The 56,486-nt window shown below is 65.6% G+C and carries 52 protein-coding genes and 1 pseudogene (1 of these 53 running past the window's edge); 34 read left to right on the forward strand and 19 right to left on the reverse strand.

What is annotated here, in order from left to right; translation table 11 throughout:
* The 5 genes and pseudogenes from KUG43_RS08745 to KUG43_RS08765 all read left to right on the forward strand — a co-directional run.
* Positions 1-365, forward strand: a pseudogene (locus tag KUG43_RS08745) (photosystem II q(b) protein); the annotation flags it as partial.
* 148 nt (positions 366-513) lie between these two features.
* The gene (locus KUG43_RS08750) at positions 514-1,473 is read left to right on the forward strand and encodes a metal ABC transporter substrate-binding protein (RefSeq protein ID WP_216908169.1); all 960 of its coding nucleotides are present in this window, start codon (positions 514-516) and stop codon (positions 1,471-1,473) included.
* Positions 1,474-1,477: 4 nt separating this feature from the next.
* Complete coding sequence (locus KUG43_RS08755) at positions 1,478-2,272, forward strand: metal ABC transporter ATP-binding protein (protein WP_216908171.1); 795 nt, start codon at positions 1,478-1,480, stop codon at positions 2,270-2,272.
* Positions 2,269-3,141: a metal ABC transporter permease gene (locus KUG43_RS08760; protein WP_216908173.1), complete on the forward strand. Its 873-nt coding sequence runs from the start codon at positions 2,269-2,271 to the stop codon at positions 3,139-3,141. Before KUG43_RS08755 ends, KUG43_RS08760 begins: the two co-directional genes overlap by 4 nt.
* Positions 3,138-4,346, forward strand: a complete 1,209-nt coding sequence (locus tag KUG43_RS08765) for a DUF4336 domain-containing protein (protein WP_216908175.1) — start codon at positions 3,138-3,140, stop codon at positions 4,344-4,346. Before KUG43_RS08760 ends, KUG43_RS08765 begins: the two co-directional genes overlap by 4 nt.
* On the opposite strand, the gene KUG43_RS08770 is transcribed toward KUG43_RS08765, so the two are convergent.
* Positions 4,343-4,702 (reverse strand): DUF760 domain-containing protein, encoded by a 360-nt coding sequence (locus KUG43_RS08770; protein WP_216908177.1) that lies wholly within the window; start codon positions 4,700-4,702, stop codon positions 4,343-4,345. The genes KUG43_RS08765 and KUG43_RS08770 overlap by 4 nt on opposite strands.
* 49 nt (positions 4,703-4,751) lie before the next feature.
* Positions 4,752-5,360 (reverse strand): signal peptidase I, encoded by a 609-nt coding sequence (lepB, locus tag KUG43_RS08775; RefSeq protein WP_216908179.1) that lies wholly within the window; start codon positions 5,358-5,360, stop codon positions 4,752-4,754.
* Positions 5,361-5,413: 53 nt separating this feature from the next.
* Between lepB and menD the strand changes: the two genes are divergently transcribed.
* Genes menD through KUG43_RS08790 form a run of 3 tightly spaced genes read left to right on the forward strand, consistent with a single transcriptional unit; the run spans position 5,414 to position 9,077 of the window.
* On the forward strand, positions 5,414-7,213 hold the full coding sequence (menD, locus tag KUG43_RS08780; RefSeq protein WP_353617982.1) for a 2-succinyl-5-enolpyruvyl-6-hydroxy-3-cyclohexene-1-carboxylic-acid synthase: 1,800 nt from the start codon (positions 5,414-5,416) through the stop codon (positions 7,211-7,213).
* Entirely contained in the window at positions 7,210-8,064 is an 855-nt protein-coding gene (menB, locus tag KUG43_RS08785) for a 1,4-dihydroxy-2-naphthoyl-CoA synthase (protein ID WP_216908181.1), read from the forward strand. The genes menD and menB overlap by 4 nt, the downstream gene beginning before the upstream one ends.
* A 41-nt stretch (positions 8,065-8,105) precedes the next feature.
* Positions 8,106-9,077: a sensor domain-containing diguanylate cyclase gene (locus KUG43_RS08790; protein ID WP_216908183.1), complete on the forward strand. Its 972-nt coding sequence runs from the start codon at positions 8,106-8,108 to the stop codon at positions 9,075-9,077.
* Positions 9,078-9,089: 12 nt separating this feature from the next.
* Here the strand turns inward: KUG43_RS08790 and KUG43_RS08795 are convergent, their stop codons facing one another.
* From KUG43_RS08795 to KUG43_RS08805, 3 genes are all read right to left on the reverse strand, one after another.
* Positions 9,090-10,883, reverse strand: coding sequence for an ATP-binding protein (locus KUG43_RS08795; protein ID WP_216908185.1), 1,794 nt, complete (start codon positions 10,881-10,883; stop codon positions 9,090-9,092).
* Between the two features lie 119 nt (positions 10,884-11,002).
* Complete coding sequence (locus KUG43_RS08800) at positions 11,003-12,637, reverse strand: response regulator (RefSeq protein ID WP_216908187.1); 1,635 nt, start codon at positions 12,635-12,637, stop codon at positions 11,003-11,005.
* 7 nt (positions 12,638-12,644) lie between these two features.
* On the reverse strand, positions 12,645-12,992 hold the full coding sequence (locus KUG43_RS08805; protein ID WP_216908189.1) for a PAS domain S-box protein: 348 nt from the start codon (positions 12,990-12,992) through the stop codon (positions 12,645-12,647).
* 175 nt (positions 12,993-13,167) lie between these two features.
* Here KUG43_RS08805 and KUG43_RS08810 point away from each other — a divergent pair, with 175 nt between their 5' ends.
* Positions 13,168-13,545, forward strand: coding sequence for an STAS domain-containing protein (locus KUG43_RS08810; RefSeq protein WP_216908191.1), 378 nt, complete (start codon positions 13,168-13,170; stop codon positions 13,543-13,545).
* 22 nt (positions 13,546-13,567) lie between these two features.
* Here KUG43_RS08810 and KUG43_RS08815 read toward each other — a convergent pair whose 3' ends face one another.
* From KUG43_RS08815 to KUG43_RS08840, 6 genes are all read right to left on the reverse strand, one after another.
* Positions 13,568-14,740 carry a PP2C family protein-serine/threonine phosphatase gene (locus KUG43_RS08815; RefSeq protein WP_216908193.1) on the reverse strand — a complete coding sequence of 391 codons (1,173 nt, stop codon included), beginning with the start codon at positions 14,738-14,740 and terminating at the stop codon, positions 13,568-13,570.
* Positions 14,741-14,745: 5 nt separating this feature from the next.
* On the reverse strand, positions 14,746-17,265 hold the full coding sequence (locus tag KUG43_RS08820) for an ATP-binding protein (RefSeq protein ID WP_216908195.1): 2,520 nt from the start codon (positions 17,263-17,265) through the stop codon (positions 14,746-14,748).
* A 16-nt stretch (positions 17,266-17,281) separates the two neighbouring features.
* Positions 17,282-17,881 carry a heme NO-binding domain-containing protein gene (locus tag KUG43_RS08825; RefSeq protein WP_216908197.1) on the reverse strand — a complete coding sequence of 200 codons (600 nt, stop codon included), beginning with the start codon at positions 17,879-17,881 and terminating at the stop codon, positions 17,282-17,284.
* An 85-nt stretch (positions 17,882-17,966) separates the two neighbouring features.
* Positions 17,967-19,361: an O-antigen ligase domain-containing protein gene (locus tag KUG43_RS08830; RefSeq protein ID WP_216908199.1), complete on the reverse strand. Its 1,395-nt coding sequence runs from the start codon at positions 19,359-19,361 to the stop codon at positions 17,967-17,969.
* A 15-nt stretch (positions 19,362-19,376) separates the two neighbouring features.
* Positions 19,377-20,822: a GumC family protein gene (locus KUG43_RS08835; protein ID WP_216908201.1), complete on the reverse strand. Its 1,446-nt coding sequence runs from the start codon at positions 20,820-20,822 to the stop codon at positions 19,377-19,379.
* Positions 20,823-20,904: 82 nt separating this feature from the next.
* A complete protein-coding gene (locus KUG43_RS08840) occupies positions 20,905-21,951 on the reverse strand; it encodes a polysaccharide biosynthesis/export family protein (protein ID WP_216908203.1) in 1,047 nt (348 codons plus the stop codon).
* A 187-nt stretch (positions 21,952-22,138) separates the two neighbouring features.
* Between KUG43_RS08840 and KUG43_RS08845 the strand changes: the two genes are divergently transcribed.
* The 9 genes from KUG43_RS08845 to KUG43_RS08885 all read left to right on the forward strand — a co-directional run bounded on the left by KUG43_RS08845 (position 22,139) and on the right by KUG43_RS08885 (position 29,897).
* A complete protein-coding gene (locus KUG43_RS08845) occupies positions 22,139-23,224 on the forward strand; it encodes a polysaccharide pyruvyl transferase family protein (RefSeq protein WP_286194573.1) in 1,086 nt (361 codons plus the stop codon).
* 64 nt (positions 23,225-23,288) lie between these two features.
* Complete coding sequence (locus KUG43_RS08850) at positions 23,289-24,215, forward strand: glycosyltransferase family 4 protein (RefSeq protein ID WP_286194574.1); 927 nt, start codon at positions 23,289-23,291, stop codon at positions 24,213-24,215.
* Positions 24,215-25,489 (forward strand): lipopolysaccharide biosynthesis protein, encoded by a 1,275-nt coding sequence (locus KUG43_RS08855; protein WP_216908207.1) that lies wholly within the window; start codon positions 24,215-24,217, stop codon positions 25,487-25,489. Before KUG43_RS08850 ends, KUG43_RS08855 begins: the two co-directional genes overlap by 1 nt.
* Entirely contained in the window at positions 25,490-26,446 is a 957-nt protein-coding gene (locus tag KUG43_RS08860; protein ID WP_216908209.1) for a glycosyltransferase family 2 protein, read from the forward strand.
* Positions 26,443-27,471 (forward strand): glycosyltransferase family 2 protein, encoded by a 1,029-nt coding sequence (locus tag KUG43_RS08865; protein ID WP_216908211.1) that lies wholly within the window; start codon positions 26,443-26,445, stop codon positions 27,469-27,471. Before KUG43_RS08860 ends, KUG43_RS08865 begins: the two co-directional genes overlap by 4 nt.
* Positions 27,468-27,923 carry a PssD/Cps14F family polysaccharide biosynthesis glycosyltransferase gene (pssD, locus tag KUG43_RS08870; protein ID WP_216908213.1) on the forward strand — a complete coding sequence of 152 codons (456 nt, stop codon included), beginning with the start codon at positions 27,468-27,470 and terminating at the stop codon, positions 27,921-27,923. The genes KUG43_RS08865 and pssD overlap by 4 nt, the downstream gene beginning before the upstream one ends.
* Positions 27,920-28,399, forward strand: coding sequence for a glycosyltransferase (locus KUG43_RS08875; protein ID WP_216908215.1), 480 nt, complete (start codon positions 27,920-27,922; stop codon positions 28,397-28,399). The genes pssD and KUG43_RS08875 overlap by 4 nt, the downstream gene beginning before the upstream one ends.
* On the forward strand, positions 28,399-29,400 hold the full coding sequence (locus tag KUG43_RS08880; protein WP_286194575.1) for a sugar transferase: 1,002 nt from the start codon (positions 28,399-28,401) through the stop codon (positions 29,398-29,400). The genes KUG43_RS08875 and KUG43_RS08880 overlap by 1 nt, the downstream gene beginning before the upstream one ends.
* Positions 29,397-29,897, forward strand: coding sequence for an ATP-binding protein (locus KUG43_RS08885; RefSeq protein ID WP_216908219.1), 501 nt, complete (start codon positions 29,397-29,399; stop codon positions 29,895-29,897). The genes KUG43_RS08880 and KUG43_RS08885 overlap by 4 nt, the downstream gene beginning before the upstream one ends.
* On the opposite strand, the gene KUG43_RS08890 is transcribed toward KUG43_RS08885, so the two are convergent.
* Positions 29,863-30,288, reverse strand: coding sequence for a hypothetical protein (locus tag KUG43_RS08890; RefSeq protein WP_216908221.1), 426 nt, complete (start codon positions 30,286-30,288; stop codon positions 29,863-29,865). The genes KUG43_RS08885 and KUG43_RS08890 overlap by 35 nt on opposite strands.
* Before the next feature lie 170 nt (positions 30,289-30,458).
* Between KUG43_RS08890 and KUG43_RS08895 the strand changes: the two genes are divergently transcribed.
* From KUG43_RS08895 to KUG43_RS08915, 5 genes are all read left to right on the forward strand, one after another.
* On the forward strand, positions 30,459-30,986 hold the full coding sequence (locus KUG43_RS08895; protein ID WP_353617983.1) for a L,D-transpeptidase: 528 nt from the start codon (positions 30,459-30,461) through the stop codon (positions 30,984-30,986).
* A gap of 104 nt (positions 30,987-31,090) precedes the next feature.
* Entirely contained in the window at positions 31,091-32,635 is a 1,545-nt protein-coding gene (glgA, locus tag KUG43_RS08900; protein ID WP_216908224.1) for a glycogen synthase GlgA, read from the forward strand.
* 11 nt (positions 32,636-32,646) lie between these two features.
* On the forward strand, positions 32,647-33,339 hold the full coding sequence (locus KUG43_RS08905) for a hypothetical protein (RefSeq protein ID WP_216908226.1): 693 nt from the start codon (positions 32,647-32,649) through the stop codon (positions 33,337-33,339).
* On the forward strand, positions 33,339-34,760 hold the full coding sequence (locus tag KUG43_RS08910) for a UDP-N-acetylmuramoyl-tripeptide--D-alanyl-D-alanine ligase (RefSeq protein WP_216908228.1): 1,422 nt from the start codon (positions 33,339-33,341) through the stop codon (positions 34,758-34,760). Before KUG43_RS08905 ends, KUG43_RS08910 begins: the two co-directional genes overlap by 1 nt.
* A 48-nt stretch (positions 34,761-34,808) precedes the next feature.
* Positions 34,809-35,174, forward strand: coding sequence for a YbjQ family protein (locus KUG43_RS08915; RefSeq protein ID WP_216908230.1), 366 nt, complete (start codon positions 34,809-34,811; stop codon positions 35,172-35,174).
* Here KUG43_RS08915 and KUG43_RS08920 read toward each other — a convergent pair.
* Positions 35,117-35,527: a hypothetical protein gene (locus KUG43_RS08920; RefSeq protein WP_216908232.1), complete on the reverse strand. Its 411-nt coding sequence runs from the start codon at positions 35,525-35,527 to the stop codon at positions 35,117-35,119. The genes KUG43_RS08915 and KUG43_RS08920 overlap by 58 nt on opposite strands.
* Before the next feature lie 90 nt (positions 35,528-35,617).
* On the opposite strand from KUG43_RS08920, the gene KUG43_RS08925 reads away from it, so the two are divergent.
* Positions 35,618-36,601: an META domain-containing protein gene (locus tag KUG43_RS08925; RefSeq protein WP_216908234.1), complete on the forward strand. Its 984-nt coding sequence runs from the start codon at positions 35,618-35,620 to the stop codon at positions 36,599-36,601.
* A gap of 27 nt (positions 36,602-36,628) precedes the next feature.
* Here KUG43_RS08925 and pyrC read toward each other — a convergent pair whose 3' ends face one another.
* Genes pyrC through def form a run of 4 tightly spaced genes read right to left on the reverse strand, consistent with a single transcriptional unit; the run spans position 36,629 to position 40,347 of the window.
* Positions 36,629-37,675, reverse strand: coding sequence for a dihydroorotase (gene pyrC / locus KUG43_RS08930; protein ID WP_502988597.1), 1,047 nt, complete (start codon positions 37,673-37,675; stop codon positions 36,629-36,631).
* Between the two features lie 23 nt (positions 37,676-37,698).
* The gene (locus KUG43_RS08935) at positions 37,699-38,244 is read right to left on the reverse strand and encodes a YqhA family protein (protein ID WP_216908238.1); all 546 of its coding nucleotides are present in this window, start codon (positions 38,242-38,244) and stop codon (positions 37,699-37,701) included.
* 41 nt (positions 38,245-38,285) lie between these two features.
* On the reverse strand, positions 38,286-39,860 hold the full coding sequence (locus tag KUG43_RS08940) for an NCS2 family permease (RefSeq protein WP_216908240.1): 1,575 nt from the start codon (positions 39,858-39,860) through the stop codon (positions 38,286-38,288).
* Positions 39,853-40,347 carry a peptide deformylase gene (def, locus tag KUG43_RS08945; protein WP_216908242.1) on the reverse strand — a complete coding sequence of 165 codons (495 nt, stop codon included), beginning with the start codon at positions 40,345-40,347 and terminating at the stop codon, positions 39,853-39,855. Before def ends, KUG43_RS08940 begins: the two co-directional genes overlap by 8 nt.
* Positions 40,348-40,432: 85 nt before the next feature.
* Here def and KUG43_RS08950 point away from each other — a divergent pair, with 85 nt between their 5' ends.
* Genes KUG43_RS08950 through KUG43_RS08960 form a run of 3 tightly spaced genes read left to right on the forward strand, consistent with a single transcriptional unit; the run spans position 40,433 to position 42,999 of the window.
* Positions 40,433-41,305, forward strand: a complete 873-nt coding sequence (locus tag KUG43_RS08950; RefSeq protein ID WP_216908243.1) for a formyl transferase — start codon at positions 40,433-40,435, stop codon at positions 41,303-41,305.
* Positions 41,302-42,309: a polysaccharide deacetylase family protein gene (locus KUG43_RS08955; protein WP_216908245.1), complete on the forward strand. Its 1,008-nt coding sequence runs from the start codon at positions 41,302-41,304 to the stop codon at positions 42,307-42,309. The genes KUG43_RS08950 and KUG43_RS08955 overlap by 4 nt, the downstream gene beginning before the upstream one ends.
* Before the next feature lie 42 nt (positions 42,310-42,351).
* Positions 42,352-42,999: a DedA family protein gene (locus KUG43_RS08960; RefSeq protein WP_286194578.1), complete on the forward strand. Its 648-nt coding sequence runs from the start codon at positions 42,352-42,354 to the stop codon at positions 42,997-42,999.
* Positions 43,000-43,020: 21 nt separating this feature from the next.
* Here KUG43_RS08960 and KUG43_RS08965 read toward each other — a convergent pair whose 3' ends face one another.
* Positions 43,021-44,841, reverse strand: coding sequence for an SLC13 family permease (locus KUG43_RS08965; protein ID WP_216908249.1), 1,821 nt, complete (start codon positions 44,839-44,841; stop codon positions 43,021-43,023).
* Positions 44,842-44,849: 8 nt separating this feature from the next.
* On the reverse strand, positions 44,850-46,730 hold the full coding sequence (locus KUG43_RS08970) for an APC family permease (RefSeq protein WP_216908251.1): 1,881 nt from the start codon (positions 46,728-46,730) through the stop codon (positions 44,850-44,852).
* A gap of 266 nt (positions 46,731-46,996) precedes the next feature.
* Between KUG43_RS08970 and KUG43_RS08975 the strand changes: the two genes are divergently transcribed.
* The 7 genes from KUG43_RS08975 to KUG43_RS09005 all read left to right on the forward strand — a co-directional run.
* On the forward strand, positions 46,997-49,762 hold the full coding sequence (locus KUG43_RS08975) for a cation-translocating P-type ATPase (RefSeq protein ID WP_216908253.1): 2,766 nt from the start codon (positions 46,997-46,999) through the stop codon (positions 49,760-49,762).
* Between the two features lie 171 nt (positions 49,763-49,933).
* The gene (locus tag KUG43_RS08980) at positions 49,934-51,850 is read left to right on the forward strand and encodes an NAD(P)H-quinone oxidoreductase subunit F (RefSeq protein ID WP_216908255.1); all 1,917 of its coding nucleotides are present in this window, start codon (positions 49,934-49,936) and stop codon (positions 51,848-51,850) included.
* Entirely contained in the window at positions 51,850-53,406 is a 1,557-nt protein-coding gene (locus KUG43_RS08985) for an NADH-quinone oxidoreductase subunit M (protein ID WP_216908257.1), read from the forward strand. Before KUG43_RS08980 ends, KUG43_RS08985 begins: the two co-directional genes overlap by 1 nt.
* Positions 53,403-54,713 carry a CO2 hydration protein gene (locus KUG43_RS08990; protein WP_216908259.1) on the forward strand — a complete coding sequence of 437 codons (1,311 nt, stop codon included), beginning with the start codon at positions 53,403-53,405 and terminating at the stop codon, positions 54,711-54,713. Before KUG43_RS08985 ends, KUG43_RS08990 begins: the two co-directional genes overlap by 4 nt.
* 10 nt (positions 54,714-54,723) lie before the next feature.
* Positions 54,724-55,125 carry a fasciclin domain-containing protein gene (locus KUG43_RS08995; protein WP_216908261.1) on the forward strand — a complete coding sequence of 134 codons (402 nt, stop codon included), beginning with the start codon at positions 54,724-54,726 and terminating at the stop codon, positions 55,123-55,125.
* On the forward strand, positions 55,122-56,171 hold the full coding sequence (locus KUG43_RS09000) for an amino acid ABC transporter substrate-binding protein (protein WP_216908263.1): 1,050 nt from the start codon (positions 55,122-55,124) through the stop codon (positions 56,169-56,171). Before KUG43_RS08995 ends, KUG43_RS09000 begins: the two co-directional genes overlap by 4 nt.
* Positions 56,172-56,240: 69 nt before the next feature.
* Positions 56,241-56,486 carry the 5' end (the start) of an amino acid ABC transporter substrate-binding protein gene (locus KUG43_RS09005; protein WP_216908265.1) on the forward strand. 816 nt of this gene lie beyond the right edge of the window, so the window shows 246 of its 1,062 coding nt (coding positions 1-246); the start codon lies at positions 56,241-56,243; the stop codon falls past the right edge of the window.

The following is a 56,486-nucleotide window of genomic DNA, read 5'->3' on the forward strand; positions in this document are numbered from 1 at the left end:
TCGGCCAAGAGGAAGAGACCTACAACATCGTGGCTGCCCACGGTTACTTCGGTCGCCTGATCTTCCAGTACGCCTCGTTCAACAACAGCCGCAGCCTGCACTTCTTCCTGGCAGCCTGGCCGGTGGTCGGCATCTGGTTCACCGCCCTGGGTGTGAGCACGATGGCCTTCAACCTGAACGGTTTCAACTTCAACCAGTCGATCCTCGACGGGCAGGGCCGGGTGATCAACACCTGGGCCGACATCCTCAACCGTGCCGGCCTGGGCATGGAAGTGATGCACGAGCGCAATGCGCACAACTTCCCGCTTGATCTGGCCACCACCCAGTCGATTCCCGTCGCCCTGCGCGCCCCGGCGATCGGCTGATCCGCGATCGGCCAGGCCTCCCTGGCCTGGTGATCCATCCCCTGGCCCCCTCTGCGGAGGGGGCTTTTCTGTGGGCTGGCCCGGTCACCGACCAGGGCGAACGGCCGCCAAACTGTTCACACCAAGCTTTCTTGCTCCCCCCAGCGGCATGCCCGAGCTCCGCACGGATGGCCAGGGCCTTCGCGGCCTCCGAACACATCTGACGCGGGCTCTGCTGGGCGCCGCCCTTGTCGTGCCGATGCTGGCCGGGGGCTGTGGGAGCCAGGACACGGGCGGTACGCAGGACGGGCGGCCCCTGGTGCTCACCACCTTCACGATCCTGGCGGACATGGCCCGGCAGGTGGCGGGCGAGCGGGTGCGGGTGGAATCGATCACGCGGCTGGGGGCCGAGATCCACAGCTACGAGCCCACCCCCAGCGACCTGAAGCGGGCCTCGGGCGCCCAGATGGTGCTGGAGAACGGCTTCGGGCTGGAGCGATGGGCCGAGCGCTTCTACGCCAGCCTCCGGGATGTCCCCCGCGTGACCCTCACCAAGGGGATCACCCCCCTGCCGATCGCCGGCGACGCCTACCAGGGCAAGCCCAACCCCCACGCCTGGATGTCCCCGCGGCTGGCGAAGGTCTATGTGGAGAACATCCGCCGCGCCCTCACCCAGCTCGACCCCGCCGGCGAAGCCACCTTCCGCCGAAACGCCGCGCGCTACAGCGCCCAGCTGGACGGCCTCGACAGGGAGCTGAAGACCTCCCTGGCCAGGATCCCCCCTCACCAGCGGGTGCTCGCCACCTGTGAGGGGGCCTTCTCCTACCTGGCCCGCGACTACGGACTCACCGAGGCCTACCTCTGGCCGGTGAACGCCGAATCCCAGATCACCCCCCAGCGCATGGCCCGGTTGATCGCCCTGGTGAAGGAGCGGCGGGTACCGGCGGTGTTCTGCGAGAGCACGGTCAGCGCCGAGCCCCAGAAGCAGGTGGCCAGGCAGTCGGGAGCCCGCTTCGGGGGGGTGTTCCACGTCGACTCCCTCTCCCTTCCGGACGGCCCGGCCCCCAACCTGCTGGAACTGCAGCGTCATAACGTGGAGACCCTGCGAGCCGGTCTGGCGGGGAGCTGAACCCATGCCCTCCGGCCAGCCTCCACTCCACGGAAACGAGCGCATCTCGGTCCGCCATCTCTGCGTCGATTACCACGGGGTGGTGGCCGTCCACGACGCTTCCCTGCATCTCGATGCCGGCAGCATCTGCGCCCTGGTGGGGATGAACGGCGCCGGCAAATCCACCCTGTTCAAGGCCCTGATGGGCTTCGTGCGCCCGTCGGCCGGCAGCATCGCCATCAACGGCCTGCCCCTGAAAGAGGCCCGCCGGGCCCGGGCGGTGGCCTACGTCCCCCAGACCGAAAGCGTCGACTGGAACTTTCCGGTCAACGTCCAGGAGGTGGTGATGATGGGCCGTTACGGCAGCATGAATCTGCTGCGCATCCCCCGGCCGCTCGACCGGGAGGCGGTGAAGGAGGCCCTTGATCGGGTGGACCTCTGGCCGCTGCGCCAGCGCCAGATCGGTGCCCTCTCCGGCGGCCAGCGCAAGCGGGCCTTCCTGGCACGGGCCCTGGCCCAGGGAGCCTCGGTGATGCTGCTCGATGAGCCCTTCAACGGCGTCGACATCCGCACCGAGAAGCTGATGATCGAGCTGTTCGAGCAGTTCCGTCGCGAGGGGCGCACGCTGATGATCTCCACCCACGACCTGGCGCACGTCACCAGCTTCTGCGACCAGGTGGTGCTGATCAACAAGACCGTGCTCGCCTACGGCGAGACGTCCTCGGTGTTCACCAGCGAGAACCTGGCCCTGACCTTCGGCGGCCTGCGGCTCGAGGCCACACCCGCGGCAGCCACGGACCCCGATCGGCAGGCGCCATGACCACCCTGCTCACCTGGTTGGTCGAACCGCTGCAGCAGGAGTTCATGGTGCGGGCCCTGCTGGTCAGCACCCTCGTCTCCTGTGTCTGCGGCCTGCTCTCCTGCTACATGACGCTCAAGGGCTGGGCCCTGATGGGCGATGCGGTGTCCCATGCGGTGATGCCCGGCGTGGTGATCGCCTACGCCCTGAACCTGCCCTTCGCGGTGGGGGCCTTTGTCTTCGGCGTCGGCTCGGTGGCTTTGATCGGCTACATCAAGCAGATGACCCGGATCAAGGAGGACACGGTGATCGGGCTGGTGTTCACGGGCTTCTTCGCCCTCGGCCTGACGCTGATCTCCAAGGTGCGCAGCAGCATCGACCTGTCGCACATCCTGTTCGGCAACGTGCTGGGCATCAGCTCCTCCGACATCCTCCAGACCGTGCTGATCAGCCTGCTGGTGCTGACCGTGCTGGTGGTGCTGCGCAAGGACCTGATTCTGTTCTGCTTCGATCCCACCCACGCCCGCTCGATCGGCCTGCACACCGGCGTGCTGCACTACCTGCTGCTGTCGATGCTGTCGCTGGCGGCGGTGGCCGGCCTTCAGACGGTAGGGATCATCCTGGTGGTGGCAATGCTGGTGACGCCGGGGGCCACGGCCTACCTGCTCACCGATCGCTTCGACCGCATGGTGTGGCTCTCAATCCTGTCGGCAGTGCTCTCCAGCGTGGCCGGGATCTACTGGAGCTACTGGATGGATGCCTCCACCGCCGGCTGCATCGTGCTGGTGCAGACGCTGCTGTTCCTGCTCTGCTTCCTGCTGGCGCCCCGCCATGGCCTGCTGGCCCAGCGGCGCCGTTCCCCGCGGGCGTCCCGCTTCCCGTCCGCGTGAGCGAGCCAGCCAACGCCGCTGCGACGCCCTCGCCCGCCGACCAACGCTGGCCCTGGTGGCCCCTGCTGCCCCTCTACCCCTACGGCCGCCGCCGCACCCTGGTGCGGGAGCTGATCGCCGGGCGGCTGTGGAGCTTCGAGCAGGTTCAGGGGGTCTGGTACGTGGCAGTGCCGATCCGCATGCTGGTGCTGCGGGTGCGCGAAGGGCTGCTGCTCTATGCGCCGGTGGCGCCCACCGCCGAGGTACTGGCCCGCCTGCGGGAACTGGAGGAGCGCCACGGGCCGGTGTGCACGATCGTGTTGCCCACCGCGTCGGGGCTGGAGCACAAGCTGCCGGTGCCGGCCATGGCCCGGGCCTTTCCCGCGGCCCAGGTGTGGGTATCGCCGCAGCAGTGGAGTTTCCCGCTGCCGCTGCCGCCCGCCTGGCTGGGCTTTCCCGCCGACCGCACCCGGGTGCTGCTCAACGATGGGGTGCCCCACGGCGATCAGCTCGACTGGTTGCCCCTGGGCCCCCTGGATCTGGGGCTGGGCACCTTCCTGGAGATCGCCTGCTTCGATCGGGTCAGCGGCAGCCTGCTGCTCACCGATGCCCTGGTGGCGATTCCGCCGGAGCCGCCAGCGGTGTTCGATCTCGACCCCACCCCGCTGCTGTTCCATGCCCGCGAGCGGGGCGATGAACCGCTGCTGGACGATCCCGAGCGGCGCCGCAGGGGCTGGTGGCGGTTGGTGCTGTTCGCCACCTACCTGCGCCCGCGGCCCCTGGAGGTGCTGCCCCTGGGCGAGGTGCTGCGCCACTGCCTGGCGCCTGGGTGCCGCGGGGCCAGGGCCCACTTCGGCTTCTACCCGTTCCGCTGGCTGCCCGGCTGGCAGGCCGATTTCGAGGCCCTCACACCAGGGGGCCGCAGCAGCCTGCAGGTGGCGGCGGTGCTGGAGCGGCTGGTGTTCCCCCGCCAGCGGGCTCCCCTGGTGGCCTGGATCCGCCAACTGGCGGGCCTGAAGGACCTGCGCTGGGTGGTGCCGGCCCACCACGATGCACCGGTGCCAACGTCAGGGGAGGAACTCACCGCCCTGGGGGATCGGATCGAGGCGGGGGATTGGGCTCCTGATCAGGGAGCCTGGGAAACCCTGGCCGGCATCGACAAAACCCTGGTTCGCCTCGGCCTGGTGCCGGGTGAAACCCACCAGAGCCACAAGCCCCAGCCTTAAAGCTCCAGCTCGCCGGGGTCGTCGTCGAGGCCAGCCTCGAAACCGCCGCTGCCGAGCATGGCCGATTCCAACTCCATGCGCTGCTCCATCTGGCGCAGGAAGTAGCCCGTCATCATCGCTGAGGCCAGCAGGCCGGCGAGGTTGTCACGGCTGGCCTGGATCTTCACCTCGAACTGCTCACCGGGGAGCATGCCCAGCAGGCCCTGGACGTTGTGGCGGATGATGTCCTGAATGTCGCCGGTGGCCGAACGGGCCACCCTCTGCAGCACGTCCGGGGACTGTTCCTGCAGGTACTGAATCAGCGAATTGTCGCTGATCGCCTCGTTATCGGCGGTCAGGAACTCCGGGTTGAACATGTGCCCTCCGGTGTGCTCTGCAACACGACACGCACCCTAACGCAGTCTTTCAAGCGCCCTCGGCTGGGTGGGGAGAGGAGAACCCAACCGGACCGAACCGGGCCAGGGGCCAGTAGCGCCAGATGGCCGTGCCGATCAGATCCGCCTCCGGCAAGGGGCCCCAGAGGTGGGAATCGAGGCTGGCATTGCGGTTGTCCCCCAGCACCAGCACTTCGCCAGCGGGCACCACGAAGGGCTCCAGGGCGTAGGCCATCGGCTCCCGGGCCCAGTCCGGCTCGGCGGGGCTGCCGTTGCGCCAGAGCTTGCCGTCCCTCACCTCCACCTGATCGCCGGCCACCGCCACCACCCGCTTGATCAGGGCCGTGCGCGGGTCGTAGCCCGCCTCTTGCAGACGGGCCGGCGGGTGAAACACGACGATGCGGCCCGTGCGCACACCCGAGCCGATACGGGGCGTGAGCTTCTCCACCAGGATCCGGTCCTGGAGCTGCAGGGTGGGCAGCATCGAGCCCGACGGGATCCAGCGGGGCTCCACCACCGCCCAGCGCAGCAGCAGGGCCAGCAGCACCCAGAGCAGCAGCCGGCCGGCCTGCTGCAGCAGCCCGGTGGCCCCACCCTGGGGGCCGGAGGGGGGCTGGGTGATGGCGGGGCCGCTGGCCATGGCGAAGCCGTCGATCAGGATGATTCCCCCATCCTGAACAGTGGAGCTCCCCGGTGGCCGGCCCCCCGTCATCGCTGGCCAATGTGCAGGCAGCCCTGACGCTGTTGCGTGCCCTGCGCCGGGGCGGCCTCAGCCATGCCGTGCTCTGCCCGGGCAGTCGCTCGGCGCCCCTGGCGGTGGCCGCCGCCCTGCTGGAGCCGGGCGGCCTGCGCCTGCACACGGCCATCGACGAGCGCAGCGCCGCCTTCTTCGCCCTCGGCCTGGGCCGGGGCAGCGGCCAGCCGGCGGCGGTGATCACCACCTCGGGCACGGCGGTGGCCAACCTGCTGCCCGCGGCGGTGGAGGCCGACTTCGGCTGCATCCCCCTGCTGCTGCTCACGGCCGATCGGCCGGCCGAGCTCAAGGGCTGCGGCGCCAACCAGAGCGTCAACCAGGAGGCCTTTCTGGCCTGCAGCTGCCGTTGGCTGGGCAGTGGCGCCCCCGAGGGGCTGGCGGCGATGGCCCCAGGGGCGCTCGAGGCGCTGGCCAGTGAAGCCCTGGCCGCCGCACGGGGGGATGGGGCCGGGCGCGGCGCCGGAGCGGTCCACCTCAACCTGCCCTTCGCCGAACCCCTGCACGCCGGCGGCGGAGAGCTGACCCAGCTGGCCGCCAAGCTCTCCAGCCAACCTGCGGACGCCGACCCCCCGCCCACGCCAGGCAACCCGCCGGCGCCTGCCCGCTTCGCCAGCGGAGACGCCGCGACCCTGGACCCAGGGCGCGCGGGCGTGGTCGTGGCCGGCCCCTGGCGCGGCAGCCCCGCCGCCTGGCCCGCCCATGTGGAGGCCCTGCGGTGCTGGCAGCGGCGCAGCGGCTGGCCCGTGCTGGCCGATGCCCTCTCCGGCCTGCGGGGCCTGCCGGGGCTCGATGCCGTGACGGCCTACGACCTGATCCTGGCGGAGGGCGCCTCCAGCACGGCGGCGATCGGTGGCCTGCAGGTGTTGCGCCTGGGGCCCCTGCCGGCCAGCCGTCGCCTGCAGCGCTGGCTGGCGACCCAGGACGGGCCCCAGGTGCTGGTGAGCGAAGGGGACGGGCGCCCCCTCGACCCGCTGCGGCTGGTTAGGGCCCAGTGCGGCGCCGGCCTGGCGGCCTGGCTGGCGGGCCAACCGCAGGACATCTCGGCGGGCGAGCCCGCTGGGGAAGCGCTGGCGCTGGCGGATCGCTGGCGCCAGGTGGAGGCGGCGGTGCAGGCGCTGCTGGAGCAGGAGCTGACCGAAGAGCAAGGGGAACCGGCACTGGCCCGCCGACTCAGCCGGCTGCTGCCGGCAGGGGTGCCGGTGCTGCTGGCCAACAGCAGCCCCGTGCGCGACTGGGAAAGCTTTGCCCACCCAGGCGCCCCGCCCCGGCCGATGCACGGCTTCCGGGGGGCCTCGGGGATCGATGGCACCCTCTCGAGCGCCTGCGGCCTGGCCGAGGCCCTGGGCGAACTGGTGCTGGTGAGCGGCGATCTGGCCCTGCTCCACGACGCCAATGGCTGGCTGTGGCGAAGCCAGCTGGGGGGGCGGCTCACCGTGGTGCTGATCGACAACGGCGGCGGCGGCATCTTCGAGCAGCTGCCCATCCGCACCGAGCCGGCGACGGCGATGGATTTCGAGCGCCTGTTCGCCATGCCCCAGGCGGTGGATCCCCTGGCGCTGGCGGCGGTGCATGGGGTGCCGGGCCGGCGGGTTGAGGGCCTGGCGGCCCTGGAGAGCTCCCTGGCCTGGGCCCGGCAGCAGCCGATGGCCCTGCTGGTGATCTCGACCGACCGGCGACGGGATGCCGCCCTGCGGCAACGGCTGCGCACAATGGCCGCAGCCCAGGTCACGCCCCCATGACCCCCGTTCCTCCGCCCCCGCCGAACTGGACCAGCGCCGGCGACTACAGCGACATCCGCTTCGAGACCAGCGGCGATGGGATCGCCCGGATCAGCCTCAACCGGCCCGAGAAGCGCAACGCCTTCCGGCCGCTCACGGTGCAGGAGCTCTGTGATGCCTTCAACCGGGTGCGGGACGACCCCTCCATCGGTGTGGTGCTGTTCACCGGAGCGGGCCCGGCCGCCGACGGCGTCTGGGCCTTCTGCGCCGGAGGCGACCAGAGCGTGCGCGGCGATGGGGGCTACCTCGACGCCTCGGGGCTGCCGCGGCTGAACGTGCTCGACCTGCAACGGATCATCCGCAGCCTGCCCAAGGTGGTGATCGCCCTGGTGGCCGGCTACGCCATCGGCGGCGGCCAGGTGCTGCACCTGCTCTGCGATCTGAGCCTGGCGGCCGAGAATGCCGTCTTCGGCCAGACCGGGCCGCGGGTGGGCAGCTTCGATGGCGGCTTCGGCGCCGGCTACCTGGCCCGGGTGGTGGGCCAGCGCAAGGCCCGGGAAATCTGGTTCCTCTGCCGCCGCTACGACGCCAGCCAAGCCCTGGCCATGGGGCTGGTGAACGCCGTGGTGCCCCTGGAGGATCTGGAGCGCCAGGGGGTGGCCTGGGCCCGGGAGGTGCTGCAGCACAGCCCCACGGCGATCCGCTGCCTCAAGGCCGCCTTCAACGCCGAAACCGACGGCTTGGCGGGCATCCAGGAGCTGGCGGGCCAGGCCACTCACCTTTTTTACCGGACCAGCGAAGGCCAAGAGGGGCGCAATGCCTTCCTGGAGAAACGGGACCCGGACTTTTCCGAGGCGCCCTGGCTGCCCTGAACGGCCCCGGGCCATACTTCGGTTTGTGGGAGCAACGACCGGTGTCCGCCTATCCGATCCCGGACAACGAAGCTGAGCGGCAGGCGGCCCTCGACGACCAACACATTCTGGATGCGGAGTCCGATGAGGACTTCAACCGCATCACACGCCTGGCCAGCCAGATGCTGGGCGTGCCGACGGCCCTGATTTCCCTGGTCGATCGCCAGCGGCAGTGGTTTCTTTCCCGGGTGGGCCTGGAGGCAAGTGAAACGCCTCGGGATCTGGCCTTCTGTGCCCACGCCATCTGCTCCGACGAGGTCATGGTCGTCAATGACGCCAGCCAGGATGAGCGCTTCAAGGACAATCCCCTGGTGACGGGGAACCCCAACATCCGCTTCTATGCCGGTGTGCCATTGCAGACCCCCTCAGGCTTCAATCTGGGGACGTTGTGTGTGATCAGCCCTCAGCCGAGGCAGCTCGCCGGCAACGAACAACAACTGCTGCAGGACCTTGCTGGGATGGTGATCCAGCACATGGAATCGCGGCGCAACAGTTACCTCTGCCCCCTCACGGGCCTCAAGAACCGAAGGCCCTTCTTCGATGCGGGTCTGCAAGAGTGCGTTCGGGCACAACAGAAAGGAGAACCGTTGACCTTGATGATGTTCGGTCTCGATGATTTCCATGGTTTCTGCAGACAGTTAGGCCAACACCAGGGCGATCGGTTGCTTCAGCAACTGGCCAGACAACTGCAATCGGACTTTGGAGAGAGCGCCTTCTTCGGGCGTGTGACTGATGACGAGTTCGCCGTGTTGCAGACAGGCTTGGTGGGGCAGGAGGCGGTAGCCAAGGCGGAGGGCTTCCGTTCCGGATTGGCTCTACAGGGCTGGGTGGTGGAGGGAATCCGCCATCCTCTGCCTGTCAGCCTGGGCACGGCTTGCCTCAACTCCGACGACACCAGCTTCAAGGACCTGTTCCAGCGGGCTGAAGCGGCCCTGAAGCAGGCCAGGCTGTCCGGAGCAAGCCTGCCGGGCTGAACCGAGCAACACTCACTGGGCCAGTACAGCCGCGTGGGCCCGGGACAGGGCGGCTTGCAGGGACTCGACCCTGATGGGCTTGCCGATGAAATCATTCATGCCGCTGGCCAGGGCCTCGGCACGGTCGCAGTCACGGATGTTGGCGGTGACCGCCACGATCCAGGGCCGCACCGTATTGCCGGCCTGCTCACGAATCCTGCGGGTGGCCTCAAAGCCATCAACCTTGGGCATGCGCAGATCCATCAGGATGATGTCCGGATCCAGCTGGCGATACTGGCTCAGGGCCTCTTCCCCATCGCGCGCCACGCTGACCCCATATCCGAGACGCTGCAGCATCAATTCGCAGACGCGGGCATTGACGACATTGTCTTCCGCCAGAAGAATCCGTAGAGGATGATCTTCGGGGAAGCTGGCTGTTGTCGGTCCACCTAGCGCTGCAGGTGATTCAGGGATCGCCACCGGCAGGATCACCGTGAAAAGGCTGCCTTGACCCGGTTCGCTCTCCACCTCAATCGCGCCGTCCATGGCGACGACAAGATGATGGCAGATGGCCAACCCCAACCCTGCGCCGCCATGGACGCGGGTGGTGGTGGAATCCGCCTGCGAAAAAGGCTGGAACAGGGACTCTCGGGCGGAGTCAGAGATTCCGGGCCCGGTGTCACGGACACGGAAGACCAAAGGAACCCTGCCATCGGGCAGGGAAGCCCGAGATGAAACGGTGATGGACACCTCTCCGCTCAGCGTGTACTTGATCGCATTGCTGACCAGATTCACCACGATCTGACGCAGGTGGAGAGGATCTGACAGCACGACATCGGGCAGGGCGGGGTCGAGGGAGAGGGATAACAGCAGTCCTTTGGTCTGCGCTTGTTCGGCGAACAGCGTCATCACCTCGGCGAACAGAGGCCGAAGCTGGCAGGGAGCTGTGTCGATCACCAGGTGGCCGCTGTCGATCGCTGAGACGTCGAGCAGTTGGTTGAGCAACAGCAGCAAGGATTCCCCAGAGTTCCTGACCGTCTGCAGACAGGATTGTTGGTGGGGGGTCAGGCCAGTGCTGAGCAGAATGTTGGTGAGGCCAATCACCCCATTCAGCGGCGTTCGCAGCTCATGGCCCATGGTGGCCAGGAAAGTGCTCTTGGCGAGGTTGGCCTGCTGTGATGCAGCCGCCGCTTGACGGGCCAGATCAGCCGCTTCCAGGCTGGATTCCAGGGCCGAAGCCGTGGATCGCAGATAACGGCAGTGCAGGAAGCCGGCAAAGGCCGAAAGCAGGGCACTGCCTGCCAGTGAGAGACCCAGACTCAGGCGCAGGGGAAACAGTTGCTGATTGAGGCTGGCCAGGGAGAGATCGACACCCACAATGGCCGTCGCCTTGCCGTCCTGGAATGGGGCATAGGCCGACAGGAAGGTGCCCCATTGATCGGTATAGGCATCGGAACTGACCCTGGGCTTGGCAAGCCGGGCTGCGATCAGGGCATCGGCCGGGGCGTCTGCATAGAGCTGACCGACAACGGGGGCGCTGGAGTCGTCTCCCGGATTCTTGAAGAAGACCGTGCTGTCCAGACCAAATCGCAGAGGCTGTGATCGACCCCTCAAGGTGTAGGCGTAAAAGATCGCCGGCACCGATGTCCTGAGCTGGATCAAGGGCTCGGAGGCCTGGCGATAGAGCTGGCTGCCCATCTGATCAGGACGGCGTACCTGGGTGTGCAGATCACCATCCATCTCCGCCGCGGTGACCATGGCCAGATCCAGCAGCCGTTGCTGGACAGACCTGAAGAGGGTCCGTTCAGCCACCCAGTAGGTAACCATCAGGGCAGAACCGGTAATGGAAAAGATTCCCAAAGCCAGCAGGATGGAAGCCTGGGACAGCCGGCACCTTGACCCCGATGGAACATCAATGGTGCCCACGCCGCCCTTCATCGCATCACTCAGTATGATTCTGAAGTAGCCGAGTCTGTGGCTCGGCGCCAATCGCGATACCTGCTCAAGGCCAGTCGAAGATCGGCTAATCGAAGTGGTTTGGAGAGAAAGTCGTTCATCCCAGCCGCTGCACACTCCTGCCGGTGGGAGTCGAATGAATAGGCTGTCAGGGCAATGATATAGAGATCAGAGTAACCTTCACTGCGCAATTGGCGTGAGGCGGCCATGCCGTCAAGACCTGGCATGGCCACATCCATGAAGATGAGATCCACGCTCCCATTCCTGACGGACTGAATGGCCGCATTGCCGTCTCCCACCGCGTCTGCGGTTAGATGCAATTTGCCCAGCATCAATTCAAGCACCCTGCGGTTGACGCGGTTATCATCAGCAATGAGAATTCTGATTCCAGGCTCCAAGCTCTCTTCGGGATTGTCCCTGACAATCTCAGCTTGCTGCTGCGAAGCCAGCGTGAACGGCAGACTGACCGTAAAGCAACTGCCAGATCCGAGACTCGAATCGACGGAAATTTCGCCGCCCATCAATTGGCACAATCTTGAGCAGATGGCGAGGCCGAGGCCGGCACTTTGCTGCGTCTGGGCGGGATTGGAATGGCCAATGAATTCCTCAAAGATAAGAGGTAGAGCCTCCCTGGAGATGCCAATACCCGTGTCGGAAACATGGAACAGTAAGGATCTCACGTTGGCCGTGGCCTCCAAGGCATCAACGCCGAGACGAATCTCCCCCTCATTGGTATACTTACAGGCGTTCCCCAACAGGTTGAACAGGATCTGGCGCAGCTTGAGATCATCTCCTACGAGCCATCTAGGCGTATCCGGTGGCATGCTGAGGTGCAAGCCAAGTTGTCTTGCAGAGGCTTGATACTGAAAGAGACGAATGATGTCATTGAGTAAACCATGAAGGTCGAAGGTTCTGGGGTTGAGTGCAAGTCGCCCGGTTTCAATCTGCGAGATGTCCAGAATGTCGTTGATCAGACTTAGCAGATACTCGCCGTTTCGATGAATCGTTTCGAGCATCTCCCGTTGCTGCCCCTCCATTGAGCTGCTGAGCAGTACATCCGTCATCCCGATTACAGCGTTCAATGGGGTGCGGATTTCATGGCTCATGTTGGCCAGAAACCGGGTTTTGGATTGGCTGGCTGCCAGGGCCTCATCGCGCGCCAGCTGCAACGCGCGGGTTCGCTCAACCACCTGAGCCTCCAGCTGGTCACGGGCATCAATCAACGTGTCCTGGGCCTGGACAATCGCGCTTTTGTCCCGGAAGGTGAACACCAAAGACGGCTTGCCCGGCAGATCGACAGTCGCCCAGGACACCTCAATCACCTGGCGGAGAGGCGCACCCAAGAGTTCCCAGGTGGTGGATCCTTCTGATCCCGAGCTCCAGAACGGCAGGCCAGATCGGCTGTCGCTGAGCTCGTGGAGATAGGGCCTCGGGAGGATCTGGCTCAGGCATTGGCCAAGGCTCTGCAGGCGGGACAGCCCCACAAAGCGATCAAACGATGCATTCGTCCATTCCACGATTCCGTTGAGATCGGTGAAGGCAAGGGCCTCATCAACGGCTCCCAGCGCCGCCTCCAGCCTCCCGAGGGTGCTGCGAAGCTGGCCGACAAGGGTCTGATCCGGCATGCTCGCCTCAGGTCAACGGGCGCAGGGTTGCCGCGAACACCCAGCTTTCGCCACGGCGTTCGGCCACAATGAAATGCTCCGAGTTGATGGACCGGCTGTCTTTACAGATGGTCATCAATTGCAGGGGATGGTTGAGAATCTGTGATTCACCAACGATCTGAAAACGGGAGAAGCCGAGATGGTGGGCGTCTTGATAAGCAGCCGGCAGAATCATGGAAAGAGAATGGCCCTTGAGATCGTCCAATGTCCATCCATAGGTCGTCTCAAACAGATCGTTGATCTCTACAATCAACCCTTCCTGGTCGGCAGCGACAAAGGGAAGAGATTGGCGTCGTAGCTCTTCGATCGTGACCATGAACCTCGCGGCTGAAGCGGCCTGCCTGATTACGAACTGTAGCGCCGTCCTCCATTGGCTCCCTCCTACCCCCTTAGCGGCATGGGGACTTGTGGTCAGACCCACACCCGCTCGCCACCACCCAGGAGGCGGGTCTCAAGACCCCAGGCCCAGACGAATGGGCCTGCGGCGATGAATGGTAAACTCATACGGATTTGAGTTTCCATGTGTGGATGATCTGTGCATCCTGAAACCCATGGGCCTGCTCGACGCCAAGAGTGGCGCTGAGTTGCGGCAATCGGTCGGTTCAGTTCTGGCGGAGCAGGCCAGGGACATCCTGATTGATTGCCAGGGCGTTGACTTCATGGACAGCAGCGGATTCGGCGCTCTGGTTTCCGTGCTCAAACGGGTCAAGGAGCAAGGTCAGCAACTGTTTCTTTGCGGTCTATGCAGCCAGGTCCGCATCGTTCTGGAACTCACCGGCACCGAAAAAGTGTTCACCACTTTTCCGAACAGCGAGGCATGCATCGCCGCGTTGGCTGCCGATCCATCGGACGGCTCAACCAACATCTGAACCACCAGAAGGCCAGGAAAGATCACGACAGCAGAGCCCGGATCACCGAGTAGTCATCGGTGAATGGCGCATTCTCCGTGACGTGGAGGATCTGATACAGCAACCGATCCAGGCCATCGTCATCAGCAAGCACGTCTTGGCACTGCTCCACCAGCTGCATGAAGTCGGGCAGCATCCCCATCCCACCACCGGGCCTGGGCACCTCATAGAGGCCATCGCTGTACACAAGCAAACAGCCCCCCTCTCCAACCTCCAGGCTCTCGGTGGCATAGGTCGAATCGTCGAACAACCCCACGGCCATGCCCTGACCCTTGAGCCAATGGCAGGGAAACGCCCCTGTACGACTCCACAGCAGGGCTGGGGGATGGCCCGCACTGGCGTAGCGCAGGGTTCGGCTGGAGGCTTGATACACCCCGTACCACAGCGTCAGATACCGACCCTGGTGACGCTCCATCGGAAACCCGGAGTTCAGGGTCTGCAGCACCGCGCCAGGATCACGCAGATCAACGGGCAGCGAGCGGGAGCGCAGCTGGTTGTGAACGGAAATCGAGGGGAAGGCCGCTGCCAGGCCATGGCCGGAACCATCGGCGAGGTAGAGGACGAAGTGGTCATCATCGAGCCAGAAGAAATCAAAGGAATCACCACCCAGTTCGTGGCAGGGCTCGAAACGGGAGTCCGCCCGCACGGCACCACCGATGGGCTCGGGCAGCAGGGATCGCACATAACTGGCCGCCTCCTCCAGCTCCTGATCCAGCCGCAGCTTCTGCTGATGCAACTCACTCGCCAGGAGCTTCAGCCGTTCATTGGCCTGGTGCAGGCGGATGCCGGAGCGGACCCGGGCCAGCAGCTCCTCAGGATCCACCGGCTTGCTGAGGAAATCATCGGCGCCGCAGTCGAGCCCCTCCACCCGGTCTTCCACCCGGGAGCGTGAGGTCAGCAGGATGAAGTGGGCCGATTCCAGGGCCGGTTCCGCCTTGAACGCCCGGCAGACGTCCAGCCCATTCATACCTTCCATCAGCCAGTCGCAGACGACGACCGTGGGGGGGCAGAGACGGGCCTGCACCAGGGCACTGTCACCCGAATCCGCCACAACAATCTGGTAGCCCTGGGCGCGTAGACGGACCTCGAGGATGCGGGAATGGATGCGGTCGTCATCCACCAGCAGGATCGAGATCGGTGCGGGACAACCTTCCATGGGGCTCAGGCGTCCATCGGCCGCCGCTGGCGCAGAGCTTCGGTCACCCGTCCAGACTCGACAAGCAGCTGGTCGATTCTGACCTGGGGCCAGGCCGCCGAATCGGAGCGCAGGGACTCCTCAACCTGGCCGCACAGCGTGGCCAACCGCAGGGCCCCCAAGCTGGCACTGGGGGAGCGCAGCGAATGGGCGGCGGCAATCATCGCCGTGGGATCGTGATACTGGTGGGCCATCACCACCGCCGAAACAAGTCGCATCGCGTCGTCGAGGTAGAGGTCGATGAGCTCCTGGAGCACGGCCGCCGCCCCGTCTCCCATGGCTTGCTCCAATTCGTCCCAGGCGGCCGCGTCGATCGGGTCGGCCCCTCCCCCTGCTGGCGCTTCGGGTTGGTCGCGGGGCTGGTAGTGCTCCAGGGCGTAGGTGAGCTGGGCGGGCACGATCGGCTTGGCCAGAAAGTCGTCCATGCCGGCCTGGAGGCAGGCCTGGCGATCCTCCGGACGGCCATGGGCGGTCATGGCAATGATCCAGGGCTGCACGAAGGGAGCCGGCAGACACCGGATGGCCCGCGTGGTCGCATAACCATCAAGCTCCGGCATCTGCACGTCCATGAACAGCACGTCGAAGGGGGTCGCCTGCACGGCCGCGAGCGCCTCTGAGCCCGAAGCCACGGCCTCGGCCCGGTAACCCAGTCGCTGCAGCAACTGAAGCGCCAACTGGCGGTTCACGGGGATGTCATCCACGACGAGCAGCCGCAGTGGCAGCCGGTCGGCGAGGCGATGGGGGCCGCCCTGGGGGGCAGATTCGCGCGTCAGCGTTGGCGGCCCAGCCAGCCGCCGCTCCAGCGGGCTCTGCCATTGCTGAATCAGGGCCAGGCGGAGCTGTTCGAGTCGCACAGGCTTGGAGAGCATCACAGCCGGCGTCTTGGCCAGCGATGCCAGCTCGGACAGCTTGCACCTGTCGGCCAGGACGATCCAGGGGCGCACCTGAAGCAAGGGGTCCTGCAGAAAGGCTGGCGGGGTTGTCTCCCCTTCGCAGCACAGCAGCCGCCCATCGATGACCACCACCCCATGGCCGAGCTCGCCGATCTGGGACTGGGCGATTCGCATGGGGATCTGGCAGAGATCGGGAGCGATCACCGACAGCCCCATCCAGCCCAGCTGCTTCTGGAGCACGGCACGCAGGGTGGGATTACCGACCAACAGCAGGATGGCGGACGCCGGCGGCACCAGGGGCTCCGAACTGGTGCATGCCTGGGGGGCTGGATCAAGATTCAGCAGCACGTTGAAGGTGAAGACACTGCCTTTGCCTTCCTGGCTGGCCAGGTTGATCGAGCCCCCCATCAGCTCACACAGGCGCCGTGTGATCGCCAGACCAAGGCCCGTGCCTCCATAGCGGCGGGCCGTGGAGGGATCGGCCTGGCGGAAGGGCTCGAACAGCTGGGGAATCAGCGCGTCGGACACGCCGATGCCGGTGTCTTGAATCTGAAACGTGAACCGGCAGGGGGTCGGCTGGCCGGCCTCAGCGGCCTGGGGCTCCGCTGAGACCCTGACGACGATCTCGCCCTGGGGGGTGAATTTGACGGCATTGCTCAGCAGGTTCCAGAGGATCTGACGCAGGCGGGTGAGGTCGCCGATGACGGCCGTGGGCAGGCTGGGCTCGATGTCAAGGATCATTTCCAGCGGCTTGTCCAATAGGCGGGACATGCTCAGATCGAGGGCCTCTTCGATGCAGATGCGGAGGTTGAAGCGCTGTTCATCCAGCTGCATGGCGCCGGATTCGATCTTCGAAAAGTCGAGAATGTCATTGATGATTGTCAGCAGAGAGTCGGTGCTGCTGTTGATGATCTCGACATACTCCCGCTCCATGGGCTCCAGCTTGGCGTCCTGAAGCAGACCCGCCATGCCGATGATGGCGTTCATCGGGGTTCTGATCTCATGGCTCATCATCGCCAGAAAGGTATCCTTGGCGGCATTGGCTGCTTCAGCGGCCTGCTTGGCCGCCTCCAGCTCCGTATTGAGCGAGGAAAGGCGCTGGGTCGACTCCCGTAACTCCCCCCGCTGTGCCGTGAGAATCTCATTGAGTTTCTGGCTTTCAGTGAGTGCCACATTCCTGGCCTGAAGCAGGAAAAGAAAGTCAACCAGGGAGTCATGCAGGGGGAAGTCATTGATCTTCAGACCAAGGGACTTCAGATCCTCCAGTTGCAGCAAAAAGGGCGTCCCCACAAACAGCAACTGGTTCTGCTCTTCAAGGCAACAGATCTGACCCTTGAGTTGCAACGGGATGGAGTCAGCCTTGAGGATCACATGCCGATCCAAGCAGTCACGCAGACTGGTGAATCCCATGGGCACATCCGGGCGCAGAAGCTGGAAGTGATTGTTGAGAAGCTGCCCCAACAGATCCGGGACAGGAAGGATGCGACGCAGGACAGAGCCGGCCGACTGAATCCGCAACTCACCGTCAACGATGAGGTGAAAGGGGAACAGAGGTTCAAGAAGATGGGCCGGTAACGGCACAGATGGTGCCATCAGGAACGATGAACCCTCATTCGTGCCTCACACCGGGGTCAGGCTGAGAAGCGTCTGGAGCTGATGCCGGGCACAGACGCACCTGGAAAAGGTCCGTGGCATCGCCCTGATCGCGAGACGCCATCTGATCGACCTCCACGGGGGTTTGAAAGCGTTTCCCCAGGCCGTGAAGCAGCCCAGTCACCATAGGCGCCAAGCCTTGGCGCTTGGATCGGTACTCCAGTTGCATGGACGCATCGGTACTGTGCTCGCAACGAAACGAGGGCGGTTGCAGCTCAGGAAAGGCAACGGCGGCGCGGGCGTGCAGATTGTCAAGTTGATCCAGGAATTCCGGCAAGGTTTCACCCGTGCTTTCAAGAAGCTGCTCGTAACCCTCACTGGCCGTGTAGGTGATCCAGTACTCCCCAAAGGCCTGCATGATCTGATCGCCCGAAAGGCCCAGTTCCTGCGTGGCCGCCGCCACCAGCCGATGGGTCACGTCGTCAGGATAGGCCTGGTAGGTGGAGAAGAAATCCAGATCCTGGAGGTCGGCCCTGTCCTTGATGCGCTGCCACACCTCCTCACCATGGTGGGTGGTGACCATCTGCTGGATGGCCCGGTTGACAAGCCCGTACATGAACATCATTCTCACCATTCCAAATATTACTCGAAAGAAATGGCGCTGGTAGCACAACCGATGACCACGGCACAACAAAAAGAGCTCAGACGGTTGGATCTATCACCATGGCAACCTCAGCACTGGAACCATCAGCGCCGGGCAAAGAGCCCACAGGGTCTCCAAAAGTCTCCAGCAGAGACAACTTGTTTTCCTGTAAAGCCATACCCATCAAAATCATTCCAGGCCAGTAGAGATAGACAAGAATCTCCAGGTTTTCCCCAAATGTGTAAAGAAAGAGAATCACGATCATGCTGAGGCCCACAGACCCGAGCTGATAGCGCGGATTTGATGCACGTCGCACAAGGTCTAACAGTGTGACTGCCATTGGCAACGCCAGCGAAAGGAAACCAACAGTTCCCTTGACAAACAACAGGCCAGCCCAGGTGTGATGGGAGCCAATCGGCATCGCCTCCACCAAGTGGGGGCCCGGTTCAACAATGCCATGACCCCAGAGAGGAGCATCGCGCTCCCAACGGTACAAAGCAATCCGTTTCAGGGCCATGCGTACACGGGTTGAGCCTGCCCGCGCTCCCTTGAAACCTTCCCAGAAGTCACTAAAAAGCTGAAGCAGTAGCGGAGAGAGTATACCGCTAATATATGCAGTTGCACCTAACAATATCAATGTTGCTGGCTTGCGGATGCGTGCGACGATAAAGACGAAGATAGGGATAAGAATAATCGCCACTTGTGCCAGTCTGGACTTGCAGATAAAACACATGAGGATCGAACCAAACAGGCCAGCGGCCTTCCAGGTTCGGTTCCTCTCCAGGAGGCTTAGCATAAAGTTCACATTGCCCACAAAACCCAGTGCAGGCCCCCAAGGGGTAAACAGTCGCCAGCGCAGATCGCCCGTGCTTCCATCAATCTCATAGAGGGGTACATCAAAGAATTCATTGCCGGGGCCGCCGATTGCCCTCAAAGGGGATACGTAGAGAACTTGGGGAAGACCCAAGTGAGGTGTGAGCAGCAGGATGGGAGTAATGATCAGAGTGTGCAAACCCAAAATGCAGATGGCACGACTGAGGAGCTGGCTGCGAATATTGAGGCAACCGGCAAGCGGGTACAAGGCAAGTGCAGCCCAGCCCTTGGCCCAGCCGATCGACGACTTGACAATCAGCGCAACGCCCAGATTAAAGTCAATATGCCCAAACAGCAGTGCTACTTCCATCATCAGCATTCCGAGCACCCAAAGCCAGATCACAGGTGAGATTGTGATCTCCTCGTTTTCCTCTGGGTGATCAATCCATGCCAGCTTCTTAATTATTAGGCAAGCCAAGAGTAGCCAGCCAAGGACTGAACCAACCACATAAAGACCTCCGAACAACCAGATCGGATAGGTGTAGATGATGGCATACCAGACCAATCTCTCCGGCCAGTTCTGAGGTTGAATATCTGAGGAGGGAAAGAATGAAGGATGACTCCAGAACTTAATGCCCATGAGCGCGGTGATACATCACGATGAGATCAGGTTGGATAGTTTTCGAATCCATGGCTTCCGAATCCAGAGAATCCAAAGCCCCAGACTCGTAAATACTGAACCAATGGCAGATCCAGCCAGAAGCAGGCCCCTCTTAGGGGAACTGGGCTTCGTGGGCAGGCTCGGATCCACAGCCATCTGAATCAGTGGGAAGGCCGCAAAGACATCCGCTTGGCCAAGGTCAAGTTTGGCGAGAGTCGAGGCAAAGACGGCTTCGGCAATCTGTTCGTTCCGCCTGAGTCTCTCCAGGGTGGGCTGGCGTTGCGACATTCGCTCAAGCCGACCATCCAGTACAACAATCTGCTGATCCAACTTATTAACCTGAGCTGCCGCTCCGATCGCCTCAGCTTGATACGTCACCAGATTCTGAAACAGGGCATCTCTTCCTGACCCGGAGCTGGCGAGGGCCAGTTGAGAGAGGGTACTGCCCATAGGCTTACGGCCCAGCACTTGCTGTGCGCGACGATCAAGAGCCAATTCGGCAGCCTTCTGACGCTTGACCTCCTTGATAATGCGAGGGTGATTGGGCCCAAACTTGGCCGTCTGGACCTTGAGGATAGCCGTGGCTTCACTGAAATCCTTCAGGTTCTGCTGAAAGATCTGGTCGACCTGCAGCTTGAAGGCCTCCGCTGCTTCAGTGGCATTGAGGCCAAGATTTCTACTGAGCTTCTGGAGTCGTCCTTCAGCTTGGGCCTGCTGGGCAGCAAACTCGGCGCGTTGGCGCCTCAGTTGCTCAATGTTAGTCGAAATGGTTTCAACCTGTTCCGTGGAGTTCAGGCCAGACTTAAGCTTATAGGCAGAAACTTCTTTCTGTGCCTCTTCCAGTTTGTCACGCGATTTCAAGAGGATGTCTTGTGTAGGCCCATCTCGCTGGCCCATCTCGCTGATCCGAAGCTGATTGAGCCGAGACACCATAGCGTCATAGAGAGCAAAAGCCTTGCGGCGTGACAACTGCGGCGACGATCCCGACACTTCAATCTGCATCAAAGTGGTATTGTCAATATTCTTGATACGTGGTTCGCCAAACTCATCACTGGACAGACCAGCATTCTTTGCTGCCTGGCGAAGTACCTGTTCGCTCGTAAATATGAATTCATAATTGGCCCTGGGATCAAAGGTAGACGTTGCCACACCCGCTGATCCGCTGGAGGCAGTCGCTTGCCCAATTTCCGGAAGATTTACATTCACCGAACTGATGCTTCCAGGCAGGATCAAAGCAAAGTCACTCTTATAAGTTGGTTTCACCGTAGCCAGGATCAGCAGGCTCGTTCCCCATATGAAGATATTTGCTGATCCACACACCAGGAGATAACGGCTCCAGCGCAACTTGTCCGTACGGCTCAGACTTTGCCACCAAGCACTGGGAGACTTTGGCCGAGGAAGGGCAACATTGCGCAACTGCTCGGTGAACAGCCGCTGCACCTTACGAACCGGCTCCAGTCGTGATGCAGACCCGCTACTTGGCGGTGGTGACTTGGGGGGGCCGTACGTCACAACCTTCTTCTCATGGCGTAATGACGTCGTAAATCAATGCGCCTGGGACGACAAAATCCCTGATCAGTCCAAGGACATCACGGACGTTCGTGACGCCGGAATCATAACAAGCTACGGCATCATTGGCCATCAGATAAGGATTGGAGAGACTGTCTTTGGAACGCCGTATGAGCTCTTCAACGCCTCGTTCCAGAACATTGGTTTTCCCTGTCTGTGGGTCGGTGGTGACCAGAATCGCGCGTCGGCGGGCATTGGTCCACAAAGCTCCACCGGCACAATTGCCAGATACCACGGCCTGGGAGAAGCGGGAGCCGTAGGGAAAGGAGGTGGCATCGCGACCAATCCCAGCTACAGCGTTGCCGGCGGCGGGAACGGTAAGGTTGGAGATAAAGATCTTAACTCCAACCGGCGTGATCTGAGATGGTCGCACAATCAAAGGGTTGATGATTCCTGAATCGGGAACCACGACCTGATCGCCAGCGATAAGAGGCAAATCAATGAATGGTTCACCAGTAAAGATCCCTGTGAGATCAATTCTCTGACGTCGGCTGCCACGGATCAACTCAACAGATCGGATGTCTGCCGTGGGCATCACACCGCCAGCCTGTCGGATTGCTGAGGAAAGAAATCTTTTGAATGGGGCCTGCCCTGACTGCTGCACAGGCGCTTGCGTCTGCTCAGCATCGCTCCATTCGTTGATCATCACTCGGCCTGGCTGAAAGGTGGAGCCCGTAACAAAGACTTCTACCGGGGCCCATTGCACGACGTTAACACTAACTTTCAAAAAGTTTGGCTGGAAGAATCTTTCCCTAATGAGTACTTCTCGAATTCGCTGTTCCACCTGATGGGGCTCCAATCCAGTAACAGGAATTCCTCTGACATAGGGAAGTTCAAGTTCTCCATGGAGATTGACATCGAATATCCCGCTGAATTCCTCACCTTCCGGAATGGTGACCTTTACCCGGTCTCCGGCCGACAGAGGCAACGCAAAGGCTTGACCCACTGTTGATGTCAGTGCCGCAAGCATGAATGCAAAAGAAGCCAGACGCTTCAGCATTGGTAGTGATCAGGGGGCGACGAACGCATCTGAACTCAATTTAGGCTCAACGGCACTTAAGAGGTATCATAGCCTAGATGCCGATGAAGCAATCATTGCTCTCCAGGAACGCAGAGGATAAGGCCAAAGGCTCACCGCTGATGCGCCCTAGCCAGCGAAGCTTCCGTCTTGACCCACGATGATGCAGATGACCTCCTGTCCGCCTGGGCAAATCGGGCTGATCAACGCCTACAGCACCCTCAATCTGGGTGATGCGGCTATCTATAGCGCCTTCAGTACCTTGATGCCTGAAGCAGTACTCGTGGCCTGCGTGCAGGACACCGAACCTGACGCCAAGCTCGGTGTTGCTTTCCAGCAAAGGCGGCCTCGACAATGTGCCGCCTACGTGAGCGTGGGTGGGGACATCTTCAATAATTCTAGAGAGTGGTTGATCACCAAGGCTTTCCTGCTGAACCTAGCTGAACTGACCCGCCACCCCAGCCGCACGATCCTTTTTGGCCAATCGATTCCGCGCTCCTGCCACGGCCTCAGCTTCTTCGCCCTGTGCCAGGGCCTGAAACGCCTGGCGGCTGTCTGTGTTCGTGATGCCGAAAGCCACCGCCGCTTGCGGCAGGCCGGGGTGGAGGCCCGGCTGTCGTTCGACACGGCCTTCGTTCTGCAGAGTTCAGACTCGGCGCAGCGTGCGGCAGTCTCTCTATTCAAGGGCATTGATCTCGATCCATCTCAGGCCGCGGTGGTCTCGGTGCGCGCCTTCGACAGCATGTACACCCACGACAACCAGAGTTTCGTCCAGCGGATGGCGGCCCTCTGTCGTGGGCTGCTGCAGGAGGGACTCACACCGACCATGCTGATTCAGTCGCGTGCCTATGGCGCCGACAACGATCTCTCGGTTGCCCACGCGATCCAGGTACAGGCCCCGGGAACCGCCGTGCTTGATCCGTTCCTTCCGGATGGGTTGGTGCCCAGCTGGCAACTGGCCATGGCCGTGTTCGCCATGGCCCATCGGGTAATCGCCGTCCGATACCACACCGCCGTTCTGTCCCTGGCGGCCGGCAAGGTCCCTTTCCACCTGCACTATTCCAACAAGGGGCGCGATCTGTGCCAACGCCTGCATCTGCCAGGTAGTGACCTGGGCCTGTTCGATCCGGGCCGAACCCTCGACGCCATCCTGGCGAGCCCACCCCAGGGCTTCGATCATCAGGCGATCAGGGATCAAGTACGGCGTGATTTCGCCTGGGCCATGGGGCAGCTTCCTCTGATGGGGTCACGTTGAGATGCGAGTGCTGCATGTCCTTCCAAGTGGCGGCATGGGCTGGAGCGGCGGCATCCGACCCACCTTGCGCAGCCTCGCGGACTCTGAGCTGGGGAGGCACCACAGCTTTCAGGTGACTGGTCAGGATGAACTCAGGTCCAGCCTGGCCGAATGGCCTGCGGATCTGCTGGTCTGGCACGGGGCCTGCTCCTGGCGAAACCTGCCGCGGCTTCTGAAACGGCCAGGACGGCGCCAGATCCTGTTTGAGCACCATTACTGCGCCGGGTTCGAACAACAAAGCGTCTCTTCCCCACGCCGATTCCGCGCCATGTTGCGACTGTCCTACGCCTGCATGGAACGGGTTGTGGCGGTTTCCGAAGCCCAGCATGCCTGGATGACCCAGGCTCAGCTGTTGCCACCGAAGCGGGTCCGCCTGCTTCTGTCTTCCCGCCAACTGAACGATTTCCTGGCTCTGGCGCCTCCTTCGCCTGTGCCATCAGGCCAGCCGCTGCGTTTGCTGGCCTACGGCCGGCTCACTCCCCAGAAGGGCTTCGATCTGCTGATTAAAGCCATGGCACGGTTACCCGAGGCTCCACTTGAACTTCTGCTTGTCGGTGATGGTCCCCAACGGCAGCAGCTGGAACAGCTAGCGGCCGCCGATGCACGCATCACCCTGCTGGGCTCCCGAGCTGACATTCCCCTGCTACTTGCCGACGCCGACATCGTGATCATTCCCTCTCGGTGGGAACCCTGGGGCAATGTCTGCCTCGAGGCACGCGCCGCAGCCAGGCCAGTGATCGTGACGCCGGTCGATGGCCTTGTGGAGCAGGTCGAGGGAAGTGGTCTGCTCACGGAGGCTGCAACAGAACAGGCACTGGCAGCCACTCTCGAGTCCCTGCTGCAAAGCACCGAAGCGCAGCGCAGCCAATGGTCGCAAAACGGTCGCCGGTCTGCGGCCCGCTCCTGGCAGGGCTATCTGGACGGCTGGGCAGCGTTGTTAGCTGAGCCGTGATGACGCTCTTCGAACAGCTTCGGCAACGGTTGGCCGGCGATCGCTTTGTACGCAACACCGGCTGGATGGGCCTGGGTGAGGTGGGAATTCGTGTCTCCCGCCTGCTGGCCACGGTGATCCTGGCGCGACTGCTCAGCCCAGAGGACTACGGCCTTGCCGCCATCGTGCTGATGACCACGGAATTCGTACGCGTATTCACCCGCAACGGCATCGGCGACAAGCTCGTCCAGGCCGATGGGAAGGAAATCAAAGAGCTCTGCCAGACGGCATGGTGCATCAACTGGCTGATCGGCATTGGACTGTTCCTGTTGCAGCTGGCCGGATCATTCGTCGTGGCCCATTTCTACGGAAACGACCGTCTCACTTTGCCGATCATCGCCGTTGGCTTCACGTATCTGATCTATCCCCTGGCGATGGTACAAACGGCACTGGTGCGCCGCGACAACCGACTCAAGATCTTTAGTTTGACAAATTTAACCCAGGTTGTGGCTGACAACATCCTCACAGGCATCCTGGCCTTGCAGGGATTCGGCATGTGGGCGATCGTTCTGCCCAAGTTGCTGGTGGCGCCGGTGTGGGTGGGAATGATGCTTCACTACGAGCCTTGGCGGCCTCGCGCGGTGTTCACTCTGCAACGATGGCGCAACATTCTGGGATTCGGCAGCCGCATCCTTGGGGTGGAACTGCTCAACACTTTTCGCGAAAACGTCGACTATCTCCTGATTGGTCGCTTCATCGGCATGAAGGCTCTTGGTGTGTACTATTTTGCCTTCAATGCTGGCCTTGGCCTAAGCCTGAGTGTCATCAATGCTCTAGGAGTGTCGCTCTACTCTGACCTCTGCGAAATCCGCTCCGATTCTGAGCTGTTGCGAAGGCGCTTTAACCAGAATCTGCTCACGATTGCAAAGGTTGTCTTCCCTTTGGTGATCATTCAATCCTTGCTGGCGCCCCTCTATGTTCCAATCATCTTCGGCCAGAAGTGGGTGGATCAGGGTGCCGTGCCGATCCTGATCATCATTTGCATCTCGGCACTCTCACGCCCATTTGCCAATGCGGCGTCGATGCTGTTCCGAGCCATCGGCCTGCCTCAGGTGGATCTTTGGTGGAATCTGGGATTCACCCTCTTGTTGACGGTGGCGGTGGTCTTTGGTGCCTCCTACGGCACCCTGGGAGTAGCGGTTGCCGTGATGGCTACCCACCTTATACTGCAGCCGCTCTACGCTGGCTGGGCGCGCCAGATCGTACTGACCAAACCGGCCGGCTGGGTGCGTTAAATGAAGGGGTGTCCCGGGATCTCAGTCGTCATTCCGGCCTACAATGCTGCTGCATTTGTTGTCGACACGATTGCTTCCGTTCAAGCCCAGACCTATTCGGACTGGGAAGCGTTGATCATCGATGATGGTTCGACGGACGAGACCGCGACCCTGGTCAAGGAGATGGTGAACCGAGACTCTCGACTGAGGCTGCTTTCCGTTGAGAACCAGGGGGTTTCAGCCGCCCGAAATCTGGGTGTATCCCTGGCGCTTGCGCCCTGCATCGCCTTTCTCGACGCCGATGATTCCTGGAGGCCATCCAAGCTACGTCGACATCTGGAGCATCTAGCATCACTACCAAATCTTGGCGTCAGCTTCGATCGGGTGGAGTTCCTTTCGTCTGCCGGCAAACCCACAGGCCATTTTTCCAAATCTCGCCTTCATGACCTGACACCTCAGCATTTTCTCTATGAGAATCCAACCACCACCACATCCACGTGGGTTGTGCGGCGCTGCCTGTTTGAACAGGTTGGCGGCTTCCTGCCGGCGATGAGCTACTCCGAAGACCTGGAATGGCTGTTGCGGGTTCGCTGCAGTGGCTGGATGATTGCCGGATTGGAGGATGTGCTAACGGGCTATCGCACCAGTGAAGCTGGGCTTTCGTCTGAGCTGAGCAAGATGGAGAAGGGATGGAATCGGCTGGTACAACAGGCCCGTGTTTACGCGCCTGATCTTGTCAACCGCCATTTCGCAAGGGCCCAGGCTGTCCACCTTCGCTACCTGGCTCGCCGCAGCCTGCGCTTGAAAGCTTCCGAGGTCTCAGAGGGGGTGGATTTCATGAACCGTGCGATCCAGTCCGATCCGACTCTGCTGCTGCGCCAGCCCTTGCGAAGCTGGTCCACGATGCTGGCTGTTCAACTTCGCTGGCTGCTGTCCAAGCTGGCAATGCCAGCTGCGAAGCGGAGAAGCGTGCCATGACCCAACCTCTCGTTTCAGTCATCATTCCTGTGTATCAGAGTGCCGCAACGGTGGCCGAAAGTCTGCAATCGGTAATTGACCAGACCTACAGCCACTTGGAGATCCTCGTGGTGGACGACGGTTCTATGGATCAGTCGATCTCCATCTGCGAGCAGTTTGATGATTCCCGAATCTGCATTCTGCATCAACAGAACCGGGGCCTGGCCGGGGCCCGGAACACAGGCATCCGGCAGGCCCAAGGGGAGTTCCTGGGATTTCTGGACAGCGATGATCTGTGGCTGCCCACCAAGGTGGAGCGCCATGTGGCCCATCTGCAAGCGCGGCCGGAGGTGGGGGTCAGCTTTTCCCGCTCCGGATTCATCGATGAGGACTCCAGACCGATCGGGATCTACCAGATGCCGAGGCTGCAGGACATCACCCCGCAGATCGTTTTCTGCCGCAATCCGATCGGCAATGGCTCGGCGGTGGTGATCCGCCGGGACGTCTTTAGCGCCATTCGCTTTGAGGCGAATCTCTATGGCGACGTGGAAGACTTCTACTTTGACGACAGCTTCCGTCAGTCCGAAGACATCGAATGCTGGCTGCGGATTGCGCTCCAGACCCACTGGCGCATCGAAGGCCTCCCCGAGGCGCTGACGCTTTACCGCATCAGCGACGGTGGACTCTCGGCCAACCTGATGAAGCAGTACGCCTCCTGGGAGCGGGTTCTGCTCAAGACCGAAGCCACCCACCCGGAGTTCGTCGCCCAGTGGGGCTCCAAGGCCCGCGCCTATCAGCTGCGCTACCTGGCCCGCCGCGCCACCCGCCAGCGGGACGGCGCCTTGGCCGTGCGTCTGCTGCACCAATCCCTGGCCACCGACTGGAGGGTGCTGCTGGAGGAACCGCGACGCACCCTGATCACGCTGCTGGCGGCCTACCTGCTGCGGCTGTTGCCGGAGGCTCCCTATCGCTGGCTGGAGGGTCTGATGCTGCGCTCCACAGGAGCCAGTCAGCAGCGGCGCATGCGTGGGGAACTGAGCCGATGAAGGTCTTGCTGGTCTGCTCATCAGGGGGTCATTTCAAGGCGCTGCAGCAGTTGGCCGATTTCTGGCAGCGCCATCCCCATCTCTGGGTCACGTTTCGAACCGCCACCACGGAAACGGCCCTGGCCCAGGAGCAGGTGCTCTGGGCCCACAGCCCCACGAACCGCAACCTGCCGAATCTGCTGCGCAACCTCTGGCTCGCCTTGCAGGTGATCCGCACCGAGCGGCCGGACGTGATCCTCTCCACCGGCGCGGGAGTTGCCGTTCCCTTTCTTCTGATCGGTAAACTGTTTGGGTGCAAGACCGTGTTCATCGAGTCCGTGACCCGCATTCAAACGCTCAGTCTTTCAGCACGAATCGTCCATCCATTTCTTGATATTCTCTACGTTCACTGGCCCCAGCTGCAGCTTCGTTATCCCCGCGCCGAGCTTGTCCAAAGCAAGATCGGATCATGATTCTCATCAGCGTCGGTACGGAGCAGTTCCCCTTCAACCGGCTGATGCAGTGGGTGGAGCTGTTGATCCAACAGGAACTGGTCAACGAGGACATCGTTGTTCAGTATGGTACGTGTACCTTTCTCCCCAGTGGCAGCACGGTCTATCGGTTGGTGAAGGAAGACACCTTTCGGTCGCTGATTCGTAAGGCACGTGTGGTGATTGCCCATTGCGGGGAGGGCACCGTGCTGTTACTGGATGAGATGCAGCAGCCCTTCATTCTTGTGCCACGCAGCGTTCGCTACCAGGAGCATGTTGACGACCACCAGGTGGAACTCGCCCTGGCGCTGACGGAAATGGGTGTGCCGATTGCCTGGAGTCCGGGTGATCTGGTTCGCTTTCTCCAGGCCCCCTTCAAGACGTCGATCAGTGATGTTACGGACAGTTCCGCCCAGTCCCTGTGTCGCAGTCTCCAGAGCCATTTTTCTTCGACATGATGGCGCGTCAGTCCCCCTCCCACCCTGCTTTCGTCAGGACCATCCAGAACGGCATCCTGTTTCTCCAGCTGCCATCACGGCTCACCGTGAGCGAAGCGGTGGCTTTCCGTGCCGGATTCGCCGATTGGCTGGCTGAGGTGGATGGTCTGCGGCAGGTGGTTCTGGATTTCGGCCGCACCGCCGTCATCGACAGCAGCGGCATCGGTGCCCTGGTGGGCGCCATCAAGACCGCCAAGGAGCAGGACGTTCCCCTCTGCGCCTGGAGCCTGCACCGGCAGGTGTTCCTGGCGCTGCAGATGACCGGCCTGGAGAAGGTATTGCCGGTGGCGGCCCATTCCGAGGGCCTGCTCCCCCAGCTCTCGCACGTCGAAGACCAACGCCCCCCCCTGACCCACCCATCGGTGCGTTCCGGACTCAAGCGTTTCATGGACATCTGTGGTGCGCTGATCGGACTTGGCGTCACGGCGCTGCTGATCCTGCCGATGGCGTTGGTCATCCGTCTGGACAGCCCGGGGCCGATCCTGTTCAGCCAGGTGCGCTGCGGTTGGATGGGCCGCCATTTCCGCATCTGGAAGTTCCGCTCGATGGTCAGCAATGCCGAGGTACTCAAAGGCACGGTGGCGAACCAGGCCCAGGGGGCGTTCTTCAAAAACGACAACGACCCCAGGATCACCAAAGTGGGGCGCATCCTGCGCAAGACCAGCCTCGATGAGCTGCCCCAGTTCTGGAATGTGCTGATCGGTGACATGAGCCTGATCGGAACCCGGCCAGCCACACCCGATGAGGTGCTTCGTTATGCCATTCCAAGCTGGCAGCGCTTTGATGTGCGTCCCGGGCTGAGTGGCGAATGGCAGGTGAGTGGCAGGTCATCGATCCGTGATTTCGAAGATGTGATCAGGCTCGACCTCAGATACCAACAGAATTGGAGTCTGGCCTATGATCTAAAACTAATTGTCAAAACATTCCTTGTGCTTCTGAGCAAGGATTCGGGGGCGGCATGAACCCGGACTTATCAAACGATACAGGCCAAACCAACAGCGAACTGTCCGTCAACAGCGATCTCGGTGAACTGGACACCGTGCTGTCTTGGTTTAAACGACAACAGCACCCTGACATTCCTTCAGATCTATGGATGCAGGCTCAGCTGGCACTGGTGGAAGGTTTCACCAATGCCGTTCGTCATGCCCATGCCCACCTGGCTGCCCCACCCCAGGTGCATCTTTCGCTACAGCGATCCAGCGAGGCCTTCTCTATTCAGATCATTGATCATGGCGAACCCTTCGCCTTCGCAGCGGCACTGGCCAGAGTGGAAGCGGAGATTGCAGCCAGTGGTCATGATCCCCTGGCCCGTGAGGCCCATTGGGGACTGGTGATGTTTCTGAAGCTTCAGAACGAGTATGGCTGGACCATCAACCATTGCAGGCGCGATGACGGGACCAACGGCCTAGCCTTGAGCCACCCCCTCAGGGCCGATGAATCGGTTGTCGGGTCATACTGAAAAACTCCGGATGGCAGCGGGCAGGTTGGAAGACCGACCAACGTGTCCATAGGTGAAGATAATAATTGGTACCTTGCGGTCCCCATCCCCAACCATTGTCGAGCTTCTGGCCCCAGAGAATGTTGTTGGCTTGCAGCGATGCCCTCTTCTCCTTAGGGAGATTGATCAGATCGCCGCTGTAAAGAATTCTGCGGCCCTTGTAGTAGAAGCCTGGCTCCATGGCCAGGCCCCGGACCTTCTCATCGAGTCTGAACCAGACTTTCTTGCTCTTCTGGAGCAACCAGAAGCTCCTTGAGCAGGTTGGCGGTACGGCGTCGTTCTTGTAGCTGTAAAGAATGCCGGGATGGTGTTCCAGGGACCCAAGGGATGAAGCTGTGAGCTCCAGACCCATGAGCAGAGCGGCAGACGTCCTGGCAGCGATTGGATGCAACCGTCCTCACCGCCCGGCCATCTCTGTCAACGTAGCCGGAAGGTTGGCTTGGCCATCCTTGGCCAAGGGCCCGTGGCCCCATTTCGCTGGCTACGATCAAGTGTCAGCCCCATGCCGACAGCCTCGTTACCGTGTATCGCCGAGCCATCCTGCCCCTGGCCGTTGCCCTGATCGGCTCGATCAGCGGGATGTTGGTGCCGGCGCCATCGCTCGCCGCCTCTCCCCCATCCGAGACGGCCACCGCCAGCCCGTCCGCACACCAGCTGGTGCTGAACCGGCGCCAACGCCTGCTGATGGTGATGGAAGGGGAACGGGAGGTGCGCCGTTTCCGCGTCGGTGTGGGCATGCCCGGTTGGGAGACACCCGTGGGCTCGTTCAGCGTGATCGAAAAGACCGCCTATCCGATCTGGGAGCATCCGGCCAAGGGCGTGCGCATTCTCCCGGGCCCCACCAATCCGCTCGGTTCGCGCTGGATCGGCTTCCACCGTGACTGCAAGGGACGGCGCGGTTTCAACGGCCAGGAGCATCTGGAGGTGAAGGGCTGCGTCACCTCCGGCTTCCATGGCACACCGAATCGCAACAGCGTCGGCGGCGCCGTGTCCCATGGCTGCGTGCGGTTGCTTGACGAGGACGTCAAGGAGCTGTTTGAACTGGTTTAGGTGGGCACCCCGGTGACAGTGCTGCCCTGAGCCCGCTGACGCCGGCAGCCAGGACTCAGCGGTGCAGCCCGTAGAGTTCCGGGCGCACCAGGGATCGAGAGCGGATGAGGGTTCTGTTTGCCGCCGCGGAGTGCGCTCCGATGATCAAGGTGGGAGGCATGGGAGATGTGGTGGGCTCCCTGCCACCGGCCCTGGCGGCCCTGGGCCACGACGTGCGCATCATCCTGCCGGGCTACGGCAAGTTGTGGAGTCGGCTGAAGATTCCCGCCGAGCCGATGTGGCGTGGCCATGCCATGGGCACCGATTTCGCCATCTACGAAACCCGCCATCCCAGCAGCGACCTGCCCATCTATCTCGTGGGGCATCCGGTGTTCGATCCGGAGCGCATCTACGGCGGTGAAGACGAAGACTGGCGCTTCACCTTCTTCGCCAATGCCACGGCTGAATTCGCCTGGAACGGCGGCTGGAAACCCCAGGTTCTGCATTGTCACGACTGGCACACCGGCATGATCCCGGTGTGGATGCACCAGGACCCCGAAATCAGCACGGTGTTCACCATCCACAACCTGCGTTATCAGGGTCCCTGGCGCTGGAAGCTGGATCGGATGACCTGGTGCCCCTGGTACATGCAAGGCGACCACACCATGGCCGCGGCCCTGCTCTATGCCGACCGGGTCAACGCCGTCTCGCCCACCTATGCGATGGAGATCCGCACGCCCGAATACGGCGAGCGCATCGACGGCCTGCTCAACTTCATCAGCGGCAAGTTGCGCGGCATCCTCAACGGCATCGACACCGCGGACTGGGATCCGGCCACCGACCCCACCCTGCCGGAACCGTTCTCGGCCGACGACCTCTCCGGCCGCAGCGCCAGCAAACGGCTGCTGCAGGAACGGATGGGGCTGACCGTAAGTCCCCGCAGCTACCTGATGGGCATGGTGAGCCGGCTGGTGGATCAGAAGGGGGTCGACCTGCTGCTGCAGGTGGCCGACCGGGTGCTGGCCTACAGCGACAGCCAGTTCGTGGTGCTGGGAACGGGTGAGCGCGGCTATGAGTCGGGCCTGTGGCAGATGGCGGCCCGCCACCCCGGCCGCTTCGCCGTGTTCCTCACCTACGACGACGCCCTCTCGCGCCTGATCTATGCGGGCAGCGACGCCTTCCTGATGCCGAGCCGCTTCGAGCCCTGCGGCATCAGTCAGATGCTGGCCATGCGTTACGGCTCGATTCCGGTGGTGCGCCGCGTCGGCGGGCTGGTGGACACGGTGCCCCCCAACGACCCCACCGCCGGCACCGGCACGGGCTATGGCTTCGATCGCTACGAGGCGATCGACTTCTACACCACGATCGTGCGCTCCTGGGAGGCCTACCGCAACGTGCCCAGCTGGCAGGACCTGCAACGCCGGGCCATGACCACCGACTTCAGCTGGAACCGCTCGGCCCTGGAGTACGACGCCATGTACAGGGAGGTCTGCGGCGTCAAGGAGCCCACCCCCGACGCCGCCCAGGTGGAGCGCTTCTCCCAGGGCCAGGGAGCCGACCCGAGCCTGTTGCACGACGAGCCCAGGCCGGACGTGGTCACCAAGGAACCTCCGCCGGCCCCGCGGCCCCGCAACCCCCTGGCCCTGCTGCGTCGCCGTAACGACACCTGAGTCCGGCGCCCATGGCTGATCCGGTTCCGCCACCCTCCGATCTGCCGGCGCCCTACGCCAGTCCCTGGGGCCAGCTCGGCGACGCCGCGCGGGCCGTGCTGGCGTCCCTGCGGCTGAAGCTGCGCGAACTGTGGCGGCGCAACCGGGAGGGAGACCTGTCGGTGCCGGGCTTCTGGCCCCAGGGCCTGGCGCCCCTGTTCTGGCCCCTGCTGCTGGCGGCGCTGCTGGCGCTGGCCCTGGCGCTGGCAGGGCAGGTGGGGCGCGGGCTATCCAAGGCGGCGCCGCAGGCGCCTGGAGAAGCAACCCCTGCGGTGCAGGTGCAGGTCCCAGCCATCGCTGAGCCAGCACTCGAGGCCCCGGCCCCCGTGGCCGTGGACAAGTCCCTGCCCCTGCCGGAGCCTGAGCCACCACCGCCCCTGGAACTCGACCCCCTCCTGGCGCTCCTGGCGGAGGACGATCCCGACCATCTGATCGCCTCGGCCCATCCCGCTCCCGCCGAGGGCCGGCTGGTGCTCACCATGGCGCCGACCTACACCGGCCTCGGCGAAGCGACCCGGCGGCGCTGGGCGGAGCGCTGGCAGCAGCGCGCCCTGGCCCTGGGCTACGAACGGCTGGAGCTGGTCGACGGCCGCCAGCGGCTGCTGGCCCGCAGGGCCCTGGTGGGCTCCGGCATGATCCTGCTCGATCCCGGTGCCCCAGGCTGATGCCGCTGTCGTTCGCGTCCTTGCGCCAGCTGTGGGGTGAGCCCCTGATGGCCCCCGGAACCAGCGCCCCGGAAGGCTTCGCCGGCGTGAGCACCGACAGCCGCGGCGACCTGGCCGGCGCCCTGTTCGTGCCCCTGGTGGGGGAACGCTTCGACGGGCACCGATTACTGGCGGAGGCCCTCGCCGCCGGGGCGGTGGCGGCGCTGGTGCAGAGGGACCACCTGCCCGAGGCCAGCGTGGCGGAGCTGGTGGCCAGCGGCAGCGGCCCCATCTGGCTGGTGGACGACACCCTGGTGGCCTACCAGCAGCTGGCCCTGCTGTGGCGGCGACGGCTGGGGCTGCCGGTGGTGGCGGTGACCGGCTCGGCGGGCAAAACCACGACCCGAGAACTGATCAAGGCGGCCCTGGCCTCCCTGGGGCCGGTGGTGGCCAGCAGCGGCAACGAGAACAACGACGTCGGGGCGCCCCTCACCCTGCTGAAGGCCAGCGAGGCCACGGCGGTCCTGGTGGTGGAGATGGGAATGCGCGGCCTGGGGGAGATCGATCGCCTCAGCCGCTGCGCGGCTCCGGACGTGGCCGTGATCACCAACATCGGCACCGCCCACATCGGCCGCCTGGGCAGCCGCGAGGCGATCGGCCAGGCCAAGTGCGAGATCACCGCCGGCCTGGGGCCGGACGGGGTGCTGGTGATCCCGGCCGGGGATCCCCTGCTGGAACTCTCCCTGGCCAGGGTCTGGGGCGGACGGGTGGTGCGGGTCGCCCTGGAGGACGAGCTGGCGGAGTTCCCGGACGGAACAGCGTCGCCGGACCTGGTGGGGCGGCTGGACGATGGCCTCCTCACCCTGGCAGGCGGGCCGAGCCTGCGGCTGCCCCTGGAGGGCCGCCACAACGCCCGCAACCTGCTGCTGGCGGTGGCGGTGGCCCAGGAGCTGGGGGTGCCGGCTACCGCCCTGGTCGATCTGACGGTGGAGCTGCCGGGGGGGCGCTCCCGACGCTGGAACCTGGGCGGGGTGGATCTGCTCGATGAGACCTACAACGCCTCGCCGGAGGCGGTGCTGGCGGCCCTGGAGCTGCTGGCCGCCAGCAGCACCGCAGCGGGGGGCCGTCGCTATGCGGTGCTGGGCACGATGCTCGAGCTGGGCGAACGCAGCCTGGAGCTGCATGGGCAGGTGGCAGCCCGGGCCAGGCAGCTGGGCCTGGACGGTCTGCTGGTCGTGGCCACCGGGGAGGAAGCGCAGGCGATGGAAGCGGCCGCCGCCGGGCTGCCGCGGCTGCAGCGGGTGGCCTCACCGGAAGCGGCGGCCGCGGTGCTGCTCGACTGGCTGCAGCCGGGGGACCGGGTGCTGCTCAAGGCCAGCCGCGGGGTGGCGCTGGAGCGGGCGATTCCGCTGCTGCAGGCCGCTCTCGCCCCAACGGCTTGAAGCCCAGGCTCTGGCCCCCCAGGATGGGCTCTCAGCTCCAGTGACCCCATGGTGAAACCCGTGTTCGTGACGACCACCTTCACGATCGAGGGCTACACGATCACCGCTTACCGGGGCCTGGTGCGCGGCATCGTCGTGCGCTCCCCCACCCTGGTGCAGGGTGTCCTGGGCGGGCTCAAGCAGATCGTGGGCGGCCGGATCGGCGCCTACACCGAAATGTGCGAGCAGGCCCGGGAGCAGGCCTATGAGCAGATGATCCAGCACGCCAGGGCCCTGGGGGCCAATGCGATCGTCGGCACCCGCTACGACGGCTCGGAGGTGCAGGGCGGCACCGCCGCCGCCACCGAGGTGCTCTGCTACGGCACCGCCGTGGTGGTGGAGCCCCGGCCCAGCAGCAGCGGCAGCAGCGCGTAGAGGAGCAGCAGGGCCAGATACACGGCGCCGGAAACCGGGTCGCGGCCGATGAGGACGTCCTGCAGGGGGCGCTGCTGCAGCAACAGCCCCACCGCCAGCTCCGCCGCCACCATGAACGCCAGGGCGAGGGCCCCGGCGGCCGCCCGGGGGAGGGGGCCACGGCCGGGGAGCTGGCGCTGCACCACGAGCCGGGCGGCCAGCACCATGGCCAGGGCCATCCACGGCATCTCCAGCAGTTCGGCCAGGCGCTCCCCCAGCCGCGGCACCAGCAGCGGCACCCGCACCGCCCCCAGAACGAATCCGGTGCCGAAGACCAGGGCGAAATAGGTGGCGGCGGCGCGCAGGATCCCCATGGCAGCGACAAGGCGGCACGACCATGGTCGGCCGTCTGACGCCACTCCGGCGACCGTGTCCGATTGTGGAGAACCAGCAGGAGACGCCCCATGCCTTTCCCAACCAGCACGGCCCTGCGTCTGGGCGCTTGGGCAGGGGGCGCCTTCGCCACGGCCTCGCTCCTGGCGGGGGCGTCGCTGCCCCTTCATGCGGCCCCCGGGACTCCGCCGCTGCAGGGCACCAGCTGGCAGCTGGTGGGGATCCAGTCGATGGATGACGCCCAGGGCCTGAGGCGCCCGGCGGACCCCTCCCGCTACACCCTCTCTCTCCAGGCGGATGGGAAGGCCGTGCTGCAGCTCGACTGCAACCGCGCCATGGGCCGCTGGCAGGTGGAGCCCAGCGCTGACCCCGGCAACGGCGGTTTCCGCTTCGGACCCCTGGCCAGCTCCAAGGCCCTGTGCCCGGCGCCCAGCCTGGGGGAACTCCTGGCCCTTCAGCTTCCCTACGTGCGGGGCTACCTGCTGCGGGATGGCCGGCTGAACCTGAGTCTGCTGGCGGATGGCGGCATTCTGATCTGGGAACCCCGCTCAGGCGCCGGGCCCGGCTACAGCAACCGGCCCGATCCGGCGCTGGAGGTGGCGATCCTGGCGGCCTCCCCCGACCTGCGCCGCACCCTGGGGAGCGCCGCCGGGGGCATGGGGCGGATCAGCTACGTGCACGCCCGCACCGACCTCGATGGGGATGGCCGTCAGGACGTGCTCGTCTACCTGATGGGTCCCTACGTCTGCGGCACCGGTGGCTGCACGCTCGAGGTGTTCCGCCAGGAGGCCCGGGGCTACCGCCTCATCACCAGCTTCCCCACCAGCCGGCTGCCGGTCATCGTCCCGGAGGCGCGCCGCAACCGCTGGCGCGATCTCTGGCGCCTTCAGTCCGGGGGCGGCGCCCCGGCCACCTGGGTGCGCGAGGTGTTCGACGGCCGGGGCTACCGCACCAAGGAACGGATCCCGGCCTCCGGCAGAGCACCGGCGGGCACCCCCGTGCTGAGGGGCGATCCTTCCCTGGCGGATGGGGCGCCGCTGGGGCCGCGCCCCTGATCCATCCCGGCGACCATGGGCTGGGGCTCAGCCGTCATCGGCCAGCCGCCACGGCAGCACCTGACCGGCATGGAAGGGCACCAGGGTGCTGCCATGCAGGCGCGGCGGCACCGTGTGGGGCTCCCGCACCAGGGTGATGTGGCCGTCGTTCACCGGAAGTCCGTAGAAGGCTGGCCCGTGCAGGCTGGCGAAGGCCTCCAGGCGATCCAGGGCCCCCTCCTGCTCGAACACCGCCGCGTAGCTCTCCAGGGCGAAAGGGGCGTTGTAGATGCCCGCACAACCACAGGCGCTTTCCTTAGCCGAGCGGGGATGGGGGGCTGAATCGGTGCCCAGGAAGAAGCAGGGCTCCCCCGAGGTGGCCGCCTGGCGCAGGGCCAGCCGGTGCCGTTCGCGCTTGGCCACCGGCAGGCAGTAGAAGTCTGGCCGCAGCCCGCCCTGGAACATGGCGTTGCGGTTGATGTGCAGGTGATGGGGGGTGATGGTGGCGGCCAGGTTGGGGCCCGCCTGGCGCACGAAGGCGACGGACTCGGCGGTGGTGATGTGCTCGAGTACCACCTTCAGGCCCGGATACCGCGCCAGCAGCGGCGCCAGGTGGCGCTCGATGAACACGGCTTCGCGATCGAAGATGTCGATGTCGGCGTCGGTGACCTCGCCGTGGATCAGCAGGGGCATGCCGATCCTCTCCATTGCGGCCAGCACCGCCTCGATCCGCGCCAGGTCGGTGACGCCGGCGGCGGCGTTGGTGGTGGCATGGGCCGGGTAGAGCTTGCAGGCGGTGAAGACCCCCTCACCGTGGCCGCGCTCGATCTCCGCCGGATCGATCGTGTCGGTGAGATAGGCCGTGAGCAGGGGGGTGAAACCGCTGTCCTCGGGCAGGGCGGCCCGGATCCGGGCGCCATAGGCCACGGCGGCCGCCACTGTGGTGATCGGTGGGCTGAGATTCGGCATCACGATCGCCCGGGCGAACGAGCGGGCCGTGGCCGGTGCCACCAGCTCCAGCAGGGCACCGTCGCGCAGGTGCACATGCCAGTCGTCGGGACGGCGCAGCCGCAGGCGCTGGGGTGGGACGTTCAAGCCGGCTGGGGAAGCTGCCATCGTCAGGGAACCGTGCGGTTGCCATTGGCCGTGACCAGGTAGCCGCTCAGGGCCAGCAGCAGCACGCTCAGGCAGAAGAACGCCAGGGAAGGGCCGTCCTTGATCGGCAGGGTGAGCATCGCCTTGAAGGCGGACACGATCAGGGCCACCACCAGCACCTTGACGAGCTTTTCCTTGAGCTGGTCGAGGCTGCGGATGTCCAGCAGGCCGCCACCGCCCTGGTCGTGCTCCCGGGCCGCCTCGATCGGTGAAATCAGCAGCTCATACACCCCGTAACCAAAAATCAGGAGGGCGATGCCGATCAGGTAGAGATCGATCCCCGACACGATCGCCCCCAGCAGTTCGGCCACGAACTCCTTATCAAGCTGATCCACCTTGCCGAACGCGGCCAGGGCCTTGCCGATCTCCAGGGTGCCCAGCACAAAGGCCACCACGGTGCTCACCAGGCTCATGATCACTGGCAGGATGGCGACCAGGCGCAGGCGCCACAACACCCTCTCGAAGCGTTGCTCAAACCGCTTGAGGCGTCCTTTGAGCGCAGAAGCCATGCGGCGCCGATGCAGTCAGCCAACCCTAGGCAGCGCCCAGTTCAGCGCTGCGGACGTCCCAGAAGGAACACCACCGCCATCGCCAGATAGCCCAGGGCCCAGGGGGTGCCGCTGCCCCAGCCGGGGTCGAGGACGGTGTCGGCCAGGGTGAAGCTCCAGGCATGGATCAGGCCCAGCCAGGAGGCGGCCGCCGCCACCAGGGCGCAGGCGGCGGCGGCGCGGAAGCGCTGCTCAATCACGTAGACGAGCATCGCCGCCAGCAGCATCGCCGCCAGGATCTGGCCCTGCTCAAGGGCAAAGGCCCCCGCAGCCCACACATCCGCCTGTTGCAGCGGCGGCAGCAGCTGGGGACCGAAGGGATTCGCTGGGGTGCCGCTGCCGCCGGCCCGCAGCCCCGCCTTCAGCATCAGGGAGCCCCAGCCGGCCAGGCCCGGCAGGAGCCCCAGGGCGACGGCAGGGGCGTGGGCCGGCGGCGTGGCCTGGAAGGCCTGGGCCGCCATCACCAGGGCGATGTAGAGCACGATCGCCATGCCGGCCTCGATCGGCACCAGCTGGCCCACCACCCCGAACAGTCCGAACAGGCAGCCCAGGCCCATCACCAGGCCGTTGAGCCAGGAGTAGCCGATGCGGGCGCCCATGCCCTTCCAGCCGGGGTGACCGATGTAAATGGTGGTGGGGAAGCAGGAGCCCAGCAGGGCGGCGGCGACCGTGCCGATGCCATTGATCAGCAGCGAACTCTTCACCGGGTAGGCATCGCCGGCCGCCTCGGCGCTCTCCAGGTTCTGCAGCGAGCCCAGCAGGTTGAACAGGCCCATGGGTACGGTCACCCCCAGCCAGGGCAACAGCTCATCGCGGCCGGCCCAGAGGGCGCCCACCTGGGGCAGGGGCAGGTGCAGCCCGACCTGGGCCAGGTTGGTCTGCCAGGTGGGGCCATCCAGCCGCAGCAGGCCCGTGGCCGCGGCCAGGACGATGCCCACCAGCACCGCCAGCACGCCGCCCGGCAGGGGCAGTCGGGCCTGGCCGAAGTAGGCCAGCAGGATCACCGCCAGCACCGCCAGCCCCACCACCGGGACGGCGTAGGTGCGCAGCAGGAAACCCAGCCCGATGTAACCGAGGGCAATGCCGGCCAGGGTGGAGAGCAGGGCCGCACGGGGTAGCCAGTGCCGCAGGGGGGCCACCAGGAAGGCACCCCCCGCCTCGATCAGCCCCGAGCCGAGGCATGCCAGCAGGCCGGCGCGCCAGGAGAGCAGCGAGGCGGCCTGGGAATCCAGGCCCTGGCCGATGGCCGCCAGCTTCACCGGCAGCATCACCAGAAACACATAGGCGAACAGGCTGACCGTGTTGATGCCGTAGGGCAGGGCGGTGCGGTCGTCCCGGCCTTCGCGCCGGCCCAGGCGGTGGGCCTGGACGGCATAGGCCACGTTGCCCACCACCAGGCTGATGCCCGTGGCCGGCAGGATCGTGCCGAAGATCAACCCATCGGGATACCCCAGCACGCCGCGGCAGAGGGCCACGATCAGCAGGATCTGGATCAGGTTGTCGAGCCCGAGGCCCAGGAAGCCGTCCAGGTCGCCGCGCACCCACCAGCGGGGTGTTGGCCTGACGAGCTCAGCCATGGGGCATCCCCGCCGGCATCCGATCCGGGAACAGCACCCCATCAAGGTGGTCGCACTCGTGCTGCACCACCCGGGCATGGAAGCCCTCCACCTGGCGCTCGAACGCCCGCCCCTGGCCGTCAAATCCCCGGTAGTGCAGGCGGCGCCAGCGGGGCACCCGGGCGCGCCAGCCGGGCACGCTCAGGCAGCCCTCCCAGGCGTCGTCGTCGATCGCCTCATCCAGGGGGGTGAGCACGGGATTGATCAGCACCGTCTCCGGGATGGCGGGCGCCTCCGGGTAACGGGGGTTGCGGGTGATGCCGAAGATCACCACCCGCAGGGGCACGCCGATCTGGGGGGCCGCCAGGCCGGCGCCGTTGCTGGCGGCCATGGTGTCGCGCAGGTCGTCGAGCAGGGCCGGCAGGGCGGGGTCATCGAACCGCTGCACCGGCGCACTCACCTGCCGCAGGCGGGGATCTCCGATGGTCAGCACGTCACGGACGGCCATGGGCGGCTCTGGATCGGTCCCACTGTGCCGCCTTCCGGCCGCCCCGTCCGTACCATCCGCAGATGATGCTACGCCCGGCGACGCCATGGCCGTGAGCTCCCTGCGGGTGGCCGTGCTCTGCTGCGACGGCCTCTACCAGCGCCACCTGATCCGGCGGGCAGCCGAGGCGTTCACCCTGGTGGGCGTGGTGCTGCAGGTGTCGCCACCGGCCAGCCGCAGCTGGCCGGCCCGGCTGGCGAAGTACCGCCGCCCCCTGCGGCTGCTGCGCCAGCTGATCGCCCGCGTCCTGCTGCGGCCCCACGACCGGCGGGGCGCGGCCCTGCAGCGGCAGCTGTTCCACCACAACGGTGTCCCGCCGGAGCTGCCGGCCGAGGTGCCGGTGCTGGTCACGTCGGCCATCAACGAGGAGCGCAGCGCCGATTTCCTGCGCCAGGTCGCCCCCGACATCGTCCTGGTGAACGGCACCCAGCTGCTGCGGGCGCCGGTGCTGGAGCTGATCCCCGCCATCCGCCACGGCATTGTCAATCTGCATACGGGGCTGTCGCCCTATTCCCGCGGGGCCAACTGCAACCTCTACATGCTCCTGGAGGGGCATCCCGAGCTGGTGGGGGTCACGGTGCACCACATCGACCCCGGCATCGACAGCGGCGACATCATCCTGTCGGCCCACGTGCCGATCCAGCCCGACGACGACGTCGAGACCATCGAGGTGCGCAGCTTCCAGGTGGGCATCGAGCTGCTGATCGAGGCGGCCCGCCGGCTCGAGGCCGGCACCGCCCCGCGGGTACCCCAGTGGGAGAAGGGCAAGCTGTTCCTTAGGCGCACCGGCTACGTCTACGAGCCCTGGCAGCGGCTGCTGGCCAACCGCCGCATCGCCCGGGGGCTGGTGCGCGACTACCTGGCCGACCAGGGGCGCCGCGATGGGGCCGTGCGAGTGGTGCGGGGGGAGCAGCCATGAGCCGCCTGGGGCGGGCGGCCAACCGGGCGGCGGACCTGCTGTTCCTGCCGCCCCTGGATCGCCTCTGGCGCCGTCGCCTGCGGGGCAAGGTGCTCTGCCTGCTCTACCACCGGGTGGAGGAGCCTGGCCGGGTGCCCTTCCTCGACCGCTTCGGGGTGCCGCCGATCCCCCCCGCCGCTCTGGCGGCGGAACTGGGGTTCCTGCGGCGCAACGGCGCCCGCTTCCTTACCTATGCCGATCTGAGGGCGGGCCGCTTCCCTTCCGCTGAGGAGTTCGCGGTGATCGTCAGCTTCGATGACGGCCTGCGCTGCAACTACGAGGAAGGGATGGACGTCCTGCAGGCGCTGGGCATCCCCGCGGTGTTCTTCCAGTCCACCGGGATGCTCGCCGGTGGGGAGCTGGTCTGGGAGCACGCCCTCTACTGGTACGCGGCCCACCCCACCCTGGCGCCCCGCCTGGAGGAGCTGGCCCGGCGCCGGCTGGATCTGCCGGCCGACCTGCGGGGGGCAGCCCTGATCGCCCGGCTGCGGGATGCCACCCCCATGGCCGGGGTGCGGAATCTGCTGGCGGAGCTGGCCGAGTGCTGGAGTACGGCCGGCGCGCTGGTGGCGGCGGCCGATGGCCTTTACCCCAGCGAGGCCCACCTGCGCCGGGCCCGTGACGCCGGCCATGAGGTGGGCAGCCACGGCCACCACCATGTCCCCCGCTGCAGCATCAGCCCGGCGGAGTTCGAGCAGGAACTGGTCCGATCAGGCGCCGTGCTCGGCGGGGTGCTGGGGGAAGCGCCCCGGTCGTTCTCCTACCCCTTCAACAGCCATCTGCCCGGCGACGGGGACATCTGCGGCCGCCACTACCTCCAGGTGGCCACCGTCGACGCCGCCCTGGTGACCCCCACCACCCCGGCCCTGGAGCTGCCCCGCTTCACCTGGCCGGGGCCCCACGCCAACCCGCTGCGCCGCCGCCGCTGGCTCTGGACCGGAACACTGGCCTGGCCAGGGAGATAGGGTCTGGTTTCCTTCCTCGCTGCAATGGCCTGGCCCCTGGCCATGTTTGACGGGACCATCAGCCTCACCACCCTGGAATCCCTGCTCCACGACTGGGGGTACTGGGTGGTGTTCGGCGCCATGCTGCTGGAGAACGCCGGCGTGCCCCTGCCCGGCGAGACGGTCACCCTGCTGGCGGGCTACGCGGCCGGCAGCGGCCAGCTGCAGGTGCTCGGGGTGATGGGGGCGGCGGCCGGCGGAGCGATCCTGGGAGACAACATCGGCTACTGGGTGGGGCGCCGGGCGGGCTGGGGGCTGCTGCTGCGGGCGGGACGGCTGCTGGGCCGCAGTCCGGAGCAGATGGAGGCCCTGCGGGAGCGCTTTCTGCGCCATGCCGGCAAGTCGGTGCTGCTGGGCCGGTTCGTGGCGGTGCTGCGGGTGCTGGCCGGCCCGATCGCCGGGGCCGTGCGGATGCCCTACCGCCGTTTCCTGCTGTTCAACATGCTCGGAGCCGTGCTCTGGGCTTCGACGATGGTGGGGCTGGCCTGGCTCGGCGGGCGCTGGGTCCCCTTTGATCAGATGGTGAAGGGGGTCGTCGAGTTCGGCCTCGGCGCCCTGGTGCTGCTGGTGATCGTGCTGGTGGTGCCGAAGCTGGTGGCCCGCTTTGAGGAGGCCCAGCTGGAACAGGAGGCCAAGGATCCTCCCGCCTGAGCGACTCGGGCCGGCGGCCGCCTACAGGCCGAAGTGTCGGCAGATCAGCCACGGCACCACCAGGGCCAGCCCGATGGAAAGGGGGGCCCCGTAGCGGGCCATGTCGAGGAAGCGGTAGCGGCCGGGGCCGAACACCATCAGGTTGGTCTGGTAGCCGATCGGGGTGAGGAAGCTCTGGCTGGCGGCGAAGGTGATCGCGAAGATGAAGGCCATCGGTGGCATCGCCAGCCCCTTGGCCAGTTCGGTGGCGATCGGGATCAGCAGCACCACGGTGGTGCCGTTGCTGAGCGCCTCTGTGAACAGCTGACCCAGCACGAACACCACCAGCAGCACCCCATAGGCGGGCCAGCCCCTGAGGGACTGCAGAAGATCGGTGGCCAGGGCCTCCGCCAGGCCGGTCTTCTGCATCGCCACGCTGAAGCAGGAGAGGGAACCCAGCAACAGGATCACGTCCCAGCGAATCGAGCGCAGCAACTCCCCGGAGCGCAGGCAGCCCGTGGCCACCATCGCCACCATCGCCAGCAGCACCGAGGCCATCAATGGAAGGATCTTGAGCATCGGCAGCAGGATCATCAACGCCGCGATCCCCATGGCGATGAACTTGCGATCGGTGGTGGGCAGGTCCTTCTCGAGCTCATCGAGCAGCACGAGGTCGTTGTTGGCCTGCATGCCGCGAATGGCATCCACAGGCGCCTGCAGCAGCAGCACGTCGCCGGCCTGCAGCACCACCCGGCCCAGCAGTTCCCGCAGCACCTGGTTGCCCCGCCGCACCGCCAGCAAGGTGGCGTTGTAGCGCTGGCGAAAGCGCATGTCCCGCACACTCGCCCCGGCCAGGGTGGAACCATTGGGCAGCAGCACCTCCACCACCCGCTGGGGGGAGGTCGTCTCGCCGGCCAGCTCGCGCAGGTCCTCCTCCTGCTCGCCGATCGGGGCGAGGGTGACGGTGTGCTCCTGCTGGAGACGCAGCAGGTTGTCGCGGTTGCAGCGCAGCAGCAGCCGGTCACCGGCCTGCAGGGGCAGGTCGGCCAGGGGGGCGGTGAAGCTGTCCTGGCCCCGGTGCAGCTCCAGCACATCCACGTCGAAGCGCCGCTGCAGGCGGCTGTTGTGGAGCGACTGGCCAATCAGCTCGGACTGCTCCGGGATCAGCACATCGGTGAGGTAGCCGTCACGGGCGAGGCCGCCGAGCAGGTCTTCATCGCCCTTGCCGCGGTCGGGCAGCAGCCGATCGGAGACCACCAGCATGTACAGCCCCCCCAGCAGCCACACAGGGATGCCGATGGCCGTGAAGCTGAACAGCTCCAGGGAACCGAAGCCCAGCTGGCGGCTCACATCGCTGGCCAGCAGGTTGGTGGAGGTGCCGAGCAGGGAGATGGTGCCGCCCAGCACGGTGGCGAACGACAGGGGCAGCAGCACCTTTGAGGGGGAAACGCCACGCCGGTGGCACCAGCCTTCGATCACCGGAAGCAGGGTGGCCACGATCGGGGTGTTGGGGATGAAGCCCGAGATCGGGGCCACCACCCCCACCATCAGGGCGATCATGCGCTTGGGGCTGCGCACGGCGTCGGAACCGATCAGGGCCCGCAACCGATCCAGGCCGCCACTGCGGAACAGGCCGGCCGAGACGGCGAACAGGCCCATCAGGGTGATCAGGGCGGGGCTGCCGAAACCCTGCACCGCCTCATCCGGCTTGAGCACCTGGAAGCTGACCAGCAGGGCCGCCGCCAGCAGGCCAGTGACTTCCGGGGCGAGCCAACCGGTGACGAACAGAACCATCGCCCCGACGAACACCGCCAGGGTGATGAGGCCTTCCGGTGTGGCGGCGACCGTGAGGAACGCTGGCATCGGGCCGTTCAGAGGTAGAAGCCGACCGTAGTAACGACCCGGGTGCCGCGCTCTCGCAGGGCCCGCCGCAGGCGGATCGTCGACTGGTTGTGCAACAGGTTCTCCCAGCGGTGGCGGGTGACGAACACCGGCAGCACCACCATGCAGAAGGAGTGGCGGTCCTTGTGGTGCTGCTGCTCGAAGCGCCCCACGAACTGGGCCACCGGGTCCACCAGGGAGCGGTAGGGGGACTCCAGCACCTCCAGCGGAACGTCCGGCAGCTGGCGGCTCCACTGCTCGCGGAAGGCCTCGGCGCGGCCGTCACCGAGATCAACATGCACCGCCACCAGGTCGCTGGCGTTGCTGCGGGCAAAGCAGAGGGCCTCGAGGGTGCCGCGGTGCAGCTGGCCCACCAGGACCACCGTGGGGGTGCCGCCACCGGGGGGCGGCGAGGCCGGCAGTTGCAGGCGCTCAACGGTGTCAAGGCGCAGACGCCTGGCCACGGCGTCGTAGTGGGTGCGAATGCGGAGATACAGCATCACCAGCAGGGGGATCGCCACCACCACCACCCAGGCCCCATGGGTGAACTTGCTGATCAGAAGGATCACCGCCACCACGGCGGTGATCGCTGCTCCGATGCCGTTGATCAGCGCCCGGGAGCGCCAGCCCCGGTCCTGCAGCTTCCACCAGTGCACCACCATCCCGGCCTGGGACAGGGTGAAACTGATGAACACCCCCACGGCATAGAGGGGGATCAGGCGGCTGACGCTGCCGTCGACGATCACCAGCAACAGGCCGGCGAGGGCGCTGAGGGCAAAGATGCCGTTGCTGAACACCAGCCGGTCGCCCAGGGAGCACAGCTGGCGGGGCAGAAAGCCGTCCTGGGCCAGGAAAGCGGCCAGCCGCGGGAAATCGGCGTAGGCGGTGTTGGCAGCCAGCAGCAGGATCAGCAGCGTCGCCAGCTGCAACAGGAACAGCAGCGGACCATCTCCGAAGATCCGCTCCCCCAGCTGATAGAGCAGCGTGGGCCCGTTGTCCTCCACCACCAGCCCGGCCTGGCTGGCCAGGGCGCTGATACCGCTGAACATCAGGGCCAGCATCAGCACCATCACCACCAGGACGCGACGGGCGTTGCGCCATTCCACCGGCTTGAAGGCGCCGACACTGTCGCTGATCGCCTCGATGCCGGTGAGGGCGGCGCAACCGGAGCTGAAGGCCCGCATCAGCAGCAGGGGGCCAATGGCCTGCAGCCCCTGGCTGCCCTGGTGGGCGGCTTCCAGCAGCCGCTGCTGCTCCGCCAGCGGCAGGGGGGAGAGCTGGCCCAACCCCGTCTTGATGAACCCCGCCACCACGAGAGTGACGACGGCGCCCATGAACAGAAAAGTGGGCAGACTCAGCAACCTGGCACTGGAGCTCACACCCCGCAGGTTGGCGAGCATCACCAGCAGCACCGCCAGCAGGCAGAGGGGCACCCGTACCGCAGCCAGTCCGGGGACATAGGAGGTGAGGGCGGCGATGCCAGCGGCCACGCTCACCGCCACGGTCAGCACGTAATCAATGGAGAGCGACGCGCCGGCCACCAGCCCCGCGGTCTGGCCGAGGTTCTGCTGCGAGACCCGGTAGGAGCCGCCCCCGTGCGGGTAGGCCTTGATCGTCTGCCGGTAGCTGCTGGCCACCACCAGCATCAGGGCCACGATCAGACCGGTGATCGGCAGGGTGAAGGGCAGGGCCGCCGCACCGCCCATCCCCAGCACCAGCACGATTTCCTGGGTGGCGTAGGCCACCGAGGAGAGGGCATCGGAGCTGAGGATCGCCAGGGCTTCGGCGTTGCTGTAGCGCTCCTCGTGATGGGCGCTGGTGGGCAGGGGAGAGCCGATCAACCGGCGCCGCAGGGTGTCGAGGCGGGACATGCGGCGTCGGCCCATCCTGTGAATGCCTTAGGACGCTAAGGGCCGTGGGCTCGACCGTCCTGCGCGCCCCAACCCGCCCGCTTCCGGCCTGGGCTGATCGGCGCCATGGGACCAACCTCGCTGTTGAGCACCCTCCTAATCCTGTTGATGGGCGTGCTGCTGGAGCGGCGATTGCAGCGCAGCGAGCCTGTCCTGGAGCGGACGCATCGCTGACGAACACCACTGCAGGGTGAGACTAATGTTCGGGCGATTCGTGAATCGCCACGTTGAACACCGCCACGACCGCGAGCCCCTGGCACGCCCTGGCTCCTGAGGAATGCCTCAAGGGCCTGGAGGCCAGCGCCGACGGCCTGAGCACGGCCCAATGTGCCGAGCGGCTGGCCAGGGTGGGGCTGAACCGGTTGGAGCTCAAGGCCGGCCGCAGCAACCTGCGCATCCTCTGGGATCAGTTCAGCAACGTGATGCTGATCATGCTGCTGGCCGTGGCGGCGGTGTCGGCCGGTGTGGCCTATGCGGCCCAGCGCTTCCCCAAGGACGCGATCGCCATCGTGCTGATCGTGGGCCTCAACGCCCTGCTGGGCTACCTGCAGGAAAGCCGCGCCCAGCAGGCGCTGCAGGCCCTGCGCGACATGGCCCAACCCCTGGTGACCGTGCGGCGTGACGGCATCTGGGAGCGGCTGCCCAGCGAGCAGCTGGTGCCGGGGGATCTGATCCGGGTGGAAGCCGGTGACAGGGTGCCCGCCGATGCCCGCCTGCTGGAGGTGGCCGAGCTGGGCCTGCGGGAGGCAGCCCTCACCGGCGAGGCCGAAGCGGTGAACAAGCTGGCCATGCTGGTGCTCGATCCCACCACCCCGGTCCTGGAGCGCCAGAACTGTCTGTTCCAGGGCACCGAAGTGGTACGCGGCCGCGGGCTGGCGGTGGTCAGCGCCACCGGCATGGACACCGAACTGGGCAAGATCGCCCAGATGATCAACACGGCGGGTGGCGAGACCACGCCGCTGCAGGAACGGCTCGACGGGCTGGCCAACGTGCTGGTGGTCTCCGCCCTCGCCCTGGTGGCCGTGGTGGTGCTACTGGGCTGGTTGCTGGGGCAGCGCCTGCTGGATCTGCTGGAGGTGGCCCTGTCGATGGCGGTGGCGATCGTGCCCGAAGGGCTGCCGGCGGTGATCACCGTGACCCTGGCGATCGGCACCCAGCGGATGGTGCAGCGCGCCGCCCTGATCCGCCGCCTGCCGGCGGTGGAAGCCCTGGGTTCGGTCACGGTGATCTGCACCGACAAGACCGGCACCCTCACCCTCAACCGCCAGGTGGTCCAGGAGCTGCGCAGCGGCACCACGGCGCTTGCGGTCAGCGGCAACGGCTACGACCCCCACGGGGACTTCCGGGCCACCGACCTGGCCCCGCCCGCTGGAGCCGAGGGCGGTCTGGCCCCAGGCGGCCGGAACCTGCTGCTCCAGGCCGGGGTGCTCTGCAGCGACGCCGAACTCAAGCAGGAACCCGACGGCCGCTGGGAGATCCTTGGCGATCCCACCGAGGGGGCTCTGGTGGTGGCGGCGGCAAAGGCCGACCTGGATGGTTTCGCCCTGCGCAGCCATTACAAGCGCGACGCCGAGATCCCCTTCAGCTCCGAGCGCCAGCTGATGGCTGTCTGGGTGCTGGACCCCGACGGCAGCCTGCAGGCCCCCCTGGGGGACACGGCGGCCGGCTCCACCACCTTGATGATCAGCAAGGGGGCCCCCGAGGTGATCCTCGGCACCTGTGATCGCTGGCTCGACGCCTCCGGCGTTGCTCCCCTGAGCGACGACCAGCGCCAGTGGTGGCTGGACCAGGCCCGCGATCTGGCCGCCTCCGGCCTGCGGGTGCTCGCCTTCGCCTGCGCCCCTCACCACCCCAGCCCCGAACACGAACTGGAGCACCAGGTGCTGCTGGGGCTGATGGCCCAGCTGGATCCGGCCCGCCCCGAGGTGGCCATGGCGGTCGCCCGCTGCCGGGAAGCTGGCATCCGCCCGGTGATGATCACCGGCGACCACCCCCTCACGGCCCGGGCCATCGGCGTCAACATCGGCCTGGTGGAACCTGGCGCCGAAGTGGTGCTCGGCCGGCAGCTGGAGGAGGCCGATGCCGCCGGGCTGGCCGCGATCGTCGCCCGCTGCAACATCTATGCCCGGGTGCCGCCCGAACAGAAGCTGCGCATCGTCAAGGCCCTGCAGGGCCTGGGCCAGGTGGTGGCCATGACCGGTGATGGTGTCAACGACGCCCCAGCCCTCAAGCAGGCCCACATCGGCGTGGCCATGGGCATCACCGGCACCGAGGTGAGCAAGGAGGCTTCCGACATGGTGCTGCTTGACGACAATTTCGCCACGATCGTCAACGCCGTGGAGCAGGGCCGGCTGGTGTACGCCAACATCCGCCGCTTCATCAAATACATCCTCGGCAGCAATGTCGGCGAGCTGATCACCATCGGCTCCGCCCCCCTGCTCGGTCTGATGGGCGTGCCGATGACCCCCATCCAGATCCTCTGGATGAACCTCGTCACCGATGGGGTTCCCGCCCTGGCCCTGGCCCTGGAGCCCGGGGAGGCCGGCCTGATGCAACGCCCCCCCGCCGAGCCCGGTGAATCGATCTTCGCCAGAGGGATCGGCAGCTACATCCTGCGCATCGGCGTGGTGTTCGCCGCCATCACAATCACGATGATGGTGCTGGCCTCCCGCGCTGGCGCCCCCTGGAAGACGATGGTCTTCACGATGCTGTGCCTGGCCCAGATGGGTCATGCCCTGGCCGCCCGCAGCGACCGTCCGCTGGTGCAGGTGAATCCCTTCACCAACCCCTGGCTGCTCGGGGCGGTGGTCTTCACCACGCTGCTGCAGTTGTCCCTGCTCTACGTCCCGGCGCTTGCCAAATTCTTTGGCACCGTGCCGCTCTCGGCCCGTGATCTGGGCATCTGCGTGGGCTTCAGTCTGGTGTTCTTCCTGTACCTGGAACTGGAGAAAGTTTGGCGGCTGTGGCGCCGCCGCCGCAGCGCCAACGCCTGAAGCCTGGGCCGCCTTGCCCAGGGGGGCGGCCGCCTCAGAAGAGGGCTGACTGATAACGACAGCTTGCAGATCCCATAGGACTTTCCTTTTCGGAAAGGTCTCCGCCAGGCGCCCGGGATCTTAGTGTTCGCCACCACGTGGGCCATCTCCGGTCCCGATTGTTCTCCCGCCATGACCCTGCTCCTCGCCCAGACGGCCTGGCTGGTTCCGCTGTATCCGCTGTTGGCGTCCCTGCTGTCGCTTCTGTGGTCTCCGGGGCTGATCTCGCGCACGGGTCCACGCCCCTGCGGCTATCTCAACCTCAGCCTGGTGAGCGTGGCGTTCGTCCATAGCGCCGCCGCCCTGATGGCCCTCCATTCCAATTCCGCCGCCGGTGCCGCTGCCCTCTACAAGCCCCTCACCTTCGGCTGGACCTGGCTGGAGACCGCCGGGCTGAAGGTGGGCTTCGACGGCCTGATCACCGAGCCGGCCCTGATCGCGATGACGGTGATCACCGGCCTGCATGTGCTGGTGCAGATCTATTCCATCGGCTATCTGGAAATGGACTGGGGCTGGCCCCGCTTCTTCGGTTCCCTGAGCTTCTTCGAGGCTGGTCTGTGCGCCCTGGTGCTCACGGATTCGCTGTTCTTCAGCTATGTGATCCTCGAACTGCTCACCCTCGGCACCTACCTGATCGTGGGCACCTGGTACAACCAGCCCCTGGTTGTGAAGGGCGCCAGGGATGCCTTCCTCACCAAGCGGATCGGCGACCTGATCCTGCTGGCGGGCCTGATCGCCCTGCTGCCGATCACCGGCACCTGGAACTTCCACGGGCTGCAGGCCTGGGCCGCCGATCAGGTCAACAACGGCAACCCCCTTCCCCAGGTTCTGCCGTTGATCCTGCTGGCCTTGATCGCCGGGCCGATGGGCAAGTGCGCCCAGATCCCCCTGCACCTGTGGCTCGATGAGGCCATGGAGAGCCCCTTGCCCTCCACCGTGCTCCGGAACTCGGTGGTGGTGGTGGGCGGCGCCTGGGTGCTGCTGCGGCTCGAGCCCCTGATCGAACTGAGCCCCCTGGTGCAGACCGTGCTCGTGATCGTGGGCGGAACCACTGCGCTGGTGGCCTCCCTGATCGCCCTCGCCCAGATCGATGTCAAACGCGCCCTCTCCTTCCTGGTGAGCAGCTGGCTCGGCCTGCTGTTCGTGGCGGTGGGTCTGGGCGGCATCAGCGTGGCCGATCACCTGATGCTGGTGTATCCCCTGCCGATGGCGCTGATGTTGATGGTGATCGGCGCCATCGTGATCACCAACGTCACCCAGGACCTCACCCAGCTGGGGGGCCTGTGGAGCAAGCGTCCGCTGATGGGCCTGGCCTTCCTCACAGGCGCCGCCGGCCTGATGGCCTTGCCGCCGTTCGGTGGCTTCGCCGCCCTGCGCGAGCTCATGGAGCTGACGGCCGAGAGCTCCCATCCGGTGTTGCTCGGTTGCCTGGTGCTGTTCACCAATGCCCTGATCAGCGCCGGCCTGATCCGGGTGTTCGGACTGATCTGGGGCGGGCGTCCGTCGGTGTTCACCACCCGCTCCGCGGAGGTGCTGTGGCTGATGGCCCTGCCCACCTTCGTGCTCATGGGTCTGGTGCTGCACCTGCCGCAGCTGATGGTGATCAACGGCGTCTTCGCCCTGTCCCCCCTTCCGGGCTGGGGTCCGCTGGCGGTGCCTCTTCTGATCTCAACCCTCGTGGGCGTCGGCCTCTCGGCGGCCTTTTACCTGCGGCCCCACCCCCTGGCCCATCTGCCCGCCGCCCTCGGCGGCCTGCAGGACTGGCTGGCCCACGACATGCAGACCGAGCGCTTCTACCACCGCACCGTGGTGTGGCTGGTGGTGGCCCTGGCCCGGCTCAGCGCCTGGTCGGATGACCGGCTGATCGAGGGCTTCAGTGGTGCCTCCGGCAGTGCCGCCCTCGAGGGTGCACGCCGTCTCAGCTTCACCACCTCAGGCCGCACCCAGGCCTATGCCCTCACCCTCGTTCTCGGGGTGCTGCTGATGGCCGCCTGGCTGCTGGCCTCCGCCCCTTCCGTTCCGTCCGAACTCATTCGCCCGTTCCGCTGATGGGATCGTCCTCGCTCCTGCTTCTCCTGGCCGCACCCCTGGCCGGCACCCTGCTGCTGCCCCTGCTGCCGGCAACCGTTCCTTCCGTTCGGGTCCGTGGCATCGCGGCCCTGTTCGGCGCCCTTCAGCTGCTGGTGGGCCTGCTCTGTTGGCAGCACCCCCCCGCCGACCTGCAGCTGTCCTGGCTGCCGAAACTCGGGCTCAGGCTCGATCTCGGTCTGGATGGCCTCTCGCTGCCGCTGGTGCTGCTCACCGCGCTGATCACCTCTCATTCGATCCTCTCGGCAGCGGCTGACCAGTCCCGGCCGCGGCTGTTCTTCTCGCTGATGCTGGCCACCAACCTGGGTGTCGTCGCGGGTTTGCTGGCCCGCAACGCCCTGCTGTTCCTCCTGGCCTTCGAGCTGGTGTTGATCCCGATCACCCTGCTGGTGGCGGTCTGGGGGGGCGAGAAACGGGCCGGTGCCGCGGTGCGTTTCCTGCTCTACAGCGCCGTCTCCGGCCTGGCCCTGCTGGCGGCCGTGCTGGCCTTCGCCTGGTTCAATCCCGCCGGTCCGCTCTTCGCCTTCGAGGATCTTCGCCAGGCCCAGTTCTCCCCCACGGCCCAACGCTGGATCCTGGCCTTGCTGCTGCTTTCCTTCGGCCTGAAGCTTCCCGTCTTTCCCCTGCACGGCTGGCAGCCCTTCACCTACGGCCAGGCCCCCACCCCTGTGGTGATGCTGCTGGCTGGCTCCGTCTCCAAGCTGGGCGCCTACGGCCTGCTGCGTTTCGGCGTGGGCTTCCTCCCGGACACCTGGGCCGCCTGGTCGCCCTGGATCGCCGCCGCCGGCGCCATCAGCGCGGTGTACGGGGCGCTCAACGCCATCGCCCAGAGCGACATCCGCCGCCTGATGGCCTACAGCTCCCTCGGCCACATGGGCCTCCTGGTGCTGGGGCTCTCCGCCGCCACCCCCCTCAGCCTGCAGGGCGCGGTGGCCCAGATGCTCGCCCACGGCATGATCGTGGCCCTGCTGTTCGCCTGCGTGGGGCTGATCGAGCGCAAGACCGGCACCACCGCCATCCCGGAGCTCTCGGGCCTGATGAATCCGCTGCGCGGGCTGCCCTTCACCATGGGCATGCTGCTGCTGGCCATGATGGCGGCCGCCGGCATCCCCGGCCTGGCGGGCTTCCCGGCCGAGCTGCTGGTGTTCGAGGGCAGCTGGACCACCTTCCCCCGCGCCACCCTGGTGAGCCTGATCGCCTCGGGCTTCACCGCCGTCTACGCCATCCGCCTCTTCAACAGGGTGGGCTTCGGCCGCCTCGACAACGAGCGTGCCGACTGGAGCTCCACCTGCTGGAGCGAGCGGGCGCCGGCCATGGCCCTCACCGTTCTGGTGATCGCGGCGGGGCTCTGGCCTACGGCCCTCACGGGCTGGAGTGAGACCGAATCCACGGGTCTGGCCCTGCGCACCCAGCCGTTCCTCAGCCGGGATGCCGCCCAGCCCCTCACCCTCGCCGCCGCCGCCTCCCCCCTGGTCGCCGTCACCCTCCCTTCCGCCTCGGAGCTGCGCACGTCATGACGCCCCCCACCGCCACGGCCCCCGAGCCCGTCACTGCTCCCCTGATCCCGCCCTCCACCCATCGCTATGCCGATGTGATCCACCGGCTGGAGGCCGGCGGCTCGATGCTGCCGGACACGCCGGAGAACCTGATGCAGATCATCGGCATCTACAAGGCCTATGCCGTGCCGATGGACTTCTACTGGCGCGACCTGCTCTACATCGCCGAGCAGGTGTTTCTCGATCCCCTGCCGGCCTTCAAGTACTTTCCCAGTCAGGAGTACCTCGATCTCCCCAATTCCTACGCCGGCGATCAGTCGAAGCTGCGGATCTGGCGTGGTGGTGAAAAGGCCCATCCTGAACTGCTGGAGTTCATGGAGAAGGGCGAAACCGGCAAGATGTCGAAGCTGCTCCATCACCTCTGGCACGACCGGATCAACATGGAGTTCGCCGAGGCATGCATGGAAGCCATGCTCTGGCATCAGGGCATGGGCGGCCGCTTCTACGACTATCTCGCCAGTGAGGCTTACCGGGCCAACGCCGACCGCGCCATCAAGGCCTACTTCCGCGGCAATCCGCTGATGCTCGGCCTCTATCGCCTGTTCCCTGAGATGTTCATGGAGCAGGTGAAGAAGATGAGCTATTACGCCAATCTCGGCCTGTTCTGGGAGGTGATGGCGCCGGTATTCTTCGAGATGAGCGACATCTACGACGAGGGAGGTTTCAAGGGTGTTCCCGACGCCATGAACTTCCTGGTCAACGGCATCTTTGCCGTAGCGGGCCGGCCCATCTATCACCACGTTTACATCAAGGGTGAGTGTTTCGAGATCATCCCCAAGAGCGAAGGCTTCACCTGGCTCTATGAAGCGGCTCTCCCCTACGTGGAGGCAGTCTTCTATCGCACGGCGCCATTTCGCGGCACCAAGAGCTACAACGCCCAGGCCTATCAGGTGCCTGCCGATCAGGCCGACTTTCACTACGGCATCCTCTATGCCGACGTGTTCCCCGTGGGCTCGGCCGGCATCCCTCCCACCCTGCTGATGCAGGACATGCTGCATTTCCTGCCGCCCTATCTGGAGGAGCTCTACAAGCAGCACAAGCGTGGCGATGAGGACAAGCTCATCCAGCTGGGCATCACCTTCCAGCGCTCCATGTACAACGTCACCTCGGCGGTGATCCAGGCCCTGCGCTGCGCCCTGCTCTATCCGCTGGATGACACCGATCCGGAACACCTGATGGCCAACCGGCGCTTCTTCGAGGCCCAGATGGACCGCTTCCTGCGCCCCGAGGCACGCCTGCCCCAGATCCAGACCCCGGACTACCGCTAGGAGATCCCCCATGGCCAACATCATCGAAACCGCCAAGGGTGCCGGCTGCTTCGGCACCCTGCTGACCGCCGTCGAGGTGGCCGGACTCACCGGGGCCCTCGAGAGCCCCGGCCCCTTCACCGTCTTCGCCCCCGTCGACGACGCCTTCGCCGCCCTGCCGCCTGGCACGGTCCAGACCCTGGTGGACAACGTCCCCCAGCTGGCCCGGATCCTCAAATTCCATGTGCTCTCCGGCGCCTACCGGCGGGAGCAACTGATTGAGCAGCTGGAATGGGAGAGCCTGGAGGGGGCTCCGGTGGCGATCCGCCGGGCTGAACCCTTCGAAGTCAAGAACGCCACCGTCGTCTCCGCCGACATCGTCTGCGACAACGGCATCGTGCATGTGATCGACCGGGTGATCCTGCCCGGATGACCAGAGCGGGCCTGCTGGCACTGGCGGCACTCTTTGGCCTGATGGGCTGCGCCGCCGGCAACGAGTCCCCCGGCAGCCCCACCATGGCCAAGATCCGCGAACGGGGACGGCTGGTCTGCGCCGTCGATGGCGCGGTGCCGGGGTTCAGCACCGTGGGCCCCGGCGGCGCCTTCGTGGGCATCGACGCCGATTTCTGCCGGGCAGTGGCCGCGGCGGTGCTCGGGGATGCCACCAACGTGGAGTTCCGGCCGGTGACGGCCGGCGAGCGCTTCGTGGCCCTCAGCAGCGGCGAGGTGGACCTGCTCTCGATCAGCTCCACCCACACCCTCAGCCGCGACGCCCCGGGCGGCAACACCCTCAGCTTCGGGCCTGTCTTCTTCTATGACGGTCAGGGGGTGATGGTGCCCAGGGCCAGTGGCATCCGCCGCCTGCGGGATCTGGACGGCAAGCCGATCTGCGTCGAGAGCGGCACCAACACCGAGCTCAACCTGGCCGATCGCATGCGGGAGCTGGGGGTCGCCTACCAGCCGCTGCGCTTCCAGTCGGGCGAGCAGGCCTACCCCGCCTACGAGCAGGGCCGCTGCGCCGCCATCACCAGCGACAGCTCCCTGCTGGCGGCCAAGCGCAGCGGCTTCAAGGATCCTGCCGCCCATGGGCTGCTCCCGGAGCTGCTGAGCAAGGAACCCAGCGCCAAGGTGACGGTGCAGGCGGATCCTGCCTGGGCTGATGCGGTGCGGTGGGTCACCCACACCCTGGTTCAGGCGGAAGAGAGCGGCCTCACCCAGGCCAACGTCGAGGCCCGTGCTGCCGCGGCCCGGCGTGACGCCAGCCAGGCCGAAGAGCGCCGCTTCCTGGGGGTGGAGGGGGATTTTGGCCGCCAGCTGGGCCTGCCGGCCGACTTCACGGTGCGGGTGGTGAAAGCGGTGGGCAACTACGGCGAGCTGTTCGAGCGGCACCTCGGCCGCGCCACCCCCCTGGGTCTGGAGCGGGGCCTCAACCGCCTCTGGACGCGCGGCGGTCTGCACATCGCGCCCCCCTTCCGCTGAGGAGGTTCCGGGCGGCCTACCTGTGCCGGCCCGCACCTGCAACAATGCGGCCACCTTAAGGAAGCAAGCATGCTCTGGAACCGGACCCGCTCCCTCGGGGCTTCCCTGCTGGCAGCCGGCCTGCTCGCCGGTTGTGCTGGGGATGATGGCGGAGTGCAGAGCCAGAAGCTCTCCACGATCACGGGGCGGGGCAAGCTGGTCTGCGGTGTGGAAGGCAAGCTGCCCGGCTTCAGCTTCGTGGGCCCCGACGGCAAGTACCTGGGCCTCGACGTGGACGTCTGCAAGGCGGTGGCCGCCGCGGTCCTGGGGGATCCG

Source organism: Synechococcus sp. CCY 0621, from assembly GCF_019038465.1.
Taxonomy (GTDB): Bacteria; Cyanobacteriota; Cyanobacteriia; order PCC-6307; family Cyanobiaceae; genus Cyanobium.

Bases quoted from the DNA above. Each gene is read 5' to 3' on its own strand.
- KUG43_RS08755 (WP_216908171.1), top strand. From the start codon at position 1,478: ATGCCCTCCGGCCAGCCTCCACTCCACGGAAACGAGCGCATCTCGGTC.
- KUG43_RS08985 (WP_216908257.1), top strand. From the start codon at position 51,850: ATGGGATCGTCCTCGCTCCTGCTTCTCCTGGCCGCACCCCTGGCCGGC.
- def (WP_216908242.1), bottom strand. From the start codon at position 40,347: ATGGCCGTCCGTGACGTGCTGACCATCGGAGATCCCCGCCTGCGGCAG.
- KUG43_RS08940 (WP_216908240.1), bottom strand. From the start codon at position 39,860: ATGGCTGAGCTCGTCAGGCCAACACCCCGCTGGTGGGTGCGCGGCGAC.
- KUG43_RS08750 (WP_216908169.1), top strand. From the start codon at position 514: ATGCCCGAGCTCCGCACGGATGGCCAGGGCCTTCGCGGCCTCCGAACA.
- KUG43_RS08950 (WP_216908243.1), top strand. From the start codon at position 40,433: ATGGCCGTGAGCTCCCTGCGGGTGGCCGTGCTCTGCTGCGACGGCCTC.
- KUG43_RS08830 (WP_216908199.1), bottom strand. From the start codon at position 19,361: ATGGGCATTAAGTTCTGGAGTCATCCTTCATTCTTTCCCTCCTCAGAT.
- KUG43_RS08770 (WP_216908177.1), bottom strand. From the start codon at position 4,702: ATGTTCAACCCGGAGTTCCTGACCGCCGATAACGAGGCGATCAGCGAC.
- pssD (WP_216908213.1), top strand. From the start codon at position 27,468: ATGAAGGTCTTGCTGGTCTGCTCATCAGGGGGTCATTTCAAGGCGCTG.
- KUG43_RS08990 (WP_216908259.1), top strand. From the start codon at position 53,403: ATGACGCCCCCCACCGCCACGGCCCCCGAGCCCGTCACTGCTCCCCTG.
- KUG43_RS08880 (WP_286194575.1), top strand. From the start codon at position 28,399: ATGGCGCGTCAGTCCCCCTCCCACCCTGCTTTCGTCAGGACCATCCAG.
- menB (WP_216908181.1), top strand. From the start codon at position 7,210: ATGACCCCCGTTCCTCCGCCCCCGCCGAACTGGACCAGCGCCGGCGAC.
- KUG43_RS08915 (WP_216908230.1), top strand. From the start codon at position 34,809: ATGGTGAAACCCGTGTTCGTGACGACCACCTTCACGATCGAGGGCTAC.
- KUG43_RS08995 (WP_216908261.1), top strand. From the start codon at position 54,724: ATGGCCAACATCATCGAAACCGCCAAGGGTGCCGGCTGCTTCGGCACC.
- KUG43_RS08925 (WP_216908234.1), top strand. From the start codon at position 35,618: ATGCCTTTCCCAACCAGCACGGCCCTGCGTCTGGGCGCTTGGGCAGGG.
- KUG43_RS08965 (WP_216908249.1), bottom strand. From the start codon at position 44,841: ATGCCAGCGTTCCTCACGGTCGCCGCCACACCGGAAGGCCTCATCACC.
- KUG43_RS09000 (WP_216908263.1), top strand. From the start codon at position 55,122: ATGACCAGAGCGGGCCTGCTGGCACTGGCGGCACTCTTTGGCCTGATG.
- KUG43_RS08980 (WP_216908255.1), top strand. From the start codon at position 49,934: ATGACCCTGCTCCTCGCCCAGACGGCCTGGCTGGTTCCGCTGTATCCG.
- KUG43_RS08970 (WP_216908251.1), bottom strand. From the start codon at position 46,730: ATGTCCCGCCTCGACACCCTGCGGCGCCGGTTGATCGGCTCTCCCCTG.
- glgA (WP_216908224.1), top strand. From the start codon at position 31,091: ATGAGGGTTCTGTTTGCCGCCGCGGAGTGCGCTCCGATGATCAAGGTG.
- KUG43_RS08905 (WP_216908226.1), top strand. From the start codon at position 32,647: ATGGCTGATCCGGTTCCGCCACCCTCCGATCTGCCGGCGCCCTACGCC.
- KUG43_RS08885 (WP_216908219.1), top strand. From the start codon at position 29,397: ATGAACCCGGACTTATCAAACGATACAGGCCAAACCAACAGCGAACTG.
- KUG43_RS08810 (WP_216908191.1), top strand. From the start codon at position 13,168: ATGGTAAACTCATACGGATTTGAGTTTCCATGTGTGGATGATCTGTGC.
- KUG43_RS08800 (WP_216908187.1), bottom strand. From the start codon at position 12,637: ATGCCGGATCAGACCCTTGTCGGCCAGCTTCGCAGCACCCTCGGGAGG.
- KUG43_RS08805 (WP_216908189.1), bottom strand. From the start codon at position 12,992: ATGGTCACGATCGAAGAGCTACGACGCCAATCTCTTCCCTTTGTCGCT.
- KUG43_RS08875 (WP_216908215.1), top strand. From the start codon at position 27,920: ATGATTCTCATCAGCGTCGGTACGGAGCAGTTCCCCTTCAACCGGCTG.
- KUG43_RS08760 (WP_216908173.1), top strand. From the start codon at position 2,269: ATGACCACCCTGCTCACCTGGTTGGTCGAACCGCTGCAGCAGGAGTTC.
- KUG43_RS08820 (WP_216908195.1), bottom strand. From the start codon at position 17,265: ATGGCACCATCTGTGCCGTTACCGGCCCATCTTCTTGAACCTCTGTTC.
- KUG43_RS08825 (WP_216908197.1), bottom strand. From the start codon at position 17,881: ATGTACGGGCTTGTCAACCGGGCCATCCAGCAGATGGTCACCACCCAC.
- lepB (WP_216908179.1), bottom strand. From the start codon at position 5,360: ATGGCCAGCGGCCCCGCCATCACCCAGCCCCCCTCCGGCCCCCAGGGT.
- KUG43_RS08795 (WP_216908185.1), bottom strand. From the start codon at position 10,883: ATGGTTACCTACTGGGTGGCTGAACGGACCCTCTTCAGGTCTGTCCAG.
- KUG43_RS08910 (WP_216908228.1), top strand. From the start codon at position 33,339: ATGCCGCTGTCGTTCGCGTCCTTGCGCCAGCTGTGGGGTGAGCCCCTG.
- KUG43_RS08935 (WP_216908238.1), bottom strand. From the start codon at position 38,244: ATGGCTTCTGCGCTCAAAGGACGCCTCAAGCGGTTTGAGCAACGCTTC.
- KUG43_RS08960 (WP_286194578.1), top strand. From the start codon at position 42,352: ATGTTTGACGGGACCATCAGCCTCACCACCCTGGAATCCCTGCTCCAC.
- KUG43_RS08955 (WP_216908245.1), top strand. From the start codon at position 41,302: ATGAGCCGCCTGGGGCGGGCGGCCAACCGGGCGGCGGACCTGCTGTTC.
- KUG43_RS08860 (WP_216908209.1), top strand. From the start codon at position 25,490: ATGAAGGGGTGTCCCGGGATCTCAGTCGTCATTCCGGCCTACAATGCT.
- KUG43_RS08865 (WP_216908211.1), top strand. From the start codon at position 26,443: ATGACCCAACCTCTCGTTTCAGTCATCATTCCTGTGTATCAGAGTGCC.
- KUG43_RS08815 (WP_216908193.1), bottom strand. From the start codon at position 14,740: ATGGAAGGTTGTCCCGCACCGATCTCGATCCTGCTGGTGGATGACGAC.
- KUG43_RS08890 (WP_216908221.1), bottom strand. From the start codon at position 30,288: ATGGGTCTGGAGCTCACAGCTTCATCCCTTGGGTCCCTGGAACACCAT.
- KUG43_RS08840 (WP_216908203.1), bottom strand. From the start codon at position 21,951: ATGCTGAAGCGTCTGGCTTCTTTTGCATTCATGCTTGCGGCACTGACA.
- KUG43_RS08845 (WP_286194573.1), top strand. From the start codon at position 22,139: ATGACCTCCTGTCCGCCTGGGCAAATCGGGCTGATCAACGCCTACAGC.
- KUG43_RS08920 (WP_216908232.1), bottom strand. From the start codon at position 35,527: ATGGGGATCCTGCGCGCCGCCGCCACCTATTTCGCCCTGGTCTTCGGC.
- KUG43_RS08855 (WP_216908207.1), top strand. From the start codon at position 24,215: ATGACGCTCTTCGAACAGCTTCGGCAACGGTTGGCCGGCGATCGCTTT.